Source organism: Streptomyces sp. cf386 (genome assembly GCF_900103585.1).
Lineage (GTDB): Bacteria > Actinomycetota > Actinomycetes > Streptomycetales > Streptomycetaceae > Streptomyces.
In genome coordinates this window covers 1-57,671 of the sequence record NZ_FNHV01000023.1, presented here as the reverse complement: position 1 = coordinate 57,671, position 57,671 = coordinate 1, and the positions used below count along the sequence as shown (strand labels likewise).

Annotated in this window: 40 protein-coding genes and 2 rRNA genes (1 of these 42 running past the window's edge); 24 read left to right on the top strand and 18 right to left on the bottom strand. The window is 70.5% G+C overall.

Annotated features, from left to right (window positions below; genetic code table 11):
* The 6 genes from BLU79_RS39685 to BLU79_RS39660 all read left to right on the top strand — a co-directional run.
* A protein-coding gene (locus BLU79_RS39685; RefSeq protein WP_093910894.1) for a carbohydrate ABC transporter permease crosses the window boundary here: on the top strand, positions 1-193 show its 3' portion. 1,154 nt of this gene lie to the left of the window's left edge; 193 of the gene's 1,347 nt are visible here — the last part of the coding sequence; the start codon falls outside the window, past its left edge; the stop codon is at positions 191-193.
* Between the two features lie 208 nt (positions 194-401).
* The gene (locus BLU79_RS39680) at positions 402-1,316 is read left to right on the top strand and encodes a carbohydrate ABC transporter permease (protein ID WP_093910893.1); all 915 of its coding nucleotides are present in this window, start codon (positions 402-404) and stop codon (positions 1,314-1,316) included.
* 167 nt (positions 1,317-1,483) lie between these two features.
* Positions 1,484-3,676: a bifunctional glycosyltransferase/CDP-glycerol:glycerophosphate glycerophosphotransferase gene (locus BLU79_RS39675; protein WP_093910892.1), complete on the top strand. Its 2,193-nt coding sequence runs from the start codon at positions 1,484-1,486 to the stop codon at positions 3,674-3,676.
* Between the two features lie 151 nt (positions 3,677-3,827).
* The gene (locus BLU79_RS39670) at positions 3,828-6,026 is read left to right on the top strand and encodes a bifunctional glycosyltransferase/CDP-glycerol:glycerophosphate glycerophosphotransferase (RefSeq protein WP_093910891.1); all 2,199 of its coding nucleotides are present in this window, start codon (positions 3,828-3,830) and stop codon (positions 6,024-6,026) included.
* Between the two features lie 3 nt (positions 6,027-6,029).
* Positions 6,030-8,267, top strand: a complete 2,238-nt coding sequence (locus tag BLU79_RS39665; protein ID WP_093910890.1) for a bifunctional glycosyltransferase/CDP-glycerol:glycerophosphate glycerophosphotransferase — start codon at positions 6,030-6,032, stop codon at positions 8,265-8,267.
* A gap of 94 nt (positions 8,268-8,361) precedes the next feature.
* Positions 8,362-9,954 (top strand): hypothetical protein, encoded by a 1,593-nt coding sequence (locus BLU79_RS39660; protein WP_093910889.1) that lies wholly within the window; start codon positions 8,362-8,364, stop codon positions 9,952-9,954.
* 41 nt (positions 9,955-9,995) lie between these two features.
* Here BLU79_RS39660 and BLU79_RS39655 read toward each other — a convergent pair whose 3' ends face one another.
* Entirely contained in the window at positions 9,996-10,409 is a 414-nt protein-coding gene (locus BLU79_RS39655; RefSeq protein WP_093910888.1) for an organic hydroperoxide resistance protein, read from the bottom strand.
* 121 nt (positions 10,410-10,530) lie between these two features.
* Here BLU79_RS39655 and BLU79_RS39650 point away from each other — a divergent pair, with 121 nt between their 5' ends.
* The gene (locus tag BLU79_RS39650; RefSeq protein WP_093910887.1) at positions 10,531-11,001 is read left to right on the top strand and encodes a MarR family winged helix-turn-helix transcriptional regulator; all 471 of its coding nucleotides are present in this window, start codon (positions 10,531-10,533) and stop codon (positions 10,999-11,001) included.
* Here the strand turns inward: BLU79_RS39650 and BLU79_RS39645 are convergent.
* Entirely contained in the window at positions 10,952-12,571 is a 1,620-nt protein-coding gene (locus tag BLU79_RS39645) for a glycosyltransferase family 39 protein (protein WP_371132026.1), read from the bottom strand. The genes BLU79_RS39650 and BLU79_RS39645 overlap by 50 nt on opposite strands.
* Positions 12,572-12,666: 95 nt before the next feature.
* Here BLU79_RS39645 and BLU79_RS39640 point away from each other — a divergent pair, with 95 nt between their 5' ends.
* From BLU79_RS39640 to BLU79_RS39625, 4 genes are all read left to right on the top strand, one after another.
* A complete protein-coding gene (locus tag BLU79_RS39640) occupies positions 12,667-13,983 on the top strand; it encodes a glycosyltransferase 87 family protein (protein ID WP_093910886.1) in 1,317 nt (438 codons plus the stop codon).
* Positions 13,984-14,025: 42 nt separating this feature from the next.
* Entirely contained in the window at positions 14,026-15,702 is a 1,677-nt protein-coding gene (locus BLU79_RS39635; RefSeq protein ID WP_093910885.1) for a glycosyltransferase family 2 protein, read from the top strand.
* 114 nt (positions 15,703-15,816) lie between these two features.
* Entirely contained in the window at positions 15,817-16,812 is a 996-nt protein-coding gene (galE, locus tag BLU79_RS39630; protein WP_093910884.1) for a UDP-glucose 4-epimerase GalE, read from the top strand.
* 74 nt (positions 16,813-16,886) lie between these two features.
* On the top strand, positions 16,887-17,825 hold the full coding sequence (locus BLU79_RS39625; protein WP_093910883.1) for an ADP-ribosylglycohydrolase family protein: 939 nt from the start codon (positions 16,887-16,889) through the stop codon (positions 17,823-17,825).
* On the opposite strand, the gene BLU79_RS39620 is transcribed toward BLU79_RS39625, so the two are convergent.
* Complete coding sequence (locus BLU79_RS39620) at positions 17,822-18,475, bottom strand: response regulator transcription factor (RefSeq protein ID WP_093910882.1); 654 nt, start codon at positions 18,473-18,475, stop codon at positions 17,822-17,824. The genes BLU79_RS39625 and BLU79_RS39620 overlap by 4 nt on opposite strands.
* 100 nt (positions 18,476-18,575) lie before the next feature.
* Complete coding sequence (locus BLU79_RS39615) at positions 18,576-19,217, bottom strand: TetR/AcrR family transcriptional regulator (protein WP_093910881.1); 642 nt, start codon at positions 19,215-19,217, stop codon at positions 18,576-18,578.
* A 331-nt stretch (positions 19,218-19,548) separates the two neighbouring features.
* Between BLU79_RS39615 and BLU79_RS39610 the strand changes: the two genes are divergently transcribed.
* From BLU79_RS39610 to BLU79_RS39595, 4 genes are all read left to right on the top strand, one after another.
* A complete protein-coding gene (locus BLU79_RS39610) occupies positions 19,549-20,466 on the top strand; it encodes an ABC transporter permease (RefSeq protein ID WP_093910880.1) in 918 nt (305 codons plus the stop codon).
* Between the two features lie 25 nt (positions 20,467-20,491).
* Entirely contained in the window at positions 20,492-21,382 is an 891-nt protein-coding gene (locus BLU79_RS39605) for an ABC transporter ATP-binding protein (protein WP_177001356.1), read from the top strand.
* Positions 21,383-21,484: 102 nt separating this feature from the next.
* Complete coding sequence (locus tag BLU79_RS39600; protein ID WP_093910879.1) at positions 21,485-23,761, top strand: CDP-glycerol glycerophosphotransferase family protein; 2,277 nt, start codon at positions 21,485-21,487, stop codon at positions 23,759-23,761.
* On the top strand, positions 23,758-25,443 hold the full coding sequence (locus tag BLU79_RS39595) for a glycosyltransferase family 2 protein (RefSeq protein WP_093910878.1): 1,686 nt from the start codon (positions 23,758-23,760) through the stop codon (positions 25,441-25,443). Before BLU79_RS39600 ends, BLU79_RS39595 begins: the two co-directional genes overlap by 4 nt.
* Positions 25,444-25,812: 369 nt before the next feature.
* On the opposite strand, the gene BLU79_RS39590 is transcribed toward BLU79_RS39595, so the two are convergent.
* The gene (locus BLU79_RS39590; RefSeq protein WP_093910877.1) at positions 25,813-27,327 is read right to left on the bottom strand and encodes a hypothetical protein; all 1,515 of its coding nucleotides are present in this window, start codon (positions 27,325-27,327) and stop codon (positions 25,813-25,815) included.
* 82 nt (positions 27,328-27,409) lie between these two features.
* Complete coding sequence (locus tag BLU79_RS39585) at positions 27,410-32,344, bottom strand: NAD-glutamate dehydrogenase (protein ID WP_093910876.1); 4,935 nt, start codon at positions 32,342-32,344, stop codon at positions 27,410-27,412.
* A gap of 947 nt (positions 32,345-33,291) precedes the next feature.
* Between BLU79_RS39585 and BLU79_RS39580 the strand changes: the two genes are divergently transcribed.
* The gene (locus BLU79_RS39580) at positions 33,292-33,858 is read left to right on the top strand and encodes a DJ-1/PfpI family protein (RefSeq protein ID WP_093910875.1); all 567 of its coding nucleotides are present in this window, start codon (positions 33,292-33,294) and stop codon (positions 33,856-33,858) included.
* 18 nt (positions 33,859-33,876) lie between these two features.
* Here BLU79_RS39580 and BLU79_RS39575 read toward each other — a convergent pair whose 3' ends face one another.
* Both BLU79_RS39575 and BLU79_RS39570 read right to left on the bottom strand, forming a co-directional pair.
* Complete coding sequence (locus BLU79_RS39575) at positions 33,877-34,542, bottom strand: HAD family hydrolase (RefSeq protein WP_093910874.1); 666 nt, start codon at positions 34,540-34,542, stop codon at positions 33,877-33,879.
* Between the two features lie 89 nt (positions 34,543-34,631).
* A complete protein-coding gene (locus tag BLU79_RS39570) occupies positions 34,632-35,147 on the bottom strand; it encodes a DUF6912 family protein (RefSeq protein ID WP_093910873.1) in 516 nt (171 codons plus the stop codon).
* Positions 35,148-35,475: 328 nt separating this feature from the next.
* On the opposite strand from BLU79_RS39570, the gene BLU79_RS39565 reads away from it, so the two are divergent.
* Entirely contained in the window at positions 35,476-36,111 is a 636-nt protein-coding gene (locus BLU79_RS39565) for an Rv3235 family protein (RefSeq protein ID WP_093910872.1), read from the top strand.
* A gap of 147 nt (positions 36,112-36,258) precedes the next feature.
* Here the strand turns inward: BLU79_RS39565 and secA are convergent, their stop codons facing one another.
* Positions 36,259-39,108, bottom strand: a complete 2,850-nt coding sequence (secA, locus tag BLU79_RS39560) for a preprotein translocase subunit SecA (RefSeq protein WP_093910871.1) — start codon at positions 39,106-39,108, stop codon at positions 36,259-36,261.
* A gap of 286 nt (positions 39,109-39,394) precedes the next feature.
* Between secA and BLU79_RS39555 the strand changes: the two genes are divergently transcribed.
* Both BLU79_RS39555 and BLU79_RS39550 read left to right on the top strand, forming a co-directional pair.
* Positions 39,395-39,991 carry a GNAT family N-acetyltransferase gene (locus tag BLU79_RS39555; RefSeq protein WP_093910870.1) on the top strand — a complete coding sequence of 199 codons (597 nt, stop codon included), beginning with the start codon at positions 39,395-39,397 and terminating at the stop codon, positions 39,989-39,991.
* 306 nt (positions 39,992-40,297) lie between these two features.
* Positions 40,298-41,494 carry a winged helix-turn-helix domain-containing protein gene (locus BLU79_RS39550; RefSeq protein ID WP_093910869.1) on the top strand — a complete coding sequence of 399 codons (1,197 nt, stop codon included), beginning with the start codon at positions 40,298-40,300 and terminating at the stop codon, positions 41,492-41,494.
* A 70-nt stretch (positions 41,495-41,564) separates the two neighbouring features.
* On the opposite strand, the gene BLU79_RS39545 is transcribed toward BLU79_RS39550, so the two are convergent.
* From BLU79_RS39545 to mtnA, 7 genes are all read right to left on the bottom strand, one after another.
* Positions 41,565-42,311 (bottom strand): response regulator, encoded by a 747-nt coding sequence (locus BLU79_RS39545; protein ID WP_093910868.1) that lies wholly within the window; start codon positions 42,309-42,311, stop codon positions 41,565-41,567.
* 201 nt (positions 42,312-42,512) lie between these two features.
* Entirely contained in the window at positions 42,513-43,205 is a 693-nt protein-coding gene (hpf, locus tag BLU79_RS39540) for a ribosome hibernation-promoting factor, HPF/YfiA family (RefSeq protein ID WP_371132030.1), read from the bottom strand.
* Positions 43,206-43,520: 315 nt separating this feature from the next.
* The gene (locus BLU79_RS39530; RefSeq protein ID WP_093910865.1) at positions 43,521-44,564 is read right to left on the bottom strand and encodes a ComF family protein; all 1,044 of its coding nucleotides are present in this window, start codon (positions 44,562-44,564) and stop codon (positions 43,521-43,523) included.
* A 249-nt stretch (positions 44,565-44,813) separates the two neighbouring features.
* Positions 44,814-46,670 carry an LpqB family beta-propeller domain-containing protein gene (locus tag BLU79_RS39525; RefSeq protein WP_371132025.1) on the bottom strand — a complete coding sequence of 619 codons (1,857 nt, stop codon included), beginning with the start codon at positions 46,668-46,670 and terminating at the stop codon, positions 44,814-44,816.
* Entirely contained in the window at positions 46,645-48,720 is a 2,076-nt protein-coding gene (mtrB, locus tag BLU79_RS39520) for an MtrAB system histidine kinase MtrB (protein WP_093910863.1), read from the bottom strand. The genes BLU79_RS39525 and mtrB overlap by 26 nt, the downstream gene beginning before the upstream one ends.
* Before the next feature lies 1 nt (position 48,721).
* A complete protein-coding gene (gene mtrA / locus BLU79_RS39515) occupies positions 48,722-49,411 on the bottom strand; it encodes a two-component system response regulator MtrA (protein ID WP_187822996.1) in 690 nt (229 codons plus the stop codon).
* An 897-nt stretch (positions 49,412-50,308) separates the two neighbouring features.
* Positions 50,309-51,475, bottom strand: a complete 1,167-nt coding sequence (gene mtnA, locus BLU79_RS39510; protein ID WP_093910967.1) for an S-methyl-5-thioribose-1-phosphate isomerase — start codon at positions 51,473-51,475, stop codon at positions 50,309-50,311.
* A 140-nt stretch (positions 51,476-51,615) separates the two neighbouring features.
* Between mtnA and BLU79_RS39505 the strand changes: the two genes are divergently transcribed.
* The 5 genes from BLU79_RS39505 to BLU79_RS39485 are packed head-to-tail and all read left to right on the top strand — an operon-like array spanning position 51,616 to position 57,232.
* Positions 51,616-52,953 carry a DUF7847 domain-containing protein gene (locus BLU79_RS39505; protein WP_093910862.1) on the top strand — a complete coding sequence of 446 codons (1,338 nt, stop codon included), beginning with the start codon at positions 51,616-51,618 and terminating at the stop codon, positions 52,951-52,953.
* A gap of 4 nt (positions 52,954-52,957) precedes the next feature.
* Positions 52,958-53,734 (top strand): DUF4129 domain-containing protein, encoded by a 777-nt coding sequence (locus BLU79_RS39500; RefSeq protein ID WP_093910861.1) that lies wholly within the window; start codon positions 52,958-52,960, stop codon positions 53,732-53,734.
* The gene (locus BLU79_RS39495; RefSeq protein ID WP_093910860.1) at positions 53,731-54,933 is read left to right on the top strand and encodes a DUF4350 domain-containing protein; all 1,203 of its coding nucleotides are present in this window, start codon (positions 53,731-53,733) and stop codon (positions 54,931-54,933) included. The genes BLU79_RS39500 and BLU79_RS39495 overlap by 4 nt, the downstream gene beginning before the upstream one ends.
* A complete protein-coding gene (locus tag BLU79_RS39490) occupies positions 54,933-55,922 on the top strand; it encodes an AAA family ATPase (protein ID WP_093910859.1) in 990 nt (329 codons plus the stop codon). Before BLU79_RS39495 ends, BLU79_RS39490 begins: the two co-directional genes overlap by 1 nt.
* Positions 55,922-57,232, top strand: coding sequence for a DUF58 domain-containing protein (locus BLU79_RS39485; protein WP_093910858.1), 1,311 nt, complete (start codon positions 55,922-55,924; stop codon positions 57,230-57,232). The genes BLU79_RS39490 and BLU79_RS39485 overlap by 1 nt, the downstream gene beginning before the upstream one ends.
* Positions 57,233-57,353: 121 nt before the next feature.
* Here BLU79_RS39485 and rrf read toward each other — a convergent pair.
* Together rrf and BLU79_RS39475 are read right to left on the bottom strand one after the other, a co-directional pair.
* A 5S ribosomal RNA gene (rrf, locus tag BLU79_RS39480) occupies positions 57,354-57,470 on the bottom strand.
* Positions 57,471-57,564: 94 nt separating this feature from the next.
* Positions 57,565-57,671: ribosomal RNA gene (locus BLU79_RS39475) — 23S ribosomal RNA — on the bottom strand; the annotation flags it as partial.

The following is a 57,671-nucleotide window of genomic DNA, read 5'->3' as shown; positions in this document are numbered from 1 at the left end:
CGACCTCGTCTTCATCATCGCCCCGGGCTCCTCCCAGGACGACGCGAACGTCCTCGCACTGGAGCTGTACCGCAAGGGCTTCTCCGAGGACCAGCCGGGCATCGCCAGCGCGATCTCGGTGTTCCTGCTCCTCTTGGTGATTCCCGTGATGTGGTTCAACATCCGTCGGCTGAGGCGGGAGGGCAGGCGATGAACGTGCACCTGACCGTCTACTGGGGGTTCGGGGGCCGCGCGGCGGCAGCAGCACATCGAATGCAACCCCGGGATGAATGCAGTCCTCGGGCTTGCCTCGCGATGCCCGGGCCGGCCATCGCCACCGACCTGCTTTTCTGCTGGGGGTCCGGGGGTTATCCCCCGGATAGGAGCAGTAACATCCGTCGGCTGAGGCGGGAGGGCAGGCGATGAGTGCGGACGCCGGCAAGGTCACCGAGGCGGCGCCACCGCCGCCGACCGTCGTCAAGGCCGAGGAGTCCCTCGGCGCGCGGCTCGCCGCCTTCGTCAGCGGCGGGCTGGTGCGGGTGTTCCTGATCGTCGTCGGGCTGTTCTGGCTGGTCCCGACGATCGGGCTGCTGCTGTCCTCCCTGCGGCCGCCGGAGGAGATGACCGCGAGCGGCTGGTGGGAGGTCTTCAGCAAGCCCTCCCAACTCACCTTCGACAGCTACGACAAGCTTCTGAGCAACCCCGACATCACCGACTCGATCCTCAACACCGTGCTGATCACGGTCCCGGCGACGGTCCTCGTCGTCCTCATCGGCTCGCTCGCGGGATACGCGTTCGCGTGGATGGAGTTCCCGGGCCGCGACTGGTGGTTCCTGGGCGTGGTCGGCCTGTTGGTCGTGCCGGTGCAGGTGGCGCTGATCCCGATCGCCGAACTCTTCGGCAGCATCGGCATCTTCGGCTCCCTGATCGGCGTGATCCTCTTCCACGTCGGCTTCGGACTGCCCTTCGCGGTGTTCCTGCTGCGGAACTTCTTCGCCGAGATCCCGAGAGAGCTGCTGGAGGCGGCCCGGCTGGACGGTGCCGGTGAACTACGGCTGTTCTTCCGCGTCGTGATGCCGCTCGGCGGTCCGGCGATCGCCGCGCTCGGCATCTTCCAGTTCCTGTGGGTGTGGAACGACATGCTGGTCGCGCTGATCTTCACGGACTCCGGGAGCCAGCCGATCACGGTCGCACTGCAGACACAGGTACGGCAGTTCGGCAACAACATCGACGTCCTGGCGCCCGGCGCGTTCATCTCCATGGTGATCCCGCTGGTCGTGTTCTTCGCGTTCCAGCGGCAGTTCGTGTCCGGCGTGATGGCGGGCGCGGTCAAGTAGGCGCAAGCACAACACGCGTGAGGGTGCGGACCGTCATCGGCCCGCCCCCTCACGTTCATTCATGATCCCCCGTATGCCGTACCGCGGCGTAACCAAGTCACTCCATTGGCCGTTGCCGGGCAAGGCGCTGTCGCCGCCACCGCCCCGGTCGACCCAGTGGATGTCCTTTGCCCAGGTTCAGTGTCATTGTCCCCGCGTACAAGGTTCAGGCGTATCTGCACGAGTGCCTGGAATCGGTGCTCTCGCAGTCGTACCCCGATCTCGAACTGATCGCCGTCGACGACTGCTCGCCGGACGCGTGCGGCGCGATCATCGACGAGTTCGCGGCCCGCGACCCGCGGGTACGCCCCGTGCACCTCGCCGAGAACCAGGGCCTGGGGCCCGCCCGCAACGCCGGTATGGCCGAAGCCACCGGCGACTACCTGGTCTTCCTCGACAGCGACGACACCCTCACTCCCGACGCCCTGCACACGATCGCCGACCGGCTGAAGGAGACCGGCGATCCGGACGTCCTCGTCTACGACTACGCGCGCACCTTCTGGACCGGCGAGACGATCCGCAACCAGGCCGCCGACCGGCTCACCGAGCAGGGCCCGGCACCCTTCCGGCTGGCCGACCGGCCGGGGCTGCTGCGGCTGCTGATGGTCGCCTGGAACAAGGCGTACCGGCGGGAGTTCGTCGAGCAGGAGGGCTTCGCCTTCCCGTCCGGCTACTACGAGGACACGCCCTGGACGTACCCGGTCCTGATGACGGCGGAGTCGATCGCGACCCTGGACCGGGTGTGCGTGCACTACCGGCAGCGGCGCCGCGGCGGCATCCTCGGCACGGTCAGCCATCGGCACTTCGACATCTTCGAGCAGTACGACCGTGTCTTCGCATACGTCGACCGGAACCCCGAACTGGCCCGCTGGCGCCCGCTGTTGTTCCGTCGGATGGTCGACCACCTGATCGTGGTGTTCGCCCGCCGCGACCGCCTCCCGCGCCGCAGCCGCGCCGACTTCCTGCGCCGGGCGCGCACGTACTACCGCCGTTACCGCGTCCCCGGCGCCCCCGCCTCGGCGCGCACCCGCGTCCACTACGCCCTGATCCGCCTGGGCCTGCACCGCACCTACCGCGCCCTGCAGCTGACGGCGGCCCTGCTCCGCCGTACCGGCAAGTTCACCAGCCGCCTGCTGAAGGGCCTGCGCTCCGCCGCCCTGCGCCTGCACTACCGCGTCCAGCGCTGTCTCCCGGTGCGCGCCGACCGCGCGGTCTTCGCCGCCGACGGGGTCCGCGGCCACGGCTGCCACCCGGGCGCCCTGGAGCAGGCGTTCCGCACGCACGCCCCGCGCGTCCGCACGGCCTGGATCGCCGAGGCCGAGCAGCACGACTCCGTACCGACCGGAACCCGGCGGGTGCGTCCCGACACGGCCGCCTACTGGACGGCGCTCGCCCGCTCCAAGTACCTCGTCCACAACGCCGACTTCGACCGAGCCCTGGTCAAGCGCCCCGGCCAGGTCCTCGTGCAGACCCGGCAGGGCACCCCGCTCAAGCACATGGGCCTGGACCTGCGCGAACGCCCGGCCGCCTCCGGGGACACGGACTTCGACGAGCTCCTCGACCACGTCGACCGCTGGGACTACGTCCTGTCCGCCAACCGCCACTCCACCCTGACCTGGGAGCGCGTGTACCCGGGCGGCTACACGACCCTGGAGTACGGCAGCCCGCGCAACGACGTCTTCCAGCAGGCGACCTCGGCGGACGTGACCCGGATCCGCGAGTCCCTCGGCATCCCCGAGGGCGCCGTCGTGATCCTCTACGCCCCCACCCACCGCGACTACCGCCGCACCCAGCACACCCCCCTCGACCCGCACCGCGTCGCTCGCCGCCTCGGCCCCCGCTACGTCGTCCTGACCCGCGGGCACCACCGGCACGGCGGCCCGCTGGCCCCGACCACCGACCAGGTCATCGACGTCACCGGCCATCCGAGCGTCGAGTCGCTGTGCCTCGCCTCGGACGCCCTGGTCACCGACTACTCGGCGATCATGTTCGACTACGCCAACCTGGACCGGCCGATCGTGATCCACGCCGACGACCGGGAGGCGTACGAGGCGGCCCGCGGCACCTACTTCGACCTGCGGTCCTTCCCGCCGGGCGCGGTGTCACGCAACGAGGACGAGCTGATCGACATCTTCGCCACCGGCCACTGGCGCGGCTCGCGCTCCACCCAGCTGCGGTCGGCCTTCCGGATGCGCTTCTGCCCGTACGACGACGGGCGCGCCGCCGAGCGGGTCGTACGCCATGTGGTGCTCGGTGAGACCGGACTCCCGCCTGTCGTGCCGCTGGATCAGCGCCACCCCGTACCGTCGCCACGAGCCTGAAGAGATCCGTTCTCGCTGAAACGGAGTCCGCATGCCCTCCAGCCCGTCACGGCCCACGCCGACCCGGCCTCACACCTGGCGTCCGGCCGGGCGGCCCGGCCGCCCGTAGCGCATCGACAGATCGACAGAAAGAAACGACAGAAAGAGCAGAATGCCCCGCTTCAGCATCATCGTTCCGTCCCATGGGGTCGCGGGCCGGCTGTCCCTGGCGCTGGCCTCGGTCCTCACCCAGCCCTTCGGCGACTTCGAGCTGATCCCGGTCTGCGACGCCCCCGACTCTCCGGCGACGACCGTCGTCGACGGGTACGCCGAGCGAGATTGCCGGGTGGCGCCCGTGTACTCACCGCCTTCGGCCGGGCTGGCCGGCGCGAGAAACGCCGGTGTGCGGGCGGCGACCGGTGAGTGGCTGCTGTTCCTGGACGGCGACGACATGCTGGTGCCGGGGGCGCTGGGGGCGCTGGACGCCCGGCTGTGCGAGACCGGTGACGTGGACGTCCTGCACTTCGAGCACGAGCGGATCCCGTGGTGGATGGGCGAGCCGACCAATCCGGCCGCGCTCCTCCTGTCGCGGGCGCCGGGCGTGGTCTTCGCGCCCGGCCAGGCGCCGGAGTTGACGGGGGTCCAGCTCCCGGCGTGGAGTGCGGCCTACCGCCGGGCCTTCCTGGCCGAACAGCGGCTCGCCTTCCCCGAGGGCCACTTCACCGATGTCGGCTTCGGCGGCCTGGTCGTGGCCAGCGCCGAGCGCATGGCGGTGCTGCACCAGGTCCTCGTACGGCATCTGCTGCGGCGGCAGGGCAGCCGGCTGGGACGCCCGGGGGAGCACCACTTCGAGCTGCTGGACCAGGCCGAGCTGGTGCTGACGCGGGCGGCCGAGCTGGGGCTGTCCGAGGGGCGGCGCGGGCCGCTGTTCGAGCAGCTCGTCGCCGCCGTGCTGAAGACGGCGGCCCATCCGCGACGGCTGCCGTGGGGACGGCGTTCCTTCTTCCGCCGGGCGAGCAGGCTCTACCGGCGGCACTGCCCCGACGGCTTCCGGACGCCGGGCGGCAGCCTCGGCGTGCAGCACCGACTGCTGGCGAACGGGGCGTACCTGGCGTTCCGGGCGCTGCGGTGGGCCAACCAGGCGGCGGCGAAGGCCACTTCGAGCGTCCCGTGGCCGCATGGGCTGCGCACCCGGCTGTGGTACCGGCTTCAGCTGCGGCAGCCGCTGGACGAGAACCTCGCCGTGTACTGCGCGTACTGGGGCCGCGGCTACGTCTGCAATCCGGCCGCGATCCACGCCAAGGCCCGCGAACTCGCCCCCCACCTGCGCTCGGTGTTCCTGGTCGAGGCGGACCAGGAACACACCGTGCCGCAGGACGTGGAGTACGCGGTCATCGGCAGCCGTGCCTACTGGGATGTGCTCGCCCGCGCCAAGTACCTCATCAACAACGCCAACTTCGCGGACGCCGTGGTCAAGCGCGAGGGCAGTGTGCATCTGTCGACCCAGCACGGCACCCCGCTGAAGAAGATGGGCGCCGACCAGTCGACGTATCCCGTGGTGGCCGCGGCGACCGGCAGCTTCGCCAAGCTGCTGGCCCGCGTCGACCGCTGGGACTACAACCTCACCGCCAACCGGCACTCCACCGAGATGTGGGAGAGCGCGTACCCGTCCGCGCACGAGCCCCTGGAGTACGGCTATCCGCGCAACGACGTCTACTACACGGCGACCGCCGCCGACGTCGCCCGCGTCCGCCGCGAACTCGGCATCCCCGAGGGCAAGAAGGCCCTGCTCTACGCGCCCACGCACCGCGACTACTCCACCGGCTTCGAGACGAGCCTCGACCTCGCGGCACTGTGCGAGGAGATCGGCGACGAGTACGTGGTCCTGCTGCGCGCGCACTACTTCTACGACCAGGGCGCCGCGCGCGGCACCGGCCGGATCATCGACGTCACCGGACACCGCTCCGCCGAGGACGTGTGCCTGGCCGCCGACGCGCTGATCACCGACTACTCGTCGATCATGTTCGACTACGCCAACCTGGACCGGCCCATCGTCGTGTACGCCGACGACTGGGACGTCTACCGGGAGCTGCGGGGCGTCTACTTCGACCTGATGGAGGCGCCGCCGGGCCGGGTGGCGCGCACGCCGGGCGAGCTGGCGGCCGTCTTCCGTGACGGCTCGTGGGCGGACGAGGAGGCCGGGGCGCTGCGCGCCGCCTTCCGGGAGCGCTTCTGCCAGTTCGACGACGGGCAGTCCGCCGAGCGCGTCGTACGCCGGGTGCTGCTGGGCGAGCCGGCGGAGTCGATCCCGGCGGTGATCCCCCTCGCCGAGCGTGTCCCGGCCCCCGCCCCTGTCCTCGTGAGGAGCTGACCTGTGCCCCGCTTCAGCATCATCGTCCCCGTCTTCAAGGTGCAGGGCTTCCTTCGGGAGTGCCTGGACTCGGTGCTCGGGCAGTCGTACACCGACTTCGAGGTGATCGCCGTCGACGACCGCTCCCCCGACGGCTGCCCCGCCATCCTGGACGCCTACGCCGAGCGCGACGCACGCGTGCGCGTGCTGCACCTGCCGGAGAACGTCGGCCTCGGCGGGGCCCGCAACGCCGGTCTGGAGGAGGCGAGCGGCGACTACGTCCTGTTCCTCGACAGCGACGACTCCTACACCCCGGGCCTGCTGGCCGCGGTGGCGGCCCGGCTGGAGGGGAACGGCGACCCGGACATCCTGGTCTTCGACCACGTGCGCACGCACTGGTGGGGCCGCGGTGGCCGCAGCACGGCGGCGGACCTGCTGGCCGCGGCCGGCACGGACACCTTCTCCGTCCGCGAGAACCCCGAGTATCTGCACCTGTTCCTGGTCGCCTGGAACAAGGCGTACCGGCGCGACTTCTTCCTGAAGCACGAGCTGCGCTACGCCCCGGGCCTGTACGAGGACGCGCCCGTCACCTACCGCTCGATGGTGCTGGCCGACCGCGTCGCCTGCCTGGAGCGGATCGGGGTCGAGTACCGGCAGCGCCGGCAGGGTGCGATCACCAAGACGCCGGGGCGGCGGCACTTCGACATCTTTCCGCAGTACGAGGGCCTGTTCACGTTCCTCGAAGAGCGGCCCGACCTGGAGTGGGCGCGCCCGCTGCTGTTCGAACGGGCCCTGGACCACATGCTGTTCGTGCTCGCCCGCGAGGACCGGGTGACGCCCGCGGACCGGGCGGACTTCTACCGCGAGATCCGCTCGTTCCACGCCGGTCACGTCCCGAAGGGCTTCACGCCCCCGGCAGGCCGGCGTGGCAAGGAGATGTGGCTGCTGGCCAGGGCGCCCTACGCGGCGTACGCCACGGCACTCGGCCTGCGCGAGCTGCGCGGGACGGCGGGGAACGGCAAGCGGCGCGTGACGCGGGCGGTCTCGCAGCGGGCCGGGCGGGCCTGGTACACCGTCCAGTCGAGGCTGCCGCTCGATCCGGACCTGGTGGTCTACTCGGCGTTCTCGCATCGCGGGGTGCTGGGCGACCCGGCGGCGATCCACGCCAAGGCCCGCGAGATCGCCCCGCACCTCAGCGGTGTGTGGGTCGTCCAGGAGGACGCGGTGGACACGCTGCCCGCCGGGATCGACTTCGTGACGCCGGGCTCGCAGCGCTATCACGAGGTCATGGCGCGGGCCACGTACTGGGTGAACAACGTCAACTGGCCCGGCACCCTGGCCAAGCGCCCCGGCAGCGTCCACCTCCACACCCACCAGGGCACCCCGCTCAAGTACATGGCCGCCGACCTGCTGACCAAGCCCGGCGCCCGGCACGGCTTCGACGTGCCGAAGATGCTGTGGCGGGCCGACCGCTGGGACTACAGCCTGGTGGCCAACCGGCATTCGGAGCTGGTGTGGGAGCGGGCGTATCCGTGCCACTTCACCTCGTTGCGGACGGGGAGCCCGCGCAACGACGTGCTGGTCGGCGCCGGTCCGGAGGCCGGTGAGGCCGTCCGTGCGCGGCTCGGCGTCCCCGCCGGGCAGACCGTCGTGCTGTACGCGCCGACCCGCCGCGACTATCGCCGGGGCGGCCATGTCGACCGGATCGATCTCGCCCGGTTCGCCGCGGATCTGGGCGCCGACCACACGCTCGTCGTACGGCTGCACCCGTCGCTGGCGCAGGGCACGGCACGCGGGACGGGCCTGGCCGATCTGCACCGGCGGGGTGTGCTGATCGACGCGACGGACGAGCCGCACGTCGAGGACGTGATGCTCGCTGCCGACGTCCTGGTCACCGACTACTCCGCCCTGATGTTCGACTACGCCAACCTGGACCGGCCGATCGTGATCCACGCCGACGACCGGGAGGCGTACGCGGCGAGCCGGGGCATGTACTTCGACATCACGGCCGAAGCGCCGGGCCATGTGTCGCGCTCCTACCGGGAGTTGGCGTGGCTGTTCGCGTCCGGGACCTGGCGGGACGAGGAGTCGGCGCGGTCGCGGGCGGGATTCAGGGAGCGGTTCTGCGAGTTCGACGACGGGCACGCCGCCGAGCGGGTGGTGCGGACGGTATTGCTGGGCGAGCAGATGCCGGAGGAGGCGATCGGGGTGGAGAGGATCCCTGCTCCGGCGGGCCCGAGGTCGCTGACGGACGCCCGCTAGTCCCGGCGGGGACGGGCTCGCCCGGGCTCACCTGGGCTCACTCAATGCGGTGACGTGAGGCAATGTCGTTGACCCGATCGGGAATATACGACAAATGTCCCAAATCCACTCGACCCCCCAGGCCGGAAAGGCGGCCGTAGGCACACTCGTCCGGAGGGCGGCGCGCGGCGCCACCGCGCTGCGCGGCGGCCATGTCCGGCGCCCGACGCCGTACCAGGTCTTCGGCTTTCTGTTCTTCCTGGTGATATCGCTGGCGTACTGGGCCGTGCCGCTGTGCTGCGACGCGGGCCAGCACGCGGCGGTCGTGGAACGCCTGCGGGCCGACCTGTTCCACCCGCGCCACCCGATGGCGGACCTGCCGGGCGCGGGCAGCCCGTACTACTCGCCGTACGCCGTCGCACAGGGCGCGTTCGCCCGGCTGACCGGACTGGGCGGCTGGGAGGTGGTGCGGCTGGCCGGGCCGCTGAACCTGCTGGTGCTGCTGACCGGCATCGGGCGCTTCGTGCGGGTGCTGACCGCGCGGCCGTGGGCGCCGGTGCTCGCGGTGGGGGCGATGACGCTGCTGTGGGGGACCGAGCGGGCCTGGTGGAGCGGATACCTGAGCCTGATGTCGATGACCGGGAACCTCGGCTATCCGTCGGCCTTCGCGATCGGGCTCACGTTCTGGGCGTGGGCGCTGACGGGGGCGCGGGCGCGGGGGAAGCGGCTCGTCCGGTACGTCGGGCCGAGCGGGCTGCCGGGTCTTGCCGGGTACGCGGGGATCGGGGCGCTGTACGGGCTGATCCTGCTGGTCCATCCGATCACCGCGACGGCGGCGGTGCTGGGGGCGGTGGCGTTCGTCGCCGGGTGGCAGCGGGGGTGGCGCGGTTCCGTGCTCGCCCGGTGGGGGGTGGCCGCCGCGGCGGCGTTGCTGGTCGCCCGATCCTGGCCGTACTTCGATGTGTTCGCGCTGGCCGGGGACCACAGCGTGGACTGGATGCACCGGCGGCTCTACGAGCAGCTCTTCGGGCAGTTCTGGCTGGCACTGCTGGGGCTGCCGGCGTTGTGGGCACGGTGGCGGCGGGCCTCGTGGCGGGATCCGCTGGTGCTGATGTTCGCCCTCGACTGCCTGCTCGTGGCGTACGGCTGGGTCAGTGGCCACTACACCTACGGCAGGATCCTCGGGCTCACCCTCGTGCCCCCGCAGTTCGCGCTGGCCGTGGAGCTGGCGGCGGCCCGGCCGTGGGGCAGGGCGCGCCGGGTGCTGGGCGGGGCCGCGGCGGCCGGGGCCTGTGTCGGGTTCCTGACCGTGCAGGGCGGGGCGGTGGTGCCGCGCGCGCTGGATCCGATCGGGCTGGAGCAACCGTCGCTCTGGCCGTCGTACGCGTGGGTGACACGGCAGGTCGGGAAGGGCGAAGTCGTCATCTCCGACGGGCACTTCGCCCCTCGCTCCATCCCCGGGTACGGGCCGAACCTCGCCGCGCCGATCTGGCCCGACCCTGCCCTGGACGAGCGGGAACGGAAACGCCGGCTCGCCGATGTCCGCGCCTACCTCTCCCCCGCGTCGACCCGGGCCGAGCGCACGGCCGTCGCCCGGCGCTACCACGCGCGCTGGCTACTGCTGACGCGGTGGAAGCGGGTGCCGGAGGAGGCGGTGGTGGTGGCTTGGAGCCGGGGGACGGGGGAGGTGTTGGCGCGGATCGGGTGACGGTCGGGTCCGGGTGGGTCACCCGATGACTCCGGGTGTTGTTACTCGATGACGAGGTCGACCTCGATGTTGCCGCGGGTGGCGTTGGAGTAGGGGCAGACCTGGTGGGCGGTCTCGACGAGCTTGCGGCCGGTCGCCTCGTCCAGGGTGTCGGGCAGTTCCACGCGCAGCGTCACCTTCAGGCCGAAGCCCTCGCCCTGCTTGCCGATGCCGACCTCGGCGGTCACGGCGGCCTCGGAGACGTCGACCTTGGCCTGACGGCCGACGAGGCCGAGGGCGCTGCCGAAGCAGGCCGCGTACCCGGCCGCGAACAGCTGCTCCGGGTTGGTGCCCTCGCCGTTGCCGCCCAGCTCCACCGGCGGGGCCAGCTTGAGGTCGATCTTGCCGTCGTTGGAGACGGCACGACCGTCACGGCCGTGGGTGGCGGTGGCGACAGCGGTGTAGAGCGCGTCCATGGGAACCATCCCTCTCAAGTCACGTTCCGGCGGCTCTGGTGGCGGCCGCCGCACGACCACAAGTAGAGCACACAATTCAATTGCACACAACTAAATGGCGAGCACGAGCTACCCTGGAGACATGACGACCTCGCCCACGGCGGACTGGCTCCGCCTCGACCAGCAGATCTGCTTCTCCCTGAACGCCGCGTCGCGCGCCTTCGGCGGCGTCTATCGCGTGGTCCTGAAGGACCTGGGGCTCACCTATCCGCAGTACCTGGTGATGCTGGTGCTGTGGGAGCAGGGCGACCTGCCCGTGAAGAAGCTGGGCGAACACCTGCGACTCGACTCCGGCACGCTGTCGCCCCTGCTCAAGCGGCTGGAGGCGGCGGGCCTGGTACGCCGGGAGCGCAGCGCCCGCGACGAGCGCTCGGTGGAGGTGCGGCTGACCGAGGAGGGCACCGCACTGCGTGAGCGGGCCCTCCAGGTGCCACGCCGGATCGCCGAGGCGACGGGCTTCGACGTGGACGAGATCCGCGAGCTGCGGGCCCGACTGGACCAGCTCACGGCGGCCCTGGACTCGGCCGCGCTGGAGGAGGCGCCGGGCGCGTAGCGGGCGTGGGCCGCGCCCGATGCCGGTCCGCGGGCTGGTGTGCGGGTGGGCGGCGGACGTAGAGCCGTAGAGGGCCGGCCGGGCGGCCGGCGGGCAGGGGGCGGAACTCCTCGCCCACGATGTCGAGTTTGGCGCGCTCGGTGGGGTTGCGCGGGTACCAGGGCGAGTTGAGGGCGTACGGCTCGGCGACGACCCAGACCCGGTCCACCGAGTCGAGCCTGCGCCGCAGTTCCTCGGCCCCGACCTCACGGCCGTACAACGTCCCCGACCTCGGCCCGGACTGCCGCAACGCGATGTCCCACGCCCCCCGGAACCCCTGCGGATACGCGAGCGCCGCGCGCCGCCCGATGGATGGCAGGAACAGCACGGGGTCGCCGGGGCCGAGGTGCTGGGCGGCGAAGGCGGAGGCGGAGGCGAGGTTGTCGGGGCGGTGCGTCGGGGAGCGGTCCTGGCGGTGGAGGGGGAGGTGGTGGAGGAAGGCGAGGCTGATGGCGAGGGTGCCGGCCAGGGGAATCAGGTGGTTGAGGGGGTGGTTCAGCAGGCGGCCGCCGTACGGGCGGTCCCGCGTCACGAGCCCGGCCACCCGATCCGCCCCCGCCGCCACCAGCAACGGCGCCCCGGTGAGCGCGTACAGCACGTACCGGTCGTCGTAGACGGGCCGCACCTGCGACAGGGCGACGAGAAGCACCGGCGGCAGCACCATCAGCGGCAACGCGACCGCCGTGACCCGCCCCGCCCCCAGCCCCACCAACATGAGCAGGACGCACGCCCCGAACACCACCCCCGTGGGCCCGGCGACGAAGCCCCGGAGCAGGCGTTCCGCGGTCCCCCACCCCGGTTCCGTCAGCCACTCCACCTGCCCCGCCTGCGCCCGCGACACGGCCACCAACGGCATCAGGACGATCCCCACACCCAGCACCGCGCGCGCCCACCGGAACCACACCCGCCTCGGCGCCCGGTCCGCCGCCAGGGTCACGGCATGCGCACACGCCGCGAGCAGGGCCAGTTCGTGCAGCAGACAGGCGATCCCGAGAACGACCCCGTACGCCCACCACACCCGCCGCACCAGCAGTAGCGTCGCGCCCGCCACCCCGGCCGTCACCAGCGCGTACGACCGCCCCTCCTGCGCGTAGTGCCCGACCATCGGCGTCACCGCGAACAGCAGCCCGGCCCACAGCCCCACCCTCGGCCGCGCCAGCCGCGCCCCGAGCGCCGCGACCAGCCCCGCCGCCGCGGTCGCGCCGAGCACCGACGGCAGCCGGAGGACGACCTCGCCGGGGTGCACGGCGAAGACGGCGTGCATGAGCAGGTAGTACAGGCCGTGCACGGCGTCCACACCCCACAGCAGCCGCCAGATCTCCGGCACCGACCGCCGGGCGACCTGGAACGTCACCCCCTCGTCCCGCCACATGCCCTCCCGGTCGAGCCCCCACAGCCCGATCCCGAGCATGACGGCCATGGGGACCACGCGGACCACTCGGACCAGGCGGACCAGGCGGACCACGGGGACAGAGACGGCGACGACGGCTGCTGCGCGGCGGCTCCTCCTCTGCCCATGTTCGACGTTCATCACAGGGCCAATTTTGTGCTATTAGCAGACTCTTACTATTGATTAACGGCGTATTACCTCTGATATGGCATTCACCCGGCTTACGATCCGCCGTGATGAACCACCCACGCCTCACCCGCCCCGGTCGCCGCACCTTCCCCGCCGGCCTCGCCGACCGCCGCGTCCCCACGCTGGCCGCCGTCTGGCTGCTCACCCGCGCCGCCATGCTGTGGCTGCTCGCCCACAACTCCTTCCACCTGCTGGGCGGCGGCGGGGTCGCCCGCGAGGTGTGGGGCCTGTACGGCCACTGGTACGGCACCCTCTCCCACGGCGCCTTCCCGACGCACGACCCGCTGTGGCAGTACCCGCCCGGCGCCGGCCCGGTGCTGCTCTCCCCCGCGCTGCTGCCGGGACTGACGTACTTCCAGGCGTTCGTCGTCCTCACCGTGCTCATGGACGCGGCCGTCACCGTCGCCCTCACGCGCGCGGGCACGCGCCCCGGCCGCACCCTGCGGGGTGCCGCGCTCTGGACCGGTGGCCTCCCGCTCCTGCTGCACATCCCGTTCGCCCGCTACGACGTCCAGGTCACGGCCTTCGCCGTCATCGCCCTGTTGACGTTGCCGCGCTCCACGCGTGCGTGCGGTGCGCTCGCGGCGTTGGGCGCCCTGGTGAAGGTGTGGCCGGCGCTGGTGCTCATCGGGACGCCGAAGGGGCGTACTTCACGGTCCGCCTGGATCTCGGGCGCCCTGGCGGGAGCGGCGGCCCTCCTGCTGCTCACGGTGTCCTTCGACGATCCCTTCTCCTTCCTGCCGCAGCAGAGCGGCCGGGGCGTCCAGATCGAGTCCCTCGGCGGCACCGTGCTCGGCCTCGCGACCCATGCCGGGTGGCCGGGCAGGGCGCGCTACCAGTACGGCGCGATGGAGTTCACCGGCCCGTACGTGGCCGCCGTCGCCCAGGTCTCCCTCGCGCTCACGGCGCTCGCCCTCGCGGCCCTGCTGCTCTGGCGGTTCCGGGCGACGGCCGGGCGCTGGACCGAGGCGACCCCGTACGACGCCGCGCTGGCCGCCGTACTGCTCTTCACCGTCACGAGCAGGGTGATCAGCCCGCAGTACATGATCTGGCTGCTGGGCCTGGCCGCCGTGTGCCTGACCTCCCGGCGGACCGTCCAGCGCCCGGTGGCCGCACTGGTCGTCGCGGCGACCGCGGTCAGCGCCATGGTCTACCCCGCCCTCTACCACCAGGTCATCACCAGCACCTGGACCGGCTGCGCCCTGATGCTCCTGCGCAACGGACTCCTGGCCACGGCAGCCGCCCTCGCCTTCACTCGCCTGTGGCGCTCGACCGGCCCGTCCGGCCCCGAAGTGCCGCATCCCGCGAGTGAACCGGACCTCGACTCCCGCCGTCTCCCGGAACGGGCCCCAAGTCCCGCTTGACGGGCGACAATCCACCACTCCCACGATTCCAGAACGGGCCCCATGCACCCTCCCGCCGCACCCGCCACGCGCGACGCGCAGACCGCGCACGCCGCGAGCGCCGCGCACACCGCGCGCGAGCCGCAGGTCGGCGTCGTCGTCATCGGCTACAACGACGCGGCGCATGTGACGACCGCCGTCCGCTCGGCGTTGGCGCAGGGTCCCGCGGTCCGGGAGGTCATCGCCGTCGACGACTGCTCGACCGACGACAGCGCGGAACTCCTCGCCCGCCTCGCCGCGAGCGAACCGCGCGTGAAGGTGGTCCGGCGCCGGGTCAACAGCGGCGGCTGCGGCAGCCCGCGCAACACCGGGCTTGACCGGGTGACATCGCCGTACGTGATGTTCCTGGACAGCGACGACGTCCTGCCGCCGGGCGCCGTGGACGCGCTGCTCGCGGCGGCGAGGGGGGCGGGCGCGGAGGTGGCGGGCGGGCTGTGCGTGCGGCGGGAGCTGCCCGAGGGGCGCGCGGTGCCGTGGGAGGCGGCTCTGTACGCCGCGCACGCCGTGTACGAGCGGCCCGTGCAGCGCCCGCGCCTGGTCCACGACACGCTCTGCGTCAACAAGCTCTACCGCACGGACTTTCTGCGCGAGCACGGCATCCGCTTCCCTGAAGGCCGCTTCCTCTACGAGGACTTCGTCTTCAGCGCGCGCGTGCTGGCCGCCGGGCCGCGCATCGCCCTCGTCCCCGACCAGGTGTACGTCTGGCACGTCCGCCGCTCCGCCGACCGGCTGTCGATCTCCCTGGACCGCGCCGGCATCACCAACTGGCGGGCGCGCACGGAGGCATGCCGGCTGGCGTACGAGATCCTGCTGGGCGCCGGCCAGAAGGAGCTGGCGCGGGCGGCGCGCGGCAAGTTCCTCGACCACGAACTGCGCATGTACGCACGCGAGTTGGGCCTGCACGACGCCGAGTACCAGCGCGCATGGTGGGCACACACCCGGGCGTACCTCGCCGAGTACGACGCATCCGACTGGGCGCACAACCCCACCGCCCCCGGCCGCCTGATCGGCCGCGTGGTCCTCGCCTCCCCCGAGCCCCGCGACCTGCCCCGCCTCAGAGACCTGGCCTCCCGCCCCGCCCGCCTCCTGCCTCCCTACGCTCACACCCCCGACGGCATGCCCGCCTGGTCCGCGGACCTCCCCCAGGTCACCCTGGAGCCCCTGCTGACGCGCCCCGTCCGCCTCCTCCCCCTCGCCGTGGACGCGGAACTGCGCCCACGCGCGCGTGCCGCCCTGCTCCGGCTGCGCCTGCACGAGCTGTACGGCAGGGTGGCGCAGGCGGGCCCGGAGGCGCTGGACGTGGAGTGGCGGTGCCGGGACACGGGGCGGGTGGCGGGGGCGCGTACCGCGGCGGCGCTCACGTGCTCGGCCGACGGCGGCTGGTCCGCGGATACGCCGGTGTCCTGGGCCGCGTTCTCCGGGACGTCCGGCGCCGGCACATGGGATCTACGCGTGCGCGTGCGCTTCCGAGGCGGCACATACCGCGAGGTCACGGCACACGCCCGCACGGGCGCCGGCCTCCTGCGCCGCCGCGCCGCGTTCGGCTCCCGTCGCGCCTTGTTACTCGTACAGCCGTACGCCACGAACTCCGGAGCGCTGGCACTACGCGTGGCCCCTGGTTTACGCGGAGTTACCTCGGTAGTCCGCGCCAGACTCCACCGCCTGCTTCACTGTCACTGACACCGACGTCACCGACACCGACCGCAGGCTCCGACCGCAAGCACCGACACCGACCACGGTCACGACATCGACCGCGGACGACCACAGGCCCACTGATGAGGGGACGGCCGCACAATGACCTGGCTGATCACCGGCGGCGCCGGTTACATCGGAGCGCACGTCGTACGAGCGATGACCGAGGCGGGTGAGCACGCCGTGGTGTACGACGACCTGTCCACCGGCATCATCGAGCGCGTGCCGGACGGCGTGCCGCTGGTCGTCGGCTCGACCCTGGACGGCGAGCGCGTCGCCCGCGCCCTGATGGCGCACCGCATCACCGGTGTCATCCATCTCGCGGCGAAGAAGCAGGTCGGCGAATCGGTCGACCGCCCCCTGCACTACTACCGGGAGAACGTCGAGGGCCTGCGCGTCCTCCTGGAAGCGGTGGCCATGGCCCCCCGCGTCCGCTCCTTCGTCTTCTCCTCGTCGGCAGCGGTGTACGGCATGCCGGACGCCGCGCGAGACGGCGCCCTCGTCACCGAGGAGACGCCGTGCGTGCCGATGTCGCCGTACGGCGAGACGAAGCTGGCCGGCGAGTGGCTGGTCCGGGCCACGGCCCGCGCGACCGGCCTGTCCACGGCATCGCTGCGCTACTTCAACGTGGCGGGCGCGGCGACCCCCGAACTCGCCGACGTAGGGGTCTTCAACCTCATCCCCATGGTCTTCGAGAAGCTCACGGAGGAGGCACCCCCGCGCATCTTCGGCGACGACTACCCGACCCCCGACGGCACCTGCGTCCGCGACTACATCCACGTCGTCGACCTGGCCGAGGCCCATGTGGCCGCGGCCCGCGCCCTCCAAGAGACCCCCGGCCGCGACCTCACCCTCAACATCGGCCGCGGAGAAGGCGTTTCAGTCCGCGAAATGATCGACAAGATCAACGCCATCACCGGCTACGACCGCCCCCCGACCGTCACCCCCCGCCGCCCCGGCGACCCGGCCAGCGTCGTCGCCTCCGCCGACCGCATCACCACCGAACTGGGCTGGAAGGCGAAGCACGACGTGCAGGACATGATCACGTCGGCTTGGGAGGGGTGGGTGCGGTTGCATCCGGGGGCGGCCAGGGATTGAGGACCGAGGTCTGCGGCGCCTCCGGTGCGCCTCTGCCACCGGGGCACTTCCGCGCGGCCGGTTAGCCTCGCGGGGTGACCGAGTCCTTCCGCACCGCGCGCGCCCTCGGCGCCGTCATCGGCTCCGCCGTGGGCGACGCCCTGGGCGCCCCTTTCGAGTTCGGCCCCGAGGGCGCCTTCTCGGCGCGCTTCCCGGAGCCGGGGCAGGGCGGCGAGATGTGCGGGGGCGGCGGCTGGGAGCCGGGCGAGGCGACCGACGACACGCAGATGGCCGTACTCGTCGGCGAGTCCCTGCTGGACTGCGGGCGGCTCGAACTCCCGGACGTCTTCCGGCGGTTCCAGCGGTGGGCGGCCGCGGAGCCGAAGGACATCGGTCTGCAGACGGAAGCCGTCCTGAGCAGCGGCGATGCGTGGGACATGGCCGCCGCGCTGCACTTCCAGGTGAACCAACGGACGGCGGGGAACGGGGCGCTGATGCGTGCCACTCCCGCTGCCGTGCACTTCGCCCGCGCCGGCCGCGACGCCACCATGGACGCGGCCCGCCGCATCGCCGCCCTCACCCACGGAGACCGTGCGGCCTGGGAGGGCACCGCCATCTTCCACGAGTTGGTGCGCGTCGCCCTGGACGAGGGCGACGCGTCGGCCGCCGTTCCGGCCACCCTCGAAGCCGTCCACCCCGACCACCGTGACCGCTACGCCGTCGTCCTCGCCCCCGACTGGCACCCCGACCAGGCCACCGAGTTCAACGGTGCCGTATGGCCCTGCCTCGGCTCGGCGGTCTGGGCCCTGCGCACCACGTCCTCCTACGAGGACGCCGTACGCGCCGCGATCGACCTGGGCGGCGACACAGACACGGTCGCCGCGGTGACAGGCGGGCTGGCCGGGGCGGTGTACGGCATCTCCGCGGTGCCGGAGCGGTGGACGGGGGTGCTGCACGTGCCGTTGCCGGGATTCGGCGGACGGGTGCTGCGGGTCGGGGAGTTGGCGGAGCTCGGTCGGCGGTTGAGCGGCTAGCCGCGCTGTGCGTTGTTCAGATACGCCAGCACCGCCAGCACCCTCCGATGCCCGCTGTCGCTCTGCGGCAGGCCGAGCTTGAGGAAGACGTTGCCGATGTGCTTGTGGACGGCGCGTTCGGTGACGACGAGGGTCTTGGCGATGGTCGCGTTGTCGTGGCCCTCGGCCATGAGCGACAGCACCTCGCGCTCGCGCGGGGTGAGGGAGTCGAGCGGGGAGTCGCGGCGCCGGGTCAGCAGTTCGGTGACGACCTCGGGGTCGAGCGCGGTGCCGCCGGCCGCCACCCGCTCCAGCGCGTCGAGGAACTCGTCCACCCGGCCGACCCGGTCCTTGAGCAGGTAGCCGAGGCCGCTCGCGCCGCCGCCGAGGAGTTCCGCGGCGTACGACTGCTCGACGTACTGGGAGAGCACCAGCACCGGCAGCCCGGGCATCTCCTTGCGCGCGGCGAGGGCGGCGCGCAGTCCCTCGTCGCGGAAGTCCGGCGGCATCCGTACGTCGAGCACGGCGGCGTCGGGGTGGTGCTTCAGCAGCGCGGGCAGGATCTCGGGGCCGGTGCCGGCGACGGCCACGACCTCGTGTCCGGCCGACGTCAGCAGCAGGACCAGGCCCTCGCGCAGCAGGGCATTGTCCTCGGCGATCACGACTCTCACGGCAGTCTCCGCCTCTGTTCCGGTACTCCGGGATCCCGGTTCACCGCACGCGCGCGGTGAGGCCGCCTCGATCAACGGGCGGTCGCTGCGCGCAGCCTACTCACAGCGCCTTGAGCGCCTCCGTCGTGGCCCGGGTCAGCGCGTCCAGATAGCCCTTGGGCAGCTTCTGGCCGCGGGCCGCCACCACCGTCCGCCAGTACAGCGGGCCCGAGATCAGGTCGAGCGCCAGCTCGTCGTCGAAGCCCTTGCGCAGCTCACCGCGCTGCTCCGCCCCGATCAGGATCTTGTTGGCGACCCCCTCCTGCCCCTGCTCCAACGCCTTCTGCAGCGCCTCGGCGATCTCGGGGTTGCGGGCCGCCTCGGCCTGGAGGTCGGGGATGATCTGCGAGACCACGGGGTGACGCAGGGCGCGCGAGGTCACCTCGTACAGCATCCGCAGGTCCCCCTCCAGGGAGCCCGTGTTCGGCGTGGGCAGCCCCATCACCGCGACCGCCGACACCACGTCCAGCACCAGATGCAGCTTGGAACGCCAGCGCCGGTACACCGCCGTCTTGCCGACGCCCGCGCGGCGCGCGATGCCCTCTATCGACATCCGCGCGTAGCCGACGGCCGCCAGCTCCTCGAAGACGGCCGCCCGAATGGCCTCCGTCACGTCCTCGCGGAGCACGGCCGCACCGGCGGGGGTCCGGCGGCGCGGACGCGCCTGGGGCTGGTCGGCGTTGGTCGTCATGCGGACCAGCATAGGGCGTTGCGACGATACGGTCCCGTCCCCACGTAATGCGTCGCAACGCAACCGTTTCGTCGCGACGTAGTCTGCGGGTCGCCGACGTCACGACGAAACGGTTGCGTTCCGACGCCCCCTCCGCCTACGCTCACGTTGCGACGATACGGTCCCGTCCCGACGTAAGAAAACGTGAAGAGAAGCGTAAGCAACCGCCGAACGACACCCCGGCAAGCGCCACGACCGACCAGCACCAGCACCAGCACCAGCACCAGCACCAGCACCAGCACCAGCACCAGCACCCAAAGCCTCACCCCGCCCCTCCCCAGACGCCCAGACGAAAGCAGCGGATGTGACCCAGGCCCTCCACACACCGCCCACCACTCAGGCCCCGCCCGAAACCGACCTCACGGCCCTCGCCGCCCGGCACGGCCTCTCGGTCAGCGGTGCCCGCCCCTCCCTGCCCGAGTACATCCGCCAGCTGTGGGCACGCCGCCACTTCATCAGCGCGTTCGCCACCGCCAAGCTCACCGCGCAGTACAGCCAGGCGAAGCTGGGCCAGGTGTGGCAGGTGATGAACCCGCTGCTGAACGCGGCGGTCTACTACTTCATCTTCGGCATGCTGCTGGGCACCAGCCACGGCGTGCAGGACTACATCCCGTTCCTGGTGACGGGTGTGTTCGTCTGGACGTTCACGCAGAGCTCGATCATGGCGGGCACCCGCGCGATCTCGGGGAACCTCGGCCTCGTCCGCGCCCTGCACTTCCCGCGGGCCGCGCTGCCCATCTCCTTCGCGCTGCAACAGCTCCAGCAGCTGCTGTTCTCGATGGCCGCCCTGGTCGTCATCCTGCTGTGCTTCGGCATCCCGGTCGCCGCGTCCTGGGTGCTGGTGGTCCCGGCGCTGTTCCTGCAGTTCACCTTCAACGCGGGCGTCGCGATGGTCATGGCGCGCATGGGCGCGAAGACGCCGGACATCGCCCAGCTGATGCCGTTCGTGCTGCGCACCTGGATGTACGCGTCCGGCGTGATGTTCAGCATCACCCACGTCACGAGCAGCCACAAAGGCCTGCCGTCCTGGGTACCCGAGCTCCTTCAGGCCAACCCCGCCGCCGTCTACATCGACCTGATGCGCTTCGCCCTGATCGACAGCTTCCACGCGAGCCAGCTCCCGCCCCACGTGTGGGCGATCGCGACGGGCTGGGCCCTGCTGGCCGGCGTCGGCGGATTCATCTACTTCTGGAAGGCTGAGGAGACGTACGGCCGTGGCTGACAACGCAAAGACCGCAGACGACCGCATCCCCACCGGCGAGACCCTCACCGACGAGACCCCCGCCAACAAGATCCCCACTGTCATCGCCGACGCCGTCGACATCGTCTACCGCGTCAACGGCACCGGCGCCGGCCGCGGCTCGGCCACCGCCGCCCTCAACCGCATCCTGCGCCGCAAGCAGACCGAGAAGGCGGCGGGCGTACGCAAGGTGCACGCCGTCAAGAAGGTCTCCTTCGTGGCGTACCGGGGCGAGGCGATCGGCCTCATCGGCACCAACGGCTCCGGTAAGTCGACCCTGCTCAAAGCGGTCGCGGGCCTGCTCCCGGTGGAGAACGGCCGCATCTACACCGACGGCCAGCCCTCCCTCCTCGGCGTCAACGCGGCCCTGATGAACGACCTCACCGGCGAGCGCAACGTCTTCCTCGGCGGCCTCGCGATGGGCATGTCCCGCGAGCAGGTCAAGGACCGCTACCAGGAGATCGTCGACTTCTCCGGCATCAACGAGAAGGGCGACTTCATCACCCTCCCCATGCGCACGTACTCCTCCGGCATGGCGGCCCGCCTGCGCTTCTCCATCGCCGCGGCCAAGGACCACGACGTCCTGCTGATCGACGAGGCGCTGGCGACGGGTGACCGTTCCTTCCAGAAGCGTTCCGAGGCCCGGATCCGCGAGCTGCGCAAGCACGCGGGCACGGTGTTCCTGGTCAGCCACAACAACAAGTCGATCCGCGACACCTGCGACCGCGTGCTGTGGCTGGAGCGCGGCGAGCTGCGCATGGACGGGCCGACGGACGCGGTGCTGAAGGAGTACGAGGCGTTCACGGGAGACAAGGCGGCCAAGCCGAACCCGAAGCCCAAGGCGAAGCCCGCCCCCGCCTCTACCCCCACCCCCGCCCCCGCCGCTGTTCCCTCGTGAGGCGCACTACCGGGTCACCCTTTCATCCCATTAGTGACACTATGTCCGAGCAGGGTGCCCCGTAGCGATGACGAAGATGACGAAGGCGAAGGAGTCCTCGCGATGCCCGAACTCACCGTCATCGTCCACGGGCCCAACACCCAGGACCGTCTGACCGGACTCCTCGCCTCCCTGGCCGCGCACCCCCACCCCGACGTCGAGGTGATCGTGGCCGCGGTCGGCGCCTGGGCGCAGGAGACGGCCCGGGCGTACGCCCCCGAGATGCTGGTGCTGCCCCTGCCCGACGGCACGGACGACGCCGCGGCCCGGTCGGCGGGGGCGGCCCGGGCCTCCGGCCGCTGGCTGCACTTCGTGCACAGCAAGGACGGTCTGCCCGCCGGCGCCCCGCGTATGGTCGCCGAGCGTGCCGCGGAACTGCCGGACGAGGTTGATGTCCTCCTCTTCGACCACGTCCGCTCCACTTGGGACACCACCGGCCTCCCCGCCGAGGACGGCCCCCGCCTGGCCCGCGCGGGCCGCGCCGCCCACCCCCTGGACGACATCGCCCGTAGCGCGCTCCGCGTCACCCCGCTCCTGGGCAACCGCGCGCTGCGCACCCCCTTCTGGCAGGCGCACGAACGCCGACTCACCACCCCCGACGAGCCGTTCGCGGCCTACGCCGCCCTCCTCCTCGCCGACCGCGTCGCCGCCCTGAACCAAGTGGCGTACGAACACCACGAGGTGCGCCCCGAGAGCCTCCCCCCGGTCACCCCCGAGGACCACTACGCCCTCGTCGACCGCTACGAAACGCTCCTCACCCTCACCGAGAACCGCACCGTCGCGCCCCTCCCCACAGCCGCGCCCCTCCCCACAGCGAACTCCGCACTCCGCCCCGCACGCGTCTGCGCAACCCACTCCGTCCTGTACGACGTGATGGTCCACGACTGCCTGCGCACCTTCGCCCGCACACCCATGCCGGACCCCGTGGCCAGGGAGTTCTTCCGCCGAGCCGCCGCAGCTGCCGTCCGCCATCGCCCGGCCGGGCACCGCCGCCCCGCCGGCCCCGAGGGCATCCGCCGGGCCCTGCTCGAAGAGAACGCCTACACCAGGTACCGCGCCTTCCAGGCCGCCAACCGCGCGCGCCGCGCCGCGAAGTCGGCCGTACGAACCCGCAGACGCCAGATCGAAGCCGCCCTCGGCGACCACCACTACCGCACGGCCCTGTCCCGCCCGGTCGACCCCAACCTGGCCGTCTTCGCGGCGTACTGGAACCGCGGGGTCGCCTGCAACCCGGCAGCCATCGCGGCCAAGCTCACCGAACTCGCCCCGCAGATCCACCCGGTGTGGGTGGTGACCCCCGAGAACGCGCCCCTCCTCCCACCCCACACCGACCACGTGCTCCCCGGCACCCGCCGCTACCGCGAGGTGCTGGCCACGGCGAAGTACCTGGTCAACAACGTCAACTACCCCAACGCGATCGTGAAACGCCCGGACGCGATCCACCTCCAGACCCACCACGGCACCCCGCTCAAGCGCATGGGCGTGGACCAGATGGAGTTCCCGGCGGCGGCCAAGGGCCTCGACTTCCAGGCCCTGCTGGCCCGTATCGACAAGTGGGACTACAGCGTCTCCGCGAACAGCCACTCCACCCGCATGTGGGAGCGCGCGTACCCCGCCCGCTTCGTCTCCCTCGACTACGGCTACCCCCGCAACGACGTCTACTACACGGCCACCGCCGCCGACATCCGCGCCGTCCGCGACCGCCTGGGCATCCCCCCGACCCACCGCACCATCCTCTACGCCCCCACCCACCGCGACTACGAGGCCGGCTGGACCCCCCGCCTCGACCTCGCCGGCCTCGCCGACCGGCTCGGCGAGGACACGGTCCTCCTGGTCCGCGGCCACTACTTCTACGACGGCACGGCATCCCCCCTGAGCGGCCCCCTGACCGCCCTGCGCCGCGCGGGCCGAATCATCGACGTGTCCGCCTACGACCCGGTCGAGGACCTGGCCCTGGCCGCCGACGCCCTGGTCACGGACTACTCGTCCATCATGTTCGACTACGCCAACCTCGACCGCCCGATCGTCATCCACGCCGACGACTGGGAGACGTACCGCTCCACCCGCGGCGTCTACTTCGACCTGATGGCCGAGCCCCCTGGCCAGGTCGCCCGCACCCAGCGGGAACTGACCGAGATCCTCACCACCGAGGCCTGGCACGACGAGGGCGCGACGAAGGCGCGGGCTGCCTTCCGCCGCCGCTTCTGCGAGTACGACGACGGACGCGCCGCCGAACGGGTCGTACGCCGCGTGTTCCTGGGCGAGAGCGAGGAAGCGCTGCCGCCGGTGACCCCGCTGGAGGAACGCACACCGGCACCGAGCCCAAGGGAGACGGCATGAACCCCGAAGTCGCGACCCTGGTCGCCCCGGACGTCACGGTCACGGTCATCGTCTACAACGACGCGGAACGCCTCCCCCGGGCAGTGGAATCGGTACGCCGCCAGACCCACGCCAACATCGAGATCGTGATCAGCGACGACCACTCGACGGACGAAACCCCGGACGTGGCAAGGAAACTGGCATCCGAGGACCCCCGTGTCCGCCACCTCCGCCTGCCGCGGAACAGCGGCGGCTGCAGCGCCCCGCGCAACCGCGCCCTGGAGATCGCCCGAGCCCCGTACGTGATGTTCCTGGACAGCGACGACGAACTCACCGACAACGCGGTGGAGCTGCTCCTGGCGGCCCACCGCGACCGGGAGATCGACTTCGCGATGGGCGCGGTGGTGCGGGTCCGGGAGGACAGCGGCCGTCGTACGAAATGGATGCCGCACCTGGTCGCGGAGGCCCGCACGGTGGTGGGCATCGAATCGGAACCCCGGCTGCTCTTCGAGCACCTGTCGACGAGCAAGATGTACGCCCGCGCGTTCCTGGACCGCCACGACCTGCGCTTCCCCGAGGGCATCCACTACGAGGACCAGCTGTTCACGGCACAGGCGTACTGCCTGGCCAAGGAGTTCACGATCATCCCGGACCCGGTGTACCGCTGGCACATCGCACCTTTCGCGACCACGGACGCGGCATCGATCTCCAACCAGCGCGACAGACTCGACAACGTCCGCGACCGGGTCCGGGTCCAGCGCCTCATCGACGGCTTCCTCGCCGAGAGCGGGCACGGGGCGCTGCGCGAGGACAAGGACTACAAGTTCCTCAAGCACGACTTCCGGATGTACGCCGGAGACCTCCCGTACCGCGACGAACAATGGCTGAGCTCTTTCGCGGACATCATGACCCCCTACCTGGAAACCCTCTCCCCCTCGACCTACGCCCGACTGCCGCGCACGGAACGGGTGGTCCTGCAACTGATCCGCGAACGCCGCTTCCCCGAAGCCCGCTTGGCGGCAAGGGGATTGGGCCACGCAGTGGCACCCCGACAAGTGAGCCAGGACGCGGAAGGCAACACGTACTGGGGAGCCACCCTCCCTACATCGGCCTGGTCCCGCCGCGAACTGGACGTGGCCGACCTGGAGTTGGACACCCGCCCGTTCCGAAGCGCCCAGTTCCGCCACGAGATCACGGAACTCACCCGCGGACCCGGCGCCTCGATCGACCTGACGATCCGGACCTACGACCCCGGCCTGCGCCTCCCGGTGGGCCCCCAACGCGCAAGCCTCCTCCTCACCCCCGGCCGACGCCGCCTCACCACCCCCTTCCGCCTGACCCCCATCGGCCCCGGCGTCTTCGAAGGCCAGGTCCACCTGGACCTGTCCACGGCCCCCGTCCCCCACCACGGCTTCGCGGGCGTCCGCCACCCCCTCCTCCGCATCGAGCACCAGGGCCTCCGCCACACGGCCGTACTCCTGGCTCCCCTGACCTTCCCCACCCTCACAACCCGCATCAACTACCACACCGCCACGGCCCCCCACCACGTAACCATCGAACCCGAGGGCCGAGGCCCCGGCCGCCTCCAGATGCGGTGGAAGCCGGTGGGCGTGACGGCGAGGTTGGTACGCCCGGCGGTACGACGTCTGGCAGGACCGAGGGTACGGAGAGCGGCCCGCCTGGTACGGAGCGCACTGCGCTAGCCAGGACACGCAGGGAGCTCCCGCCATCACTAACCCCCAGCCGAGAGGGACTCCGTCCCAACCCCCACCCACCCGCAGGGGACGTCCTGGTTGAGCGAGGGCGCCCTCTCGGCGCCGGCCCGGGCATTCCAGCCCGTCCGGCGTTCGAGGCCGAGTTCCCGCCGTCCCTAACCCCCACCCACCCGCAGGGGGCGTCTTTTCAGCCCGTCCGGCGTGTGAGGACGAGGCCCTTTCGGGGCCGATAGCGGGGGTCTGGGGGCGGCAGCCCCCAGAAGCGCCCCGGGGTCGAAGGGGCAGAGCCCCTGGAGGATGGGACGGGTAGGGGCGGCGGGGGCGAAACAACCGGCGGCAACCACAACACCGCGAACCTCACCGCACCACCTCATACAAAACCTCCCCACCCGGCCCCCACGCCACCACCCGCACCCCCGCATCCCTCCGCACCACCCCCCGATCCACAACCCACCGCACCCGATACGCCTCCACAATCCCCCGCCGCACACCCCCGGACGTCCCCACCGCGAAGTACCGCCGCACAGCCGCCTCCCGCCGCCCCTCATCCGGCAGGAAGAAGTCGGGATACCCAGGCGCCACGGTGTAAGCCCCGTACGCCGGAATCTGCCGAGCCGGAAACGTCCGCGCCATCACGACATCCCCGTACTTCACCCACGGCGTGACCCAGTGGTACCCCACCCACGGCGCCCGGTACTTCACCGCAACCACCTCCGGCAACACCGCACGCGGAACGACGTACCCCAAGGTCCCGACCTGCGTCCACACCCCCACGACCAACGCCCCGCCCAACACCCCGGCCCCGACCCCACGCCACCGCCAGGAGACCCTCTCCCCCACCTCGACCACCGCCAACGCGGCAGCGATCTGCGCCGGAATCACCACCGCAGGCAACGCCCGCCCCCACGAGTAGTGGCCACTCACCCCACCCACCCCCACAACCGCCACCCCCAGCACAAAGAACAGCACCAGCGGATCCCACCGCTCCCGCACCCCCCGCCACACCAGCGCCGCCACCCCCACCAGCACCAGCCAGTACCGCCCCACCAGATCCCGGTACAGCCCCCGATGCACCGCCTCCAGATCACCCGCCGCCCCGAACAACGCGAAGAAGTCGTAGTACGGCCACCCCCACAGCACCCCCGCCCCCACCGCCACCGCACCCCCCACCCGCAGCCACACCGCCCGCCCCGGCCGAGCGGCGACCACAACAGCCAGCGCCCCCAACGAAGCCACAACCCCGGAGAACTGATGGCACAGCAGAACCCCCGCCCACAGCACCCCGAGCCCGAGCCACGCCCCCCACCCGCCCGCGCCCCACGCCCCCTCCCTCGCCCGCGCTCCCGCCCGCACCACCCCCGCCAGCCAGGCCCAAAGGTGAAAGGCCAGCCCCAACGCGAACACACTCGGATACGACACCGTCAACGCCAGCGAGTTCAGCCCCAGAAACCCGCTCCAGGTGAACAGCGAAGTCCCCCACAGGAACACCAGACACAGCGCCACGAGCGCGGGCGCGGCCCGATGCGCGCTCAGCGTCCGCACATACCGCCACACCCCGCTGACGAGCAGCCCCAGCCCCACCACCGCACCGACCCTCAGCACGACGAAGACCGAGAACCCCGTCACCCGCGCGACACACCCGAGCACCAGCATCCACGGCGAGTAGTACGGACTCGGCGTGTCCGCGTCGACCAGCGGATTGCCGGGATCGACAAGGCTGTGCCGCAGCCGCTGCACGGTCGCCGCGTGCACTCCGAGGTCACCGGCCCATGGGAGCCGGACGATCACAAGGACGAGCAGCAGGACGACGAGCCCGGCGGCGACCTGCGGAACGACCGTCGTTCTCCGCAACGCGGCCCGGATCACGCTCACGCGAGCACGATAATTCCCGTTTCGCCCGAAATGCACGAGCGCCCCGAGCTGTCACAGCCCGGGGCGCCTGACGGCACACGACTTACGAATGCTGCCGCAGCAACGTCCGCATGGTCCGCATGGCCACCGACAGGTTGGCCAGATCGAAGGCCTCCGACCCCTGAATGTCCTCCAGCGTCGTACGCGCCCGCCCCAGAATCGCCGTGTTCTTCTGCTCCCACGCCGAGAACCGCTGCTCGGGCGTCGCGGTGCCGTTGCCGGCCGCCAGGATGTCCGAGGTCAGAGCCGCGTGAGCGGCGTAGAGGTCCTCGCGGATGGAGGCGCGGGCCATCGACTGCCAGCGGTCCGAGCGAGGCAGCTCGATGATGCGGTCCATGAGCTGGGTGATGTTGAGGCGGTCGGCGAGGTCGTAGTAGACCTCGGCGACGTCCATCGAGTCCTTGCCCAGGCGGTCGGCCACGGACACGATGTCCAGCGTCGGGAAGGCCGAGGAGAACCCGGCCACCCGGGTGGCCAGTTCGGCCGGGACGCCGACGCCGGTCAGCTCGTCGTAGATCCGCTGGTACCACTCCAGGTCCGCGCCCTTGAGCAGCTTCGGCAGCTGCGACCAGACCTGCTCGACACGGTCGGCGAAGAAGTCGACGGTGTCGGCGAGCTCCAGCGGCTGCGGCCTGTTGTTGAGCAGCCAGCGCGTGCCGCGCTCGACGAGGCGGCGCGAGTGCAGCCGGATCCGGGTCTGGACGGCGGCGTCGACCTTGTTGTCGAGCGCCTCGACGCCGTCCCACACGACCGCCGAGCGGAAGATCGCGCGCGCCACGGTCTGCGCCCGGACGATCTCCTCCAGCGAGGCACCGGTCTCCTCGCGCAGCCGGTGCAGATACGTCGTACCGCCCGTGTTGACCGTGTCGTTGACCAGCACGGTCGTGGTGATCTCACGGCGCAGCGGGTGACTGACGAGGTACTCCGGGAACTGCTCGCGCAGCGCGGTCGGGAAGTACGCGTGCAGCAGGGTGCTCAGGTACGGGTCGTCCGGCAGCGAGGTGTGCAGCAGTTCGTCGGCGACGGTGATCTTGGTGTACGCCAGCAGGACGGCCGTCTCCGCGCCGGTCAGGCCATGGCCGGTGCCGAGGCGTTCGCGGATCTGGCGGTCGGTGGGCAGGAACTCCAGCGCCCGGTTCAGGTGACCCTCCCTGACCAGGTGCTTCATGAAGCGCTGCTGGGCGTGGAGCATGTCCTTGGACTGGGCGAGGGCGTTGGCGATCGCCGTGTTCTGTGCGTAGTTGTTGCGCAGGACCAGGCGGCCGACCTCGTCGGTCATCTCGGCGAGCAGCTTGTTGCGCTGCTTGACGGTCATGTCGCCCTCGGCGACCAGGCCGTTGAGCAGGATCTTGATGTTCACCTCGTGGTCGGAGGTGTCCACGCCCGCGCTGTTGTCGATGGCATCGCTGTTGATCCTGCCGCCGTGCCGGGCGAACTCGATCCGGCCGAGCTGGGTCAGGCCCAGGTTGCCGCCCTCACCGACGACCTTGACGCGCAGGTCGGCGCCGTCGACGCGGATGACGTCGTTGGCCTTGTCGCCGACGTCCGTCTGGGACTCGGTCGATGCCTTCACATACGTACCGATGCCGCCGTTCCACAGCAGGTCCACCGGCGCCATGAGGATGGCCTTCATCAGCTCGGCCGGCGTCATCTTGGAGACCTTGCCCTCGATACCGAGGGCCTCGCGGATGTGCGCGTTGACCGGGATGGCCTTGGCGCTGCGCGGGAAGATCCCGCCGCCGGCCGACAGCAGCTCGGTGTTGTAGTCCTCCCAGCTGGAGCGCGGCAGCTCGAACAGGCGGCGGCGCTCGGCGTACGAGGTCGCCGCGTCCGGGACCGGGTCGATGAAGATGTGCCGGTGATCGAAGGCGGCGACCAGGCGGATGTGCTCGCTGAGCAGCATGCCGTTGCCGAACACGTCACCGGACATGTCGCCGATGCCGACGACTGTGAAGTCCTGGGTCTGCGTGTCCACGCCCAGCTCGCGGAAGTGCCGCTTGACGGACTCCCAGGCGCCCCGGGCGGTGATGCCCATGCCCTTGTGGTCGTAACCCGCCGAGCCACCGGAGGCGAAGGCGTCCCCGAGCCAGAAGTTGTACTGCTCGGCGACCCCGTTGGCGATGTCGGAGAAGGTCGCGGTGCCCTTGTCGGCGGCGACGACGAGGTAGGTGTCGTCCTCATCGTGCCGTACGACGTCGGCCGGGGGCACGACCTCGCCCGCGACCATGTTGTCGGTGATGTCGAGCAGCGCCGAGATGAAGGTCTTGTAGCTCGCGACACCCTCGGCCAGCCACGCGTCCCGGTCCACGGACGGGTCCGGCAGCTGCTTGGCGACGAAGCCGCCCTTGGCGCCGACCGGCACGATGACGGTGTTCTTCACCATCTGCGCCTTGACCAGGCCAAGGATCTCGGTACGGAAGTCCTCACGCCGGTCGGACCAGCGCAGACCGCCGCGCGCGACCTTGCCGAAGCGCAGGTGCACGCCCTCGACGCGCGGTGAGTAGACCCAGATCTCGTACGCCGGGCGCGGCGCGGGCAGGTCGGGGATGGCCTGCGGGTCGAACTTCATGGAGACGTAGTCGTGCGGCTTGCCGCCCCCCGCCTCCTGGAAGAAGTTCGTCCGCAGGGTCGCCTTGATGACGGTGAGGAAGGACCGCAGGATCCGGTCCTCGTCGAGGCTCGCCACCTGGTCGAGCGCCGCGTCGACCTCTTCGAGGAGCGCGTCCACGATCTCGCGGCCCGCGCGCTGACGGTCCGGCGACATCCGCGCCTCGAACAGGGAGACGAGGAGGCGGGTGGTGTGGACGTTGTTGCGGAGGGTGTCCTCCATGTAGTCCTGCGAGAAGGTGGAGCCCGCCTGCCTCAGGTACTTGGCGTACGCCCGCAGCACCGTCGCCTGCCGCCAGGTCAGCCCGGCGCTCAGCACGAGGGAGTTGAAGCCGTCGTTCTCCGCCTGGCCGGTCCAGGTCGCGGCGAACGCCTCCGAGAACCGCTCGCGCGCGTCGTCACCGAGATAGTCACCGGCGCCGGCCGACTGGGGCATCCGCAGACCGAAGTCGTAGATCCAGGCGGCGCTGCGGTCGGAGCAGCGCAGTTCGTACGGCCGCTCGTCCACGACCTCGACGCCGAGCCGGTTGAGGACCGGCAGGACGGCGGACAGGGAGACGGCCGGGCCCTTGCGGTAGATCTTGAAACGGCGCTCCTCCGGGGCGGCGCCGACCGGCTCGTACAGGCTGAGCGAGAAGTTGTTCTCCTCGGTGAGCTGCTCGATGTGGACCAGGTCGGAGACCGCGGAGCGCGGGCCGTGGTCGGCCTTGTAGCCCTCGGGGAAGGCGCCCGAGTAGCGGCGCAGCAGCTCGGCGGCGCGCTCCTCGCCGAGTTCGGCGTTCAGCGCGTCGGCGAAGCCGTCGGCCCAGGAGCGCGCGGCCTCGACGAGACGCGCCTCGATGCGCTCCTTGTCGCTCTCGCTGAGCTGCGGCAGCTCGGTGCCCTGCGGGACACGGACGACGAAGTGCAGCCGGGAGAGGATCGACTCGGTGTTCCAGGCGGTGAAGTCGACGCTGATGCCGTCGAGCTCCTCCTTGAGGATGTCGATGATCCGCAGGCGCACGCCGGTGGTGTAGCGGTCGCGCGGGAGGTAGACGAGGGCGGAGTAGTAGCGGCCGTACTCGTCCTGGCGGAGGTAGAGGCGAAGCCTCCTGCGCTCCTGGAGGTAGAGGACGGAGGTCGCGATGCGCTGGAGCTCGGGGACCGGGGTCTGGAAGAGCTCGTCGCGCGGGTACGTCTCCAGGATCTGCAGCAGGTCGCGCCCGTCGTGGCTGTTGGGCGAGAACCCGGCGGTCTTCAGCACGTCGTCGACCTTGCGCCGGACGACGGGCACGCGGCGGACGGACTCGGTGTAGGCGGCGGAGGAGAACAGGCCCAGGAACCGCCGCTCGCCGACGACCTCGCCGTTCTCGTCGAACTTCTTCACCCCGACGTAGTCGAGATACGACGGACGGTGCACGGTCGCCCGGCTGTTGGCCTTGGTGAGGATGAGGAGCTTGTGCTCACGGGCCTTGGCGCGGGCGTCGGCGGGCAGCCGCTCGAAGGACGGGCTGACGGGGTGGCTGTCGCCCTCGGCGTGGTGCGGGTCGGCGCGCAGGATGCCGAGCCCGGTGCCCGGCACGGCGGCCAGCGAGTCGTCCTCCCGCAGCTCGTACTCGCGGTAGCCGAGGAAGGTGAAGTGGTCGTCGGCCAGCCAGCGCAGCAGCTCGCGGGCCTCCTCGAACTCCTGCTCTCGCAGGTCGGAATGGGGCTCCTGGGGCAGCTCGTCGGCCATGCGCATGGCCAGGTCCCGCATCTTGCTCCAGTCCTCGACGGCCTCGCGGACGTCGGACAGGACACGCAGCAGGTCGGCGGTGATCTGCTTCAGATCGGCGCGGTCGGTCTCGCGGTCGATCTCGACGTGGATCCAGGACTCGGTGTGCGTGTCGTGCGGCAGCTCGCCGGTGGGCGGCGCGGTGAGCACCTCGATGAGCTTGCCGGTGACGTCGCGGCGGACGAAGACCTGCGGGTGGATGACGACGTGGATGCCACGCCCCTGCCGGGTCAGCTCGTTGGTCACGGAATCGACGAGGAAGGGCATGTCGTCGGTGACGACTTCGACGACGGAGTGGCTGCAGGTCCACCCGTTCTCTTCCACGGTGGGGGTGTGCACCCGCACGTTGGCCGTGCCCTGGGGGCGGTTCTCGGCCAGACGGTGGTGCGAGAAGGCGGCTCCGAAGATGTCGACCGGGTCGCGGTCGGTGAGGTCCTCCGGGGCGGTGTGCAGGTAGTAGCGCTGGAGGAACGCGAGCACGGTGTCGTGGTCCGGGGTGCCGGCAGTGCCCTCGTCCGTCGTCCCGGTCGGTAGATACCCCCCGACCGGGCTGTTCTCAGCTACCCGGGCGGCCCTTTCGAGCAGCTCGGCCTTGGCTTCGTCCAGCTTGGTCTGCATTGTCCTCTGGCTCCTGTCGCGCGCCGTTGCGTGACGTAGAAGGAAGTACGGTCTCTTCCCCTCCGGCGTAACGCCGCGACGCGGGGTGTCCGGTCTGCTTCGACGCTATGCCGCGAGGTGAGATGAGCGGGGATATATGAGCCAATTTTGAGCTGCCCACGGGGTGTGACGCTGCTCTCTGCGACGTCCGGGCCCAGGGTGTACATGACGTCCCGGGAGCCCTTGCGCCCCCCTCCCGCCCGCGAAGACCAGCGACCGCCGCCCGGTCACGGATGTCGTCCGTGCTCGCCGGGCGCAGGGCAGGGGCACCAGTGCCCCCGCGAGCTATCGCGCTGATCACGCCACTAAGGCTATCGCTCCTTACAGGGGGCCCGTCATGAGCCGTATGTGTACAAAACCGGGGGTGGAACTTTGACGTTCTGCACAGGGTCAAACGGGGCGGGGAGGGCGTAACTGGCGATGTGGGGTGGCGAGAGGGAGGCTGGGAGGGAGGACTGAGAGGGCCGCTTGGGCAAGGGGCGAGGCGGAAGCAGGCCATCCGGAGACAGCCCGTGTCCGAAAACAGCGGTGAGGTGGGGCCGCTGGATGCAGCGAACGCACACAGGGACAGCCGAAGGGCCGCCACGGGAACGACCCCGTCGCGCGGTCCGTGGGCAGTCGCGCCGCCCGGCATGCCACCCACGCGGTCTGCGGGCAGTCCTGCCGCTGGGTCGGCACCCGTCCCGCAGAAAGCGGCACCCCGCAGCGCCGGGCCGCGCAACGCCCCGCCCTCGACCGCACCGCCCGGCACCCGGCGCACACCGGCCACAGAACCCCACCCTCCCGGCACCCCCACAGCCGCACACCCCCTTGGCAATCCCCCCGCCCCGAGGCACGTTGCCCAGTAGGCCGGCCCCGACGGAGCCGCAGATCACGGCACCACGGCCAACCAGAGGAGCGCACCCGACATGACCGCGAAAATCCTCATCGTCACCGGCGACGCCGCAGAGTCACTGGAGGTCCTGTACCCCTACCAGCGCCTCCGCGAAGAGGGCTACGACGTGCACATCGCGGCCCCCACCCGCAAGAGGCTCCAGTTCGTGGTCCACGACTTCGAGCCCGGCTTCGACACCTACACCGAGAAACCCGGCTACACCTGGCCCGCCGACCTCGCCTTCTCCGAGGTCGACCCCGGCGACTACGCCGCCATCGTCATCCCCGGCGGCCGCGCCCCCGAGTACCTCCGCAACGACCCCGAACTCCGCAAGATCCTCAAGTCGTTCTTCGACGCCGACAAACCGGTCGCCCAGATCTGCCACGGCCCCCTGCTCACCGCAGCGACCGACAGCCTCCGGGGCCGCCGCGTCACGGCGTACCCCGCCCTCGAACTGGACATGCAAGCCGCGGGCGCCACCTTCCAGGACGCCGAGGCAGTGGTCGACGGCACCCTGGTCTCCTCCCGCGCCTGGCCGGACCACCCCGGCTGGATGCGCGAGTTCCTGACGGTGCTACGGGCGAAGGCACCCGTGACGTGACGGCTCGAAAGAGCTCGGCTACGCCGCCAACCGCTCCGCCTCCGCGACCGCCTCCCCCAATGTGTCCACTACCGGCACCCCCACTGCCTCAAGGCTCGCCCGACCGTGCGACCCCCCGGTGTACAGCACGGCCCGCGCCCCCACATGCAGCGCCGCCACCGCGTCGTCGGCGGCATCCCCGATCACCACCGTGCGAGTGGGATCCACGCTCGCGAGCGCCTCGATGTGCCGCACCATGTGCTCGGCCTTGCTGCCCCCGGACGGCCCGGTCCGCCCGTCGACACGTATGAAGTGCTCCTCGATCCCGAACCCTCGTACCAGCGGGACGAGTTCGTCATGCCCGTACATGCTGAGGATCGACTGGCTGCGCCCCGCCGACCGCCACTGCACGAGCAGTTCCGCCGCGCCTTCGGTGAGCCCGCACCTCACCCGGTGCTCGGTGTAGTACCGGTGAAAGGTCTCGTCCATGACCTCCCACTCGGCCTCGTTCGGCAGCCGCCCCAGCAACCGCTCGTAGAACTTCGGCACCGGCACGCAGTACAGCGCCCGGTACCGCTCCATCGTGATCGGCTCCAGCCCCAGCTCTGCGAACGCCGCGTTCGTCGCCCCGATGATCGCGTCATTGTCATGGAACAGCGTCCCGTTCCAGTCCCAGACAATGTGCGTCCCTGCTCGCTTCCCCATGCCAAAAACCGTACCCGCCACCACTGACAATCAAGAGAACGGCAGGTCACGAGGTATCCGCAGCGATCCGGCGCGCCACCGCGCCGGCGTCAGTCCCCCAGCCCCACCAGATTCGGGATCTCCTGAGTCGCGTACCACAGCAGCTCGTGGTCCTCGGCCCCGTCCACCACGAACTGCGCGTCGTCGTCCCCGCCGTCCGCCGCCGGTAGCGCCTCCACCGCCGCCGCCACGTCCGTCTCCGCGTCGCCCGAGTCGACATGCACCGCGGCCGCCTTCGCCAGCGCCACGCCCCGGCCGATCCGCACCTCACCCAGCGCGGACGGATCCAGGCCCCGGTCGGGATCGGCGACGGCCGCCCCGTCGGGCACGTCAACGGCGACCACGACCCGCCGACGCACCGCCCCGCCGTCCGCCGCCAGCAGCCGCAGAGAGGCCAGCGCGGCCCGGTTCAGCGCCGCGTACTCCAGCTCCTCGATGTCGTCGGAGAGGTACCACTCGCGCAACGCGGGCGTGACGGCGTACGCGACGAGCGGCCCGGTCCCCAACTCGCCCGTCTTGTACGCCTCGGCGAGGCCGGGGAGGGTCAGGGGGACGTAGACGCGCATGACTGACCGCTTTCGTACTCGGAAGGCTCCGCAAGGACTCGGAAGGGCGGATCCCCGCACCTCCCGAACGGCCTTCAGGATACGTGCGCGTGTCCCCTTTCGAGTCCCCACCACCGCCTCGTTCGGCGTCCACTCCGGTCCGGAAACTCACCCGGCACAGGCCCGTCATCCTGGCCTTTCGAGCCTCCCCATCACCCGGATAAGTGAAGTTTCCGGCCGCCCAATCCGAGCCAGCGCTTCCTTGCCGTCGGCGCCCAGGACCCCGTACAAGATCACCGATCGCTAAGTTACTGCCCGGTATCCCCCGGGCCCACCGAACGGGGACCCCATGAACAAGGTCATGACCAGGACCCAGCACCGCCCCGGCACCCGCCCACCGACCCGCCGCGACACCCGCCGCCCCGGCGGCATCCCACCCCGCACCCCTAGCGGCGGCGCATCCCGTACGACGTCCCCCGACGGCCGCCCACCCGGCTCTCCGGCCACGACGGGACTCCACGCCCGCACCAGGCCCACGGACACCCGCCCACCGACCGCGACCGCCCCCACCCAAGCCCTCAGGCCGCGCAACCCGCACACCCCCACAGGCGAACTCACCCTCCGCCCTCCCGCCGTCCCCCAACCCCGCCCCACCGACGTCTTCGCCGACCGACTGCTCCTGGTCCTGAGCGGCCAGCGCCCCGTCCACTCGATGCTCCGCCACACCGCAGGCCGTGCCTACGACGAACTCGCCTGGCTCGCGGAACGCAGCCCTCTGCGCACCCACGGCACCCGCCCCGTGGTCCGCGACATCGGCTACTTCGAACCCCGCCCGGGCGCCCTCGAGGCCTTCGCCCGCATCGGCGCCGGCGACCAGCTGCGCGCCATGGCCTTCCGCCTGGAACGGGGCGGCGACCTCCGCTGGCGCTGCACAGCCGTGGAACTGGGCGGCCCACGCAGGCCCCACAAGGACGACGACGACTGACCACAAGGCGGTCCACGAACCGCCCAAGCCGAAGGGCCGGGCCCCCAAAGGAGACCCGGCCCTTCCAGCCACTACGGCACCGAAGGCACCGTCACTGTCGCTGTCCGCTCGACGGCACCACGTCCTCGCAGCACCGCCTCGCCGACGCTACTTCTTACGGCGCCGTCCACCACGCGACTGCTTGCGCCGCTCCGCGCGCGTGAGGCCGTCGGCCTCGGAACGCACCGGCTCTTCGCCGTTCTCGAAGTCGCCTTCGATGATGTCGCCCTCGCCGTCCACCTTGGGCGCGGTGTAGTGCAGCCGGTCCGGGCGGCGCGGGGCTTCGAGACCCTTGGCGCGGATCTCCGGACGCGCACCCGCCTGCGCGGGCACCGCGTCCTTCTTCTCGAGGTCGGCCACCGGCTTGGTGTCCTCGACGGGGACCTCCTCGACCTGCTGCTCGACCTGGACCTCCAGGTTGAACAGGTAGCCGACGGACTCCTCCTTGATGCCCTCCATCATCGCGGTGAACATGTCGAAGCCCTCGCGCTGGTACTCGACCAGCGGGTCCTTCTGCGCCATCGCGCGCAGGCCGATGCCCTCCTGGAGGTAGTCCATCTCGTAGAGGTGCTCGCGCCACTTGCGGTCCAGGACCGACAGCACGACCCGGCGCTCCAGCTCACGCATGATCTCGGAGCCGAGCTGCGTCTCACGCGCCTCGTACTGCTCGTGGATGTCGTCCTTGATGGACTCCGAGATGAAGTCGGCGGTCAGCCCGGCTCGGTCGCCGGCCGCCTCCTCCAGCTCCTCGACGGTGACCTTCACGGGGTAGAGCTGCTTGAAGGCGCCCCACAACCGGTCGAGGTCCCAGTCCTCCGCGAAGCCCTCGGCGGTCTCCGCGTCGATGTACGCGTCGATCGTGTCGTTCATGAAGTGCTGCACCTGCTCGTGCAGGTCCTCGCCCTCCAGGACGCGGCGCCGCTCGCCGTAGATGACCTCGCGCTGGCGGTTGAGTACCTCGTCGTACTTCAGGACGTTCTTACGCGTCTCGAAGTTCTGCTGCTCGACCTGCGACTGCGCGGACGCGATCGCGCGCGTGACCATCTTGTTCTCGATCGGCACGTCGTCGGGGACATTCGCCATCGACATCACGCGCTCGACCATCTGGGCCTTGAAGAGCCGCATCAGGTCGTCGCCCAGGGACAGATAGAAGCGGGACTCGCCCGGGTCGCCCTGACGGCCGGAACGACCGCGCAGCTGGTTGTCGATACGACGCGACTCGTGCCGCTCGGTACCGAGGACGTAGAGGCCGCCGAGGTCCTTGACCTCCTCGAACTCCGCCTTGACCGCCTGCTCGGCCCGCTCCAGAGCGGCGGGCAGGGCGTGGGCCCACTCCTCGATGTGCTCCTCGGGGTCGAGGCCGCGCTGGCGCAGCTCGGCCTCGGCGAGGTCCTCGGGGTTGCCGCCGAGCTTGATGTCGGTACCACGGCCGGCCATGTTCGTGGCCACGGTCACCGCGCCCTTGCGGCCGGCCTGGGCGACGATGATCGCCTCCCGGTCATGCTGCTTGGCGTTCAGCACTTCGTGCTGAACTCCGCGCTTGCTGAGCTGCTGCGAGAGGTACTCGGACTTCTCGACCGACGTCGTACCGACGAGGATCGGCTGGCCCTTCTCGTGCTTCTCGACGATGTCGTCGACGACCGCCTCGAACTTCGCGACCTCGGTGCGGTAGATCAGGTCCGACTGGTCCTTGCGGACCATCGGCTTGTTGGTCGGGATCGGGACGACGCCGAGCTTGTAGATCTGGTGGAACTCGGCGGCCTCGGTCATCGCCGTACCGGTCATGCCGGACAGGCCGGGCTCTTCCTTGCCGTCCTGGTCGTGGCGCTTGTAGAGGCGGAAGAAGTTCTGCAGGGTGATCGTGGCGAGCGTCTGGTTCTCGTCCTTGATGTCCACCCCTTCCTTCGCCTCGATCGCCTGGTGCATGCCCTCGTTGTAGCGGCGGCCGGCGAGGATACGGCCGGTGTGCTCGTCGACGATCATGACTTCGCCGTCGATGACGACGTAGTCCTTGTCCTTCTTGAACAGTTCCTTCGCCTTGATGGCGTTGTTCAGGTAGCCCACCAGAGGCGTGTTCACCGACTCGTAGAGGTTGTCGATGCCCAGCCAGTCCTCGACCTTGGCGACACCGGCCTCGTGGATGGCGACCGTGCGCTTCTTCTCGTCGACGTCGTAGTCGCCGGTCTCCTCTAGGCCCTTGAGCGGGTTGCCGGCCTCGCCCTTCTTCAGGCGGATGACCAGCTTGGCGAAGTCGCCGTACCACTTGGTGGCCTGGTCGGCCGGGCCGGAGATGATCAGCGGCGTACGGGCCTCGTCGACGAGGATCGAGTCGACCTCGTCGACGATGGCGAAGTTGTGGCCGCGCTGGACGAGTTCGTCCTTGGACCACGCCATGTTGTCGCGCAGGTAGTCGAAGCCGAACTCGTTGTTCGTGCCGTACGTGATGTCGCACGCGTACTGCTCACGGCGCTGGGCCGGCGTCATGTTGGCGAGGATGCAACCGACGTTCAGGCCCAGGAACTTGTGGACGCGGCCCATCATCTCGGAGTCGCGCTCGGCCAGGTAGTCGTTGACCGTGATCAGGTGGACGCCCTTGTCGGCCAGCGCGTTCAGATACGCGGGCAGGGTGCCGACGAGGGTCTTGCCCTCACCGGTCTTCATCTCGGCCACGTAGCCGAGGTGGAGGGCCGCGCCGCCCATGATCTGCACGTCGTAGTGGCGCTGGCCGAGGACGCGCTTGGCGGCCTCGCGAACGGTGGCGAAGGCCTCGGGCAGCAGGTCGTCCAGACTCTCACCGTCAGCGTAGCGCTGCTTGTACTCATCGGTGAGGGCCCGCAGCTCGGCGTCGGAGAGGTCGACGAAGTCCTCTTCGATGGAGTTGACCTGGTCCGCGATGCGGTGCAGCTTGCGCAGGATCTTGCCTTCGCCTGCACGCATGATCTTCGAGAGGACGGACACGGGGGTTGGTCTCCTTGCCGGTCGGGCCTGGGACGGTCGGTTTCCATTTGACTTGTCTGAGCAACGGCCATCGTATGCGAGGACCCCGCCGCGCCGGGAGCCTGCCGGGGACGCCGACGATCCACTGCTTCAAATCTCCGTCAAAGGGACAACGGCCGGGGGTCGCGGATGGTGCCGCGTTCCACCAACGAATTGTGCGAAACGCGATCACACGCTCACACACCGCATGGTTCACGCAGCGCATAAAGAATGGCGCACGCGACAGACCCCCGAGCAGAATCAGCCGATGGAACCCGTCACGCTCACCACGGACCGCCTCCTCATGCGCACGGTCGGCCCATCGGACACCGATGCCGTGTACGAGGCCGTCCAGGACCCCGACATCCTGCGCTGGACCACGATCCCCTCCCCCTACCTGTACGAGCACGCCCACAGCTTCACGCACCAACAGGTCCCGGAGGGCTGGCACAACGGTTCGATGTTCACCTGGGGCCTCTTCCTCCCCGAAGGGGAGGACCTGGTGGGCATGCTCGGCGTCACGATGCGTTCCATGAGCGGGGCCGAGATCGGTTTCTGGGCGGCAAAAGAACACCGCGGCAACGGCTACATCACCGAGGCCGTCCTCGCCGCTTCCCGCTGGGCCTTCGTCCACCTGTCGATCGACCGCGTGGAATGGCGCGCGGAGGTCGGCAACGCCCCCTCCCGCGCAGTGGCGGAACGCACCGGCTTCACCCTCGAAGGCACCCTCCGCTCCGCCATCGTCCACCAGGGCGTACGCCGCGACTGCTGGCTGGGTTCCCTACTCCCCTCAGACCTGAGCCTCCCCTCAACAGCCCCATACCTGCCCGCCCCACCACAGAGGCCGAGGCCGGTCCAGCCCTGACCCACACGCGGCCGCAGGCGGCGTCTGTGTCGAACGACGGCACCCTCTCAGCGCAGGGCCCAGGCATTTCAGCCCGTCCGGCGTTTGAGGACGAGGCCCCTTCAGGGCCGATAGCGGGGGTCTGGGGGCGGCAGCTCCCAGAAGGGCCCCGGGGTCGAGGGGGCGGAGCCGGAGCCCCTGGAGGATGGGACGGGTAGGGGCGGCAGGGGCGAGAAAATCCCCAACGCCACCCCCAACACACAACGCCCGCCCACAAACCCCCAGCTCACCCCCCATTGTCAGTGCCACCCCCTATCGTCCGATCCCATGACCACCCCGCGCCCCACCACCCACCTCACGGCAGACGAAGCCCGCCGCATCGCCCTCAAAGCCCAGGGCTTCCTCGGCACCCCCAACCGCAGATCCGGCGTCCGCGGCATACTCCGTCACCTCGGCGCGATCCAGCTCGACACCATCTCCGTCCTGGCCCGCTCCCACGAACTCATCCCGTACGCCCGCCTGGGCGCGGTGGGCCGCAAGACGGTCGAGAACGCGTACTGGACGCCCGCGCCCAAGGGCACGCCCCCCACCCCGCACACCTTCGAGTACTGGTCCCACGCCGCCTGCATCCTCCCCATCGAGGAGTGGCCCCACTTCGCCTTCCGCCGCCGCGCCTACCGCAACCGCCCCCACTGGAACCACGAACTCCCCGACGGCACCTACAACCAGGTGATCAAACAGCTCCGTTCCGAGGGCCCCCTCACCGCAACCGAACTGGGCGGCGCGAAGAGAACCAGCGACTGGTGGGACTGGTCGGGCTCGAAGGTCGCCGTCGAACGCGCCCTGATGTACGGCGAGGTGGTCTGCGTGGAGCGCCGCGGCTGGAAGCGCGTCTACGACCTCGCAGAACGCGCCATCCCGGACCCACTGCTGCACGACGAACTGGACGACACCGAGTGCCTACGCCGCCTGGTCCGCCTGGCCGGCCAGTCTCTCGGCGTCGGCACCCGCGCGGACATCGCCGACTACCACCGCCTCAAGGGCGAACAGGTGGACGCAGTGATCGCCGACTCCGGCCTGGTCCCGGTCACGGTGGAGGGCTGGGGCAAGCCGGCCTGGGCCGACCCCGCGGCCCTGGAGACACCCCCGCGCGGCCGCCATCGCACAACGCTCCTGTCCCCCTTCGACTCCCTCATCTGGGAACGAGCACGGACGGAGCGGATCTTCGGCTTCACTCACCGACTGGAGGCCTACGTCCCCAAGCAGAAGCGGGTCTACGGCTACTTCGCGATGCCGGTCCTGGCCGGCGGCCATCTCGTCGGCCGCGTGGACCCGGCCCGCGACGGCAGCACGCTGGTGGCCAAGCAGGTCACCCTGGACGGCCCGAAGGCGGTCCCCGCGGTGGCCCAGGCCCTGGCCGAGGCGGCGGGCTGGGTGGACTGCACGGACGTACGCGTGGAGCGCGTGGACGCACCCGACCTGCGCGAGCCACTCACCAAGGAACTCACGCGCATCATGGCGTGACCCGCAGCACGGTCAGACCGCGAGACCGGAAGCCGGTCAAACCGCCAAAACCGCCAGGACCGCCGATCCATCAACGAATCTCAAGGATCTTCTCCCGCATCGCGTACACCACGGCCTCCATCCTGGAGTGCAGCTGCAGCTTCTCCAGGATGTTGCGCACATGGTTCTTCACGGTGTTCTCGGAGATGAACAACTCCTTGGCGATATCGCGATTGTTCATCCCGGTGGCGACGAGCTTGAGGACCTCCAGCTCGCGGTCGGTCAGCCGCGGCGCGGGCACGAGCCGACGCTCGTCCGTCCGCTGGATCATCGACTTGAACTCGGTGAGCAGCTTCGACGCCATGGACGGGCTGATCTGCGACTGCCCGTCGGCCACCGCACGGATGGCCGTGGCCACCTCGTCCGTGGAGATCTCCTTGAGGAGATAGCCGGTCGCACCGGCCTTGATCGCGTCGTAGAGGTCGGCCTCCTCGTCGCTGATCGTCAACATGATGATCTTCGCGCTGGGAGCCACCTCCTTGATGGAGGTGCAGGCCTCGATCCCACCCCGCTTGGGCATGCGCACATCCATCAGCACGATGTCCGGCAGCAGGTCAGCGGCCTTGTCGACGGCCTCCGCGCCATCACCCGCCTCCCCCACGACCTGGATGTCCTCCTCGGCCGCGAGGACGATCTCCAGACCACGGCGGAAGAGGGCATGGTCGTCCACGACGAGGACTCTGATCGGCTCCTTGCGTGAAGAGCCCACGCTCGGGCCCATGCCGACGACGTCTCCGTCGGCATCCTCGTCCCGCATCGGTCCGAAGCTGTCCGCCATCGTTCCTCCCCCTGAAGGCTGTGGCTGGTCCTGTGCCATCGCCAACCCAAGGCAACGACCCACCGGTTGGGCCGGTGCGGCCATGATTTCATGCCCGGCCGACACTACGGTGACGAGCGGGGCGCGAAGTGGTCGCACACCGGTGCCCCTGGGGGCGCACACGCGCTCCAGGGGCACCGGCTCAGCTGTCAGCCGGATGGGTCAGCCGCCCAGCGTGCCACCTGCCGCGGGAGCCTGCGCCTGGGTGACCATCGGGTCGGTGCTGAGGTGGATGACGCCGTAGTCGTAGGCGTGCCGCCGGTAGACGACACTCGGTTCCTTCGTCTCGGAGTCGACGAACAGGTAGAAGTCGTGCCCGACCAGCTCCATCTCGTAGAGGGCCTGGTCGAGGGTCATCGGGGAGGCGACGTGCGTCTTCTCGCGTACGACGAGAGGGCCTTCGCCCTTCACTTCCAGCGAGCCGATCTTCTTGGTGGGAATGCCGTCCGGTTCTTCCGTCTGGAAGCTGTGGCCGTTCCCATTGAGCGTCGCCGCGCCCGGAACGTGGTCGGGGACCTCGGCCGCCGTGAGTCGGCGTGCGCCTCGGCGCGAGAAACGCTTGTCGTGCTGCTTGCGCAGCCGGGCATCCAGCTTCTCCGCCGCCAGGTCGAGTGCCGCGTACGGATCGCTGGCCGCTGCCTCCGCCCGGATCACCGGACCGCGGGAGCGGAGCGTGATCTCCACTCGATCACTGCGGTCGGCCTGTCGGGGGTTGGGCTCCTTGGACACCTCGACGTCGAGGCTGATCACCTTGGCATCGAGCCTCTGGATCTTCTCCAGCTTCAGCTTCTCGGCCACGTGCTTGCGGAACCTCTCGGGCACCTCGGTCTTGCGGCCCTTGACGACGATGTCCACGCAGAACTCCGTTCCCGGATCGCTCCGCTCCATCGGCGGAGCATCTCCCTTTTGCACCAGGCTCCGGTGAACCCCGGAACCTCGGACTCGGTGACTTCCACCTCCTCCTCCCCCATGGGCAAGATCTCCACCCCATGGCCGCGAGTCATTGCGTAAAACCCGCGGCACGGCATTCGGATATGACGGGGATGGCCTGCGCCTTTCCCTCACAACCGAACATATCTCGCCTGGACGGATGTCGTCACCCTCTACTGCGGCGTACCTCCGTTCAGGTGAATTGACCCTCTCGTTACCTGCAACGATGCAAGTTCGCAGTCAGTTCCGGTTTATTTCGAAAGAATCCGGTGTCGCAGCGACCACGGCCGCGCAGATCAGGTCACCGACCGGTCCGGCACCCATGATTCCCGCCATCTCGCGCGTCCGCCGCACCACGCCCTCCGTCGATCCCGATCTCCGTTCCCCTGTGCTTTCCCGACTTCCCGCCGCGTACACAGCCGTTGTGCTGTCGCCACACCCGGCGGACTCCGCGGTCACCCATCCATACGCGTCCACCTCCTCCAGCGTTCTGCCGTATACGCCCTCTCCCTCCGCCAAGGCCGCCCGCACGGCACGCGCCGCCTCCGCCAGGGACGCGCCCGTCGTCATCAGGTCGTCGACGAGCACGACCGGACCACCGGCGAGCAGCCGGCCTCCCCCAGGAGCCACTGCCAGCGCGCCCGCGAGATTGTCCAGCCGCTGCCGGGAGTTGAGCCCCGACTGATCGGCCACCACACGCCGCTGGCGCAGCACGGCGAGCACCCGCGCCGACGTCCCGGCCCGCCTCAGCTCACCCGCAGCCGCGAGCGCGATCCGCCGCGCCGGATCATGCCCCCGCGCCCGCACCGCCCCACGCGCGGACGGCACAGGTACGAGCAGCACAGGCGTACCGGAGCTACCGAGCCGCCCCGCCCCCTCGGCCGGTGCCTGAGCGCTCTGGGCTGACCCGGTCTCCACAGACCGCGCATCCCGCCCGGCTCGCCAGGGCCACGCGCCTCGCACCGACGCCCCACCGCCACCCGCACCGGCCTCCCGAAGCCCCGCCCGCACAGCCCCCGCCAGAGCCGTTCCGAGCGGCGCCGCGAGCGCCAGCGCGCCACGCTCCTTGTGAGCCAGCAGCACCGCCCGCACCTCATCCGCGTACCGCGCCGCCGCGTGCACGACCGGCAGCCCGGGCGGCTCCAGCACCGGTCGCACCCGGCTCGATACGACTCCGCTCAGGACGGCACGGCACTCCGGGCAGAGCACGGTGCGAGACCTGCCACAGCCTCCGCACTCGGCCGGCAGCACCAGGTCGGTGAGGTCCTGCCACCACCCCCGCATGCCCACCACTGTGCCAACGCCCGGCCCGGCCGACCACCCCTGTGGATAACTCCCTGTGGAAAACTCCAGCGCCCCGCGGACGCGCACTTCCGTTCAGCGTCAGCACCGAATTCCCGCGCCACCGCATAAGAACCGGACTCCCAGCCGGCAACGTAAAAGCGGCCGCTTCCAACCGGAGTCCTCCTCCGGCCAGAAGCGGCCGCCAAGCTCACCGTCCACAAACCTCAACGGCTCGGCCCGGACGAAACGTCACCCCGGATAAACCGGCGCGGTTCCGTCCGTCACCACCTTCTGCCACTGCATCCCGGACGGCAGCCGTACGATCCCGTCCTCCGAGTAGCCGACCAGCGGAAGCCGCGCGTCCTCGGACGCGGTGATCTCCTTCACACCACTGAGGGCCGCTGGCACCGGACCCTCCGGCGTCGAGCCGTCGACCTGCACATACCGCATCGTCTGGACGCCGCCCTTCTCACGCCCGACCACCACGAGCCGACTGTCCCCGGCCCACGACATGGCAGTGACCTCCTCCAACTCCGGCGTCGCGGAGCGCAGTTCGTGCACCGAAACGGCCGCTCGCTCCCCGCCCTTGTCGTCCTCGCCGCGTTCGATCCGCCCGATGAGCAGCGACGACTTGTCGCCCTGCTTCACGACGAGCGCGATCCGCACGCCGTCGGCGGCCACCCGCACGGACTCGATGCGTCCCTCCAGCCCCGGCGGTGTCTTCACCACCAGCGGATCACCCACACCCTCCTCCAGCAGAAGCAGCCGGGGGTGGTCGGGATCGCGGTCCGCCACCCACAGGTCGCCCTGGGCGTCCCAGCTCGGCGCCGACAACCGCTCGTCCGGCGTCCTGCCCTCGCTGGTCAGCTCGGGCTCCCCGAGCGGGCCGCCTGACACCAGCGCCCCGACGTACAGCTCCTTGCCGTCCTGTGCGACCCCGGCCGCCATGGCCTCGTCACGCGACACGGCTACCGACTCAAGCTGCTTCTCGCCCTCCCCGAGGGCACCCGGCACAGGATCGGGATGCGTGTCGTTGGTGGCGGCGGCCAGCCGTACGAGCTGGTGCTTGGCGTCGAGGAAGTACAGGTACTCGGCACGCTCCACCGACCCGCGCGCGGCCACATCCTCCGCCCCGCCCTCCGTGAGCGTGCACAGCTGCCGACCGCCCGCCCGAAGTTCGACCTCGTCGACCGTCGGGGTGACGTTCTGCAACGTGAACAGGAGCTGCGCCGCCATCTCCTTGCACTTGGTCAGCCCGACCCGGGCCGCCTTGTCGTTCAACGGCACAGTCAGGATGTTCTGGTCGTTGGGCGCCAGCGAGTCGCCGTCCTCCTTCAGCGCCGTACCGGTCGGGAAACTCGACCTGACCACCGGATTGAGCCAGCTGGTGGGCCCCTTGAGCAGCGAGCGCACCATCTCCGTCATGGGATCCACGTTCCTGCGCACATAGACGGGATCGGCGACGGCCGCCGTGTGCGGGGAGGTCCCGAGCGTGGTGTTCGTGGCGAAGTAGTACTTGTCGACGGGCATGTAGTTGCGCTGGAAGTCCGACTTGCCCATGACGACACCGCGCGGCGGCACATCGATGCGCCACTGCTTGGTCTTCTTGTCCTGGGTGAGATGCATCGTCTCGCTGTAGTCCCCGCCGGCGGGCGAGTACGACTGCTGCGCGTCAACCCTCGCGACCTTGGTACCGGTCAGCGTGTACGACAGGCTGTCGGTCTCCTCCCGGCCCCCCATACGGTCGGACTCGACGCCCGGTCCGTCGGCGAGCACCGTAGTGGACAGCAAGGGCCGCCACTTGTCCGACGCCTCTTTGGTCAGGTACTTGCGCGCTATCTCAAAGTCCGGATCGTCGCTGGTCAGCGCCTCCAGGAAACCCGACACGATCTCCGAGGACGAAGCGTCCTCGTGCGGCGGCATGGCGAAGACCCGCACCTGCGTGTCCTGACGCGGCGTGGACTCGACGCCCCGCAGATCGCCGCTGTCGGGCATCGAGGCGCACCCCGCCAGCAGTACGGCGCCACAGGCGGTGTACGCCACCACGCGCCCCGGCGCGCGCCGGGCGCCCCCCTCGCGGTCAGCGCCCACGAGATGCCTCCCCATGCTTGCTCGACTCCTCGATTTGCCCGGCTTCCTCGCTCGGCGGCTCTTCCGCACCGGGCGGGTCGTCCTGCCGGCGCGCACTCGAGGCGGGCCGGGGGACCACACGCGCGCCGTTGCCGGGCAGCGCCGTCGGATCGGCCTTGGGGACCGCGGTGCCCAACCGTGACGCGATCGGGTCCCTCGACGGCATCGAGGTCACCTGGTCACCTGTGGGCTGTGCCGGCACCGTCGCCGCCTTCTCGCCGCCGCCGGACGGCAGACCGGCATCATTGAGTCCTCGATTGCGGCGCGAGTCCTTGGGCTCCAGGGGTATCGGCGAGCCCCGCAGCGGCTCGTCCGCGGTCCGCGGCAGCGTCAGCCGGAACTGCGAACCACCGCCCGGCTCGCCCCACGCCTGCAGCCAGCCACCGTGCAGCCGCGCGTCCTCCAGCGCGATGGAGAGCCCCAGACCCGTTCCACCGGTGGTACGCGCGCGTGCCGGGTCGGCTCGCCAGAAGCGGCTGAAGACACGGGTCGCCTCGCCGGGCTTGAGCCCGACGCCGTAGTCACGCACCGCGACCGCCACCGCCCCGCCTGCAGCCGCGAGCTTGACGACGACGTCCCTGCCCTCGCCGTGTTCGACGGCGTTGACGACCAGGTTGCGCAGCACCCGCTCGACGCGCCGGGCATCGGCCTCGGCGACGATGGGCTGCTGGTCGCCGAGGATCCGTATCTGTGTGCCCTTGCGCTCGGCGAGCGGCTCGGCCCCGCTGACGACGCGCCGCACGACCTCCCTGAGGTCGATCGGCTCGGCCTCCAGGGCCGCCGCGCCCGCGTCGAAGCGGCTGATCTCCAGCAGGTCGGCGAGCAGCGACTCGAACCGGTCCAGCTGGTCGGTGAGCAGCTCCGCCGACCGCGCGGTCACCGGATCGAAGTCCTCGCGCGCCTCATGGATGACGTCGGCAGCCATACGTACGGTCGTCAGCGGCGTCCGCAGCTCGTGCGAGACGTCGGACACGAACCGCCGCTGCATCCGCGACAGGTCCTCCAGCTGCTGGATCTTCAGCTGCAGGTTCTGTGCCATCTTGTTGAAGGCCTCACCGAGCCGCGCGATGTCGTCCTCGCCGGTGACCTTCATCCGTTCCTGGAGCCGCCCGGCCGACAGCCGTTCGGCGATACCGGCCGCCATCCGCACGGGCGTGACGACCTGGCGCACCACGAGCCAGGCAATGGCTCCGAGCAGTACGACGACGAAGAGCCCGGCGGTGGCGAGCGTCCCCTTGACCAGGCTGAGCGACTTCTCCTCCTGGCTGAGCGGGAAGAGGTAGTAGAGCTGGTACGGGTCGCCGTTGGGGTCGCTGACCTGCTTGCCGATGACCAGGGCCGGCTGTGAGTCCTTGTGAGCGGTGGGCTGGTAGACGATGCGGGTGTAACTCTGGAACGCACCCGTGGCGCTGTCGATCCGATCCCGCAGGTCCTCCGGCACACTCGCGGTCGGGTCCACACCACCGGAGGCACGCCGCCCGCGCCCACCGGTGTCACTTCCCGCGGAGGCCGGCAGCGTCACCACCTCGAAGGCACCCTGCCCGCCGCTGGAGAGAGAGGAGACAAGGTCGCTCATCCACTGGATGACGTTCTGGTCGGAACGCTCGTCCACCGTCGCACCGTCGTCGGCGGTCCCGGCCTCCGCTTCATCGGCCGTCTGCTTGGCCGCCGCGAACCCGCCAGTGGCCTGGCTCTGCGAGGCCTTCACCTTGGCGTCGAGCAGACCGTTGCGCACCTGCCCGATGACCACGAAGCCGAGCAGCAGAACAACACCCAGCGACATCAGCAGGGTCGTGACGACGACCTTGAGCTGGATGTTGCGCCGCCACAGCCGCATGACCGGCAGCAGCGGACGACGCACCCAGCGCAGCAAGAGCCGAAGGACCGGGCTGCCCTGCACTCCGCCTTGCAGCAGCCCACCTTCGAGGAACCGTCCCCAGCGGGAGCCCGATCCCTTCCGGCCGACAGGCCGCTCCGGACGGGCCCCGGTCCGACCGGGGGCCGTAGCGGCACTGTCCCCGGACATGTCAGCTCGGCCCTGCCTTGTAGCCGACGCCACGAACGGTCACCACGATCTCCGGACGCTCCGGGTCCTTCTCGACCTTGGAACGCAGTCGCTGCACATGAACGTTGACCAGCCGGGTGTCGGCCGCGTGCCGGTAGCCCCACACCTGCTCGAGGAGCACCTCACGCGTGAACACCTGCCACGGCTTGCGGGCCAGCGCGACCAGCAGGTCGAACTCCAGCGGCGTCAGCGCGATCGACTGCCCGTCCCGCTTCACGGAGTGCCCGGCCACGTCGATCACGAGGTCGCCGATGGCCAACTGCTCCGGCGCCGGCTCCTCCGACCTCCGCAGCCGCGCCCGGATCCGGGCGACAAGCTCCTTCGGCTTGAACGGCTTCACGATGTAGTCGTCAGCACCGGACTCCAGACCGACCACCACATCCACGGTGTCGCTCTTGGCCGTGAGCATGACGATCGGCACCCCGGACTCCGCCCTGATCAGACGGCAGACCTCGATACCGTCCCGCCCGGGCAGCATCAGATCGAGCAGCACCAGATCTGGCTTGGTCTCCCGAAATGCGGCCAGCGCCTTGTCACCGTCGGCTACGAAAGACGGCTCAAAACCTTCACCACGCAGCACAATGCCGAGCATCTCGGCCAGTGCGGTGTCGTCGTCGACGACAAGGACTCGTCCCTTCATGAATGCCATCATCCCATTCTCATAACAGTGGCGAAGGCTGTGGTGAGATAGGTCACCGGCCAGTGACCTTAGTCGTACTGAGCCGTCACTGTCTGCCCTCGTCCGCCGACGTAGATGTCGGTACTGATGTCAGCCGGTGCGCTGATACCTGGCGGGTCCACCCCAACCCGGATGGCCGTAGCCGCATCGCACGCTCTGTGATGGTGTCGCAGCCTGAAGACGTGACCGATCGCGACGCAAGGCGGGGCGGCCGAGACGATCACGTCTGGTGTGGGCCGGCGCTGCCCTGATGGTCGTGGGTGTGGCATTGCTCGCTGTGGTCCTCATTGGCGGTTTGAGATCGCCGAACGATTCAACGCGGCCGTCTCCCACACCGTCCACCAGTGAGGAACCAGAGCCGCCGGCTCCCTCGCCGACCAGCGACGCGACGAAGGGCTCACCTCCCGCCGCTTCCCCTTCCAGCACCCCCAGCGGCGACGGTTCAGACACACCGCCGCCACCACCATCAGCCCCCGCGGCTGTGACCGTCACGGTCACAGAAACACATACATTCCTATCTGGGAGTGACAGCGGAACGACAGCAGGAGGGTCAGGACTCGACGTCCCCAGCGCTATCACCGCAGTCGCAGGGCTGATCACTGCTGGAGTCGGGGCGGCCTCCTTCCTCGCCGGGAAGAAGCGGAACCAACCACCGGCCAGCGATTCTGCGGCGTGATCATTACTGTACGAACGACCTGCACGCCATGGGCCGCGTCTGCTCGGCTCTGCCTGGGGCGATGGCGTACGGGATGGAAGCTCCCCGCGTACCCCACTACGAACCTGCAGCCGCGAACGGCGCCCCCTCCACCCCGGTGCCGGCCGATCCCCCGCCTGAGGCTCGTTCTGACGGTGGCTTGCCCGTCGAGGTCTCTACGCAGGGCCATAACTCGCTTGCGGCCTCTGCGTCGCCGGCCGCCCCCTGGCACACAGCTCCGCCAGCGCCTCAGCCGTCACGGGCGACACAGCTCCCTCCTCCGTGACGATCGCCGTCACCAACTCGGGCGGCGTCACATCGAACGCCGGGTTGTACGCCTGCGTCCCCAGCGGCGCCACCGGAATCCCGCCACCCGCTCCCGTCACCGGCGTCTGAGGCGCCAAGACCTCGGTCACCTCGAACCCGGCGCGCTGCTCGACCTCGATGGACGCCCCGTCCGGCGTCTCGGGATCCACCGTCGTCAGCGGCGCCACCACGATGAACGGCACATGGTGGTACCGCGCGAGCACCGCGAGCGGATAACTGCCCACCTTGTTCGCCACCGAGCCATCGGCCGCGATGCGATCCGCCCCGATCAGCACCGCGTCCACCTCCCCGGCAGCGAACAGCGAACCCGCCGCGTTGTCCGTGAGCAAGGTGTACGCCATGTCGCTGCGCGCCGCCTCGTACGCCGTGAGACGAGCCCCTTGCAGCAACGGCCGCGTCTCGTCCACCCACAACCGCCTGAGCCGCCCGGCCCGGTGCGCCGCGAGCGCCACCGCGAACGCCGTACCCTCCCCGCCCGACACCAGCGCCCCGGTGTTGCAGTGCGTGAGGATGCGATGCCCGCCGCCGGGCAACAGCTCGTCCAGCAGCGCCAGCCCCCGCTCGGCCATGCGCGCGCTGGCTTCGGCGTCCTCCTTGTGCAACGCCCGCGCCGCGCTCAGAGCCGCAGCGGCGGCCTCCTCGACATCCCCACCGCGCGCGAGCTCGGCCCGGTACGCGGACCGCGCCCTGCGCACGCCGACGCCGAGATTCACAGCCGTGGGCCGGGCACCCGCCAGCGACTCCGCGGCGGCGTCCACGTCGAAGCCGCGTGCGGCGGCGAGCGCGACACCGTACGCCCCGGCGATGCCCAGCAGCGGTGCCCCGCGCACGGCGAGCGAACGGATCGCCTCCACCAGCGCGGACGCGTCCGTACAGACCAGCTCGACCTCCTCGGCGGGCAGCCTCGTCTGGTCGAGAAGCACCAGAACGGGACCCTCTGGCGGTTCGTCCCACCGGATCGCCGGAATCCCGGTCGGCCTGCTGTCCCCGCCTGATTGCGCGTACTGATCAGCCATGCGGCCAGTCTGCCCCTTGTCCGGCGGACAATTGAAGGTGTGCAGCCCATACCGCGGCCGGTACCTCGCCAACCACCCCATGGCACGATGGCTGCCAACCTGCCGCCGCGACCGCGGACGGGCACCGTGAAGGAGCGACGATGAACGACACTCCGGGCTGGGCCTCGCCCGGATCCGCCCCGTCCGAGGGACAGGAACCCGGCGCGTCCGGCCCCACGGAGCCCGCAGACCGTCCCGACCCCGCACAGCAGCCGGGACCGGACCCACAGGACGCCGGCCCGAAGTGGTCCAAGGAGCAGCCGCCACCCGGCCAGTGGTCCGCCCCGACGGGGCCCCAGGCTCCCGGCCAGACCCCACCGCCCCCACCGCCCGGCCCCGGCTGGGGCGCTCCCCCACCGGCCGGCCCAGGTGGATACGGCGGCTACGGCGGAGGCCACCCGGGCTACGGCGGACCAGGCGGGTACGGCGCCTGGGGAAGCGGCTGGGGCGGCCCTCCGCCCGCTGCCAAGCCCGGCGTGATCCCGCTGCGTCCACTGGGCGTCGGTGAGATCCTCGACGGCGCGGTCTCCACCATGCGCACCTACTGGCGCACGGTCCTGGGCATCTCGCTGACCGTCGCGATCGTGACGGAGATCCTGGTGATCCTCCTCCAGGGCTTCGTCCTGAACGACCTCACCAGCACCGAGGCGCTCAACGACCCGAGCGCCACCCTCAGCGAGCTGGCTCGCGCCACACGCGACGCCATGCTCAGCTCCAGCGTGATCTTCCTGATCTCGGTGATCGGCGCGATCATCGCGACCGCCCTGCTGACGACGGTCACCAGCCGCGCGGTACTCGGCAAGTCCGTGACCACCGGCGAGGCCTGGCGCGACGCACGTCCTCAGGTGCTGCGGCTCTTCGGCCTTCTCTTCCTGCTGCTGCTCATGACCTTCGGCCTGGTGTTCGTGGGTGCCCTCCCCGGCATCCTCGTCGCCGCCTCGGGCTCCGGCGACGGAGGCACGGCGCTCGCTTTCCTGGGCATCCTCGGCGCCGGCATCGTCGCGCTGTGGCTGTGGTTCCGCTTCTCCCTCGCCTCGCCCGCGCTGATGCTGGAGAAGCAGGGCATCATGAAGGCGCTGAGCCGCTCCGCAAAGCTGGTCCGCGGCTCTTGGTGGCGTGTCTTCGGCATCCAGTTGCTCGCCACGATCATCGCCAACATCGTCGCGGCGATCGTCGTCATCCCGTTCACCTTCCTCGCCGGCGCACTCAGCGGCGACGGAGCCACCAGCTTCCTCGACGGCACCACCGACCTCGGCTGGACGTTCCTCATCGTCAGCGGTGTCGGCTCGGTGATCGGCTCCATGGTCACCTTCCCGATCACGGCCGGCGTCACCGTCCTGCTCTACATCGACCAGCGCATCCGCCGCGAAGCCCTCGACCTCGAACTGGCCCGAGCAGCCGGCGTCCAGGACTACGGCACCGGAACCCCGGGGAGCTGAACCAGTGAGCCTGGCGGGGGGAGTTCTCACAACGGCGTCAGCACTGCCGGACGCGGCCATACGCGCGGTGCTGCGCGCCGGCGACACAGCCGTGCTGGCACTGCTGGCGCGCTCCGACGACGAGCAGCCACTGACAATCCCGCGCGATCCTGCGCGGGAGGCGGCCCGCCGCGAGTTGTCCAAGGGCATGTACCACGAGAACGAACCCAGCTGGTTCCAGCGGGCCCTGGACACCTTCTGGGACTGGGTCGAGGACCTTTTCAGCAGCGCCGCGACCGTGACGCCCGGAGGCCCGCTCGGCATGGTCGTCGTCATCCTGGTCGTCCTCGCGGTCCTCGGCGCCCTGTGGTGGCGCCTCGGCACCCCGCGCCGCGAACCCACCTCCTCCGCCCCCCTGTTCGACGACCGCCCCCGCAGCGCCGCCGACCATCGGGCCGCCGCCGAAGCACACGCCGCCCAGGGCAACTGGAACCAGGCCGTCCAAGAACGCATGCGCGCCATCGTCCGCTCCCTCGAGGAGCGCGCCCTTCTCGACGTCCGCCCCGGCCGCACCGCGGACGAGGCCGCCGCCGAGGCAGGCCGCTCGCTGCCCGCCCACACAGGCCGACTACGCGCCGCAGCCCGGGACTTCGACGACGTCACATACGGCGGACGAACCGCGACCCAGAACTCGTACCAGCGCATCGCCGAACTCGACCGCGACCTGGAGAGCACCAAGCCCCAGCTCGCGAGCAGTGCCCCCAGCACGGCCCACAACGCCCGCCAGGGAGCCGCCGAATGACCACCGAGGCCACGCTTCCGTCCACCTCGGCCTCGCCCACCGCACGCCAGGTATGGACCCGCGCGCGAGGCATCGCCCTCGCCGTCGTACTCCTGCTGGCAGCAGCCGTCGTGATCGCCACGATCCGCTCCGACGCCCGGCACGGCACCCTCGACCCACGCTCCGTCGACCCCAAGGGCAGCCGGGCCGTCGCCGAACTCCTCGCCGACCGCGGCGTGGACACACGCGTGGTCACCACCTTGGACGAGGCACGCGCCGCGGCTGCCGCGGACACCACCCTCCTGGTCGCCGCCCCCGATCTGCTGACACACCGTCAACAGTCCTGGCTGCGCTCGGCGACAGCAGATTCCGGCGGCCGCACCGTCCTGGTCGCCCCGGGCAGCTGGTCCGTCGAACGGCTCGTCCCCGGGGTCACCGCGGACCCCGCCACCAGCCTCGACTCGGAGCTCTCCCCCGACTGCGCGCTGCCCGCCGCCCAGCGCGCGGGCACCGCCGATCTGGGCGGAGTCCGCTACACCACCACCCACCTCGACGCCGACGAGTGCTACCCCAGCGAGCGCCTGGCCACCCTGCTGCGCGTCCCGGAAGCCACCGACAACGGCGACTCCATCGTCCTCGGCGCGCCCGACATCCTCTCCAACGAACACCTCGACGAACAGGGCAACGCCTCCCTCGCCCTCCAACTCCTCGGCTCCCGCCCCCATCTGGTCTGGTACCTCCCCTCGCTCTCCGACACATCGGCCGCCGACGCGGACGACGAACGCAGCTTCTTCGACCTGCTCCCCTCGGGCTGGCTCTGGGGCACACTGCAGCTCTTCATCGCCGCAGCCCTGGCCGCCCTCTGGAGGGCACGCCGACTCGGCCCCCTGGTGCCCGAAAATCTCCCCGTGGCGATCCGCGCCTCCGAAACCGTCGAAGGCCGCGCCCGCCTCTACCGCAAGGCCAACGCCCGCGACCGCGCCGCCGCCGCTCTTCGCTCCACCACTCGCACGCGCATCGCCCCCCTGGTAGGTGTCACCGTCTCCCAGGCGCACGCGCCCGAGGCTCTGCTCCCCGCTCTGTCCGCCCATCTCCACAACCACGGAGACGGACAGAGCCTGCACACACTCCTCTTCGGCCCGCCGCCCAGCGACGACACGGCCCTCATCGCCCTAGCAGACCAACTCGACGCCCTCGAAAGAGAGGTACGCCGTCCATGATGGACCCGACCACTGACAACGCCGGGACCACCGGGGACCCGGGCACCGCCCGGGCCTCCCTGGAAGCCCTGCGCGCCGAGATCGCCAAAGCCGTGGTCGGCCAGGACCCCGCAGTAACCGGCCTCGTCGTCGCCCTCCTCTGCCGCGGACACGTTCTCCTAGAAGGAGTCCCTGGGGTCGCCAAAACGTTGCTCGTCCGCGCCCTCGCATCCGCACTCGAACTCGACACCAAGCGCGTCCAGTTCACCCCCGACCTCATGCCGAGCGACGTGACGGGCTCCCTCGTCTACGACACGCGCACCGCCGCGTTCTCCTTCCAGCCCGGCCCGGTCTTCACCAACCTCCTCCTCGCCGACGAGATCAACCGCACCCCGCCGAAGACCCAGTCGTCCCTGCTGGAGGCCATGGAGGAGCGCCAGGTCACGGTCGACGGCACGCCCCGCGAGCTCCCCGAACCGTTCCTGGTCGCCGCGACCCAGAACCCGGTGGAGTACGAGGGCACATACCCCCTGCCCGAGGCCCAGCTGGACCGATTCCTCCTCAAGCTCACCATCCCGCTCCCCTCCCGGCAGGACGAGATCGACGTCCTCACCCGACACGCCGAGGGCTTCAACCCCCGCGACCTGCGCGCCGCCGGCGTACGCCCCGTAGCGGGCCCCGCGGACCTGGAGGCGGCACGCGCTGCGGTGGCCAAGACGACGGTCTCCCCGGAGATCACGGCCTACGTGGTCGACCTCTGCCGAGCCACCCGCGAGTCGCCGTCCCTGACCCTGGGCGTCTCCCCACGTGGCGCGACAGCCCTCCTGGCCACCGCCCGTGCATGGGCCTGGCTGACAGGCCGCGACTACGTCATCCCCGACGACGTCAAGGCGCTGGCCCTCCCCGCCCTCCGCCACCGTGTGCAGCTCCGCCCGGAAGCCGAGATGGAAGGCGTCACGGCCGACTCCGTCATCAACGCGATCCTCGCCCACGTCCCCGTCCCCCGCTGATGGCGCTCACCGGACGCGCCGCGCTCCTCGCGGCCCTAGGCTCACTCCCCGTAGGCATCTGGGACCCCAGTTGGACGGGCATCCTCGCGGTCAACGCCCCGTTGGCCGCGGCCTGCGTCTGCGACTTCGCCCTGGCAGCCCCCGTACGCCGGCTGAGCCTGACCCGCTCCGGCGACACCTCCGTACGCCTGGGCGAGACGGCCGACGTCACCCTCACGATCACCAACCCGTCCGGCCGCCCACTCCGCGCCCACCTCCGCGACGCCTGGCCGCCCAGCACATGGCAGCCGGGCACGGAGGTGGCAGCCTCACGCCACCGCACAACGGTCCCCGCCGGCGAACGCCGCCGCATCACAACCCGCCTACGCCCCACCCGCCGCGGCGACCGCCAGGCCGACCGAGTGACAATCCGCTCCTACGGCCCCCTCGGCCTCTTCTCCCGCCAGGGCAGCCACAAAGTCCCCTGGACGGTACGCGTCCTGCCGCCCTTCACAAGCCGCAAGCACCTGCCCTCAAAACTGGCCCGCTTGCGCGAACTCGACGGCCGCACCAGCGTCCTCACTCGCGGCGAGGGCACAGAATTCGACAGCTTGCGCGAGTACGTTCCCGGCGACGACACCCGCTCCATCGACTGGCGCGCTACAGCCCGACAATCCACGGTCGCCGTACGCACCTGGCGCCCGGAACGCGACCGCCACATCCTCCTCGTCCTGGACACCGGCCGCACCTCGGCAGGACGCGTCGGCGACGCTCCACGCCTCGATGCCTCCATGGACGCGGCACTACTCCTGGCCGCTCTCGCCTCCCGCGCCGGCGACCGTGTGGACCTCCTCGCCTACGACCGACGAGTACGCGCGCTCGTCCAGGGCCGCACAGCGAACGACGTTCTCCCCTCCCTGGTCAACGCGATGGCCACGCTCGAACCGGAGCTGATCGAAACGGACGCCCGAGGCCTTACGGCCACAGCTCTCCGTACGGCGCCCCGCCACTCCCTCATCGTGCTGCTGACCGCCCTCGACACCGCCCCGATCGAGGAGGGCCTGCTCCCCGTCCTGTCCCAGCTCACCAAGCGCCACACAGTTCTGCTGGCATCAGTAGCGGACCCTCACATCGCACGCATGGCAACCGCACGCGGAAACACAGACTCTGTGTACGAGGCAGCAGCAGCCGCCCAGGCCCAGAGCGAACGCCACCGCACGGCGGAACAACTCCGTCGTCACGGCGTTACGGTCGTCGACGCGACGCCGGAGGAACTCGCACCGGCACTGGCAGACGCCTATCTGGCCCTCAAGACGGCTGGACGTCTGTAACTCAAGGGGGGAGTCTGATTGGCATTGGCGGGCTCTCCCCTGAAAGCCCAAACTCTGCACGAGCCAGAAATGCAGAAAACCCCCGAACCGGTATCCCCGGCCGGGGGTTTTCTCAATATTTGTTCGGCGGCGTCCTACTCTCCCACAGGGTCCCCCCTGCAGTACCATCGGCGCTGTAAGGCTTAGCTTCCGGGTTCGGAATGTAACCGGGCGTTTCCCTCACGCTATAACCACCGAAACACTATGAAACTGTCAAACAAAGCCACACCGCTGCTGTGACTACAGCGGGGCCGTTCGTGGTTTCAGAACCAACACAGTGGACGCGAGCAACTGAGGACAAGCCCTCGGCCTATTAGTACCGGTCACCTCCACACATTACTGTGCTTCCAGATCCGGCCTATCAACCCAGTCGTCTACTGGGAGCCTTACCCCATCAAGT

Excerpts from the sequence above, each read along its gene's own strand:
- BLU79_RS39680 (WP_093910893.1), top strand. The coding sequence starts at position 402 with ATGAGTGCGGACGCCGGCAAGGTCACCGAGGCGGCGCCACCGCCGCCG.
- BLU79_RS39670 (WP_093910891.1), top strand. The coding sequence starts at position 3,828 with ATGCCCCGCTTCAGCATCATCGTTCCGTCCCATGGGGTCGCGGGCCGG.
- BLU79_RS39660 (WP_093910889.1), top strand. The coding sequence starts at position 8,362 with ATGTCCCAAATCCACTCGACCCCCCAGGCCGGAAAGGCGGCCGTAGGC.
- BLU79_RS39655 (WP_093910888.1), bottom strand. The coding sequence starts at position 10,409 with ATGGACGCGCTCTACACCGCTGTCGCCACCGCCACCCACGGCCGTGAC.
- BLU79_RS39650 (WP_093910887.1), top strand. The coding sequence starts at position 10,531 with ATGACGACCTCGCCCACGGCGGACTGGCTCCGCCTCGACCAGCAGATC.
- BLU79_RS39645 (WP_371132026.1), bottom strand. The coding sequence starts at position 12,571 with ATGAACGTCGAACATGGGCAGAGGAGGAGCCGCCGCGCAGCAGCCGTC.
- BLU79_RS39640 (WP_093910886.1), top strand. The coding sequence starts at position 12,667 with ATGAACCACCCACGCCTCACCCGCCCCGGTCGCCGCACCTTCCCCGCC.
- BLU79_RS39635 (WP_093910885.1), top strand. The coding sequence starts at position 14,026 with ATGCACCCTCCCGCCGCACCCGCCACGCGCGACGCGCAGACCGCGCAC.
- galE (WP_093910884.1), top strand. The coding sequence starts at position 15,817 with ATGACCTGGCTGATCACCGGCGGCGCCGGTTACATCGGAGCGCACGTC.
- BLU79_RS39615 (WP_093910881.1), bottom strand. The coding sequence starts at position 19,217 with ATGCTGGTCCGCATGACGACCAACGCCGACCAGCCCCAGGCGCGTCCG.
- BLU79_RS39600 (WP_093910879.1), top strand. The coding sequence starts at position 21,485 with ATGCCCGAACTCACCGTCATCGTCCACGGGCCCAACACCCAGGACCGT.
- BLU79_RS39595 (WP_093910878.1), top strand. The coding sequence starts at position 23,758 with ATGAACCCCGAAGTCGCGACCCTGGTCGCCCCGGACGTCACGGTCACG.
- BLU79_RS39585 (WP_093910876.1), bottom strand. The coding sequence starts at position 32,344 with ATGCAGACCAAGCTGGACGAAGCCAAGGCCGAGCTGCTCGAAAGGGCC.
- BLU79_RS39580 (WP_093910875.1), top strand. The coding sequence starts at position 33,292 with ATGACCGCGAAAATCCTCATCGTCACCGGCGACGCCGCAGAGTCACTG.
- BLU79_RS39575 (WP_093910874.1), bottom strand. The coding sequence starts at position 34,542 with ATGGGGAAGCGAGCAGGGACGCACATTGTCTGGGACTGGAACGGGACG.
- BLU79_RS39570 (WP_093910873.1), bottom strand. The coding sequence starts at position 35,147 with ATGCGCGTCTACGTCCCCCTGACCCTCCCCGGCCTCGCCGAGGCGTAC.
- BLU79_RS39565 (WP_093910872.1), top strand. The coding sequence starts at position 35,476 with ATGAACAAGGTCATGACCAGGACCCAGCACCGCCCCGGCACCCGCCCA.
- BLU79_RS39555 (WP_093910870.1), top strand. The coding sequence starts at position 39,395 with ATGGAACCCGTCACGCTCACCACGGACCGCCTCCTCATGCGCACGGTC.
- BLU79_RS39550 (WP_093910869.1), top strand. The coding sequence starts at position 40,298 with ATGACCACCCCGCGCCCCACCACCCACCTCACGGCAGACGAAGCCCGC.
- BLU79_RS39545 (WP_093910868.1), bottom strand. The coding sequence starts at position 42,311 with ATGGCGGACAGCTTCGGACCGATGCGGGACGAGGATGCCGACGGAGAC.
- BLU79_RS39530 (WP_093910865.1), bottom strand. The coding sequence starts at position 44,564 with ATGCGGGGGTGGTGGCAGGACCTCACCGACCTGGTGCTGCCGGCCGAG.
- BLU79_RS39525 (WP_371132025.1), bottom strand. The coding sequence starts at position 46,670 with ATGGGGAGGCATCTCGTGGGCGCTGACCGCGAGGGGGGCGCCCGGCGC.
- mtrB (WP_093910863.1), bottom strand. The coding sequence starts at position 48,720 with ATGTCCGGGGACAGTGCCGCTACGGCCCCCGGTCGGACCGGGGCCCGT.
- mtrA (WP_187822996.1), bottom strand. The coding sequence starts at position 49,411 with ATGATGGCATTCATGAAGGGACGAGTCCTTGTCGTCGACGACGACACC.
- mtnA (WP_093910967.1), bottom strand. The coding sequence starts at position 51,475 with ATGGCTGATCAGTACGCGCAATCAGGCGGGGACAGCAGGCCGACCGGG.
- BLU79_RS39505 (WP_093910862.1), top strand. The coding sequence starts at position 51,616 with ATGAACGACACTCCGGGCTGGGCCTCGCCCGGATCCGCCCCGTCCGAG.
- BLU79_RS39495 (WP_093910860.1), top strand. The coding sequence starts at position 53,731 with ATGACCACCGAGGCCACGCTTCCGTCCACCTCGGCCTCGCCCACCGCA.
- BLU79_RS39490 (WP_093910859.1), top strand. The coding sequence starts at position 54,933 with ATGGACCCGACCACTGACAACGCCGGGACCACCGGGGACCCGGGCACC.
- BLU79_RS39485 (WP_093910858.1), top strand. The coding sequence starts at position 55,922 with ATGGCGCTCACCGGACGCGCCGCGCTCCTCGCGGCCCTAGGCTCACTC.